Raw genomic sequence first — 55,917 nt, 5'->3', positions numbered from 1 at the left:
GCCGGTGCGGTCGTGGGGCCCCGCCCACGACCGCACCGCCGTTCAGCCGGCCGGGGCGTTCGGGTGGTCCACTCAGCGGACCCGCGCCGGCATCTCGGGCGACGAGCTCTCCAGCGGTACGGCGGTGGCCGAGATCAGTCCGAGTTGTGCCGCCGACCGCGGCAGCGCGGCGTCGAGGACCCAGTCCGCGCTCACCCTGGCCCGGTTGCCGGGCATCGCGAGCAGGTGGTAGCCACGGGTGACCGCCTTGGCGGGCAGGCCGGACAGCGGCACCTTCAACGGATTCGCCGCGGCCTGTTTGCCGCCCAGGTCCACCACCCAGCCGAGGTCGTGGTGCTTGTACGGGCGACGGCGTCCCTGTCCGTACGAGGCGGCGATGTTGTGCGCGGCCAGCTTGCCCTGCCGCTGGGCGTGCTGCGCCGTCATCGTGCAGATCTCGCCGGGCCGGGTCAGGTCGGGCACCGCTGCGGCATCGCCACAGGCGTAGACCTCGGGGAACCCGGGGACGTTCAGGTACTCGTCGACGACCAACCGCCCCTTCTCGGTCCGCAGGCCCAGTTCCGCCACGAACGGGTCGGGACGTACGCCGACGCACCAGACCAGCGAACAGGTGGGCACGTACTCGCCGTCGGTGAGCTTGACCCCGTCGGAGGTGGCGACCGCCACCGACGTGCCCATCCGAACGTCCACCCCACGCCGGCGCAGCACCCGGTCGGCGGTGACCGACATCCGCCGGTCCAGTTCCGGCAGCACGCGCGGGGCGACGTCCAGCAGCATCCACCTCGGTCGGATCTTGAGACGGGGACGCTGGGCGGCCAGTTCGTCGGTGAACAGGATGCCGTGCGCGGCCACCTCCGTGCCGGTGTATCCGGCGCCCACCACCACGAAAGTGGCCCGGGCCTGCTGCTCGGCCGGGTCCTCGGCCTGCTCGGCCAGCTCGATCTGTCGGACCACGTGGTCGTGCAGGTAGAGCGCTTCGGGCAGGCCCCGGAAGCCGTGCGCGTACTCGGTCACGCCGGGAATCGGCAGCAGCTTGTTCACGCTGCCGACGGACAGGATCAACCTGTCGTACGCCAGCCGGTTGCGGTCACCCTCCGGCTGGGTGAAGCCGACCCACCGGTTCTGCAGATCGACGCTGTCCGCCTCGCCGATCACCACCCGTACGCCGTCCAGCGTGCCGGCCAGCGGCACCGCGATCCGACCCGGCTCCACCACCCCCGCCGCGACCTCCGGCAGCAGCGGCAGGTACAGGAAGTAGTCGGTCGAGTTGAGCAGGACGATCTCGGCTCGGCCGCGGGCCAACCGGCTCAACGTCTTCGCCGCGTGGTACCCGGCGAACCCGGCCCCCACGATCACCACACGAGGCTTCGTCATTCCGGCCCGGTTCCCGCCCTACCCGCCGGCAAACGTCCAACCGTCCCCGCGATCTTGCACTTTCTGTCGCGTCATAACGACACAAAGGAGGCATCACGTCGACCAAAAGTGCAAGATCGCTGAGCGGTGGGGTGGGTGGGTCTAGGGGATGGGGATTTGCAGGAATGTGGTGCCGCGTAGGTCGAGCCAGGCGCGGTCGGGGGCGCGGACCAGCCGCACCATCACCTCGACGCAGGTGGGGCAGCGGCCCACCAGTCCGGGCGCGTGCGAGTAGACCCGCAGCCCGGCCACCGGACCGGTGGTGCCGCAGTGGGCGCACCTGGCGGTGGCGGTGCTCAGGTCGACAGCGAACACCTCCCCCAACGGACCGTCGAGCATGTTGCCGTCCACGTACGGCAGCGCGGTCATCCGCGGCCTCCTCTCAGCCGGTCGGGCCGAAACGTTCGGTGCGTACCCGCCGCGCCGGGTGGCCCAGCCCGACGAGCAGATCGGAGACGGCCTCCACGAAACCTGTGGGCCCGCAGACGTACACCAGTGGCTCCAGCTCCGGCGGCCAGCCGTGGGTGTTGACGTCGGCGAGGCCGAGCCGGTGCGGTTCGCCGCGCCACCCGTCTGGCGCCTGGCGGGTGTAGACGTGCGCCACGTCGAGGCCGGCGTCGTCGCGTACCCGGCGGCGCAGTTCCTCGGTGTAGAAGGCGTCATCGGGGGTGCGCACGGAGTAGATCAGCCGGAACGGGACCCGGCTTCCGGCCGCCCGCCGGGCCCTGATCATGGCCATCAGCGGCACCACCCCCGATCCGCCGGCGACCAGCAGCACCGGCTCGGTCTGCTGTGGTCGCCACACGAACCAACCGCCGATCGGGCCGCGCACCTCGACCGGGTCGCCCTCGCGGTAGCCGTCGACCAGGAACGGCGACACCTCGCCGTCGGTCACCCGCTGGACGCTCACCTCGATCCGCTCGCCGTCAACGGGGGCGGCGAGCGAGTACGACCGGGCGGCCTGGTATCCGTCCGGCGCGGTGAGCCGGATGTCGACGTGCTGGCCGGGCAGGTGGGCGGGCCAGCCCGGCACCTCCAGCACCAGGGTCCGCGCCGTCGGCGTCTCGGCCCGGTGCGCCACCAACCGGGCCTGCCGCCAGCTCATCCGGGCGCTCAATCGCCCTGGTACCGCTGCTCACGCCACGGGTCGCCGTAGTCGTGGTAGCCGGCGGTCTCCCAGAAGCCGGGGGTGTCCTCGACGGTGAGGTGGATGCCCCGTACCCATTTGGCGGACTTCCAGAAGTAGAGGTGGGGAACGAGCAGCCGGGCCGGCCCGCCGTGCTCGGCCGGCAGGTCGTCGCCGTCGTAGGTGTGCACCAGCCAGGCCTGCCCGTCCCGCAGGTCCTCCAGCGGGAGGTTCGTGCTGTAGCCACCGTAGGAGTGGGCCAGGGCGTAGTCGGCGGCGGTGTCCACACCGTCGAGCAGCGTGTCCAGCGAGACGCCCCGCCAGGTGGTGCCGAGCTTGGACCACCTGGTGACGCAGTGGATGTCGACGGTCGGCGTCTCCTGCGGCAGCGCCATCATCTCGTCCCAGCTCCACCGGTACTCCGTACCGGTCTCGGAGCTGATCACGAACTCCCACGTGTCACGCGGCACTCGGGGGGTCGGGCCGGCGGACAGCACCGGAAAGTCAGGCGTGAGGTACTGGCCCGGCGGCAGATCCGGCGCCTCGGCGCGGGGCCGACCCTGGAAACCCGGTGTGACGATACCCACCGCTCAGTCCTACCACGGCGGTCACCGGCGCGGGTGGCTTCGACCGGCCCGGGCGTCAGTCACCCGGGCCGGGTGACGCTCACTTCCGCTCGGTCACGACTTCCTTGGCACCCGGCACCACGTTGCGGGTCGCCCGCAGGCTGGTGATCGTGACCACGGTCAGCACGCCGAGGATGACCAGCAGCGAGGCCACGGTGGGGATCTCCGGGACACCGTCCCAGATGCCGTGCGCCCAGTGCAGGCCGAGCTTGATGCCGATGAAGGCCAGGATGATCGCCAGGCCGTAGGTGAGGTGGACCAGGCGGCTCAGCGCCGCGTGCAGCACGAAGTACAGCGCCCGCAGGCCCAGCAGGGCGAAGGCGTTGGTGGCGAAGACGAGGTACGGGTCCTCGGTGATGCCGTAGACCGCCGGCACCGAGTCGACGGCGAAGACCACGTCGGTGGCGAGCACCGCCACCACCACCAGCGCGAGCGGGGTGAGCGCCCGGCGCCCGTCGACCCGCACTGTCATCTTGGTGCCGTGGTACTCGTGCACCACCGGCATGAACCGGCGCAGCAGTCGCACCGAGCGCATGGTGCCGATGTCCACCGTCTGCTCGTGCCCGGTGAACGCATCGCGCAGCAGCTTGGCGGCAGTGAACAGCAGGATCAACGCGAAGATCAGGAAGGCGAAGTCGAGGGTCTGCAGGGCCGCGGCGCCGAGGGCGATGAAGATACCGCGCAGCACCAGCGCTCCGGTGATGCCGAACAGCAGCACCCGTTGGGCGAGCTCGGTGGGCACCGCGAAGGCGGCCAGCAGCAGCATGAAGACGAAGAGATTGTCGACCGACAGTGACTTCTCGACCAGGTAACCGGTGAGGTACTCGAAGCCGCGTTCGGAGCCGTACCGGTGCCAGACCCAGGCGCCGAAGGCCAGGGGCAGGGCTATGTAGAAGGCGCTCCAGCCGAGTGCCTCCTTGAGCGACACCTCGTGCGGGCGCCTGGTCACCACGAAGTCGAGCACCAGCAGGGCGAGCACGCCAAGGATCGTGATCGCCCACAGCGAGGGCGTGCCTACCGAATCCAGACCGGCCGCGACAGACAAATCGGACATGGGGCCTCCTCGAACACCGTGTCATGTTCGAGGTCTCCTTCACCCACGTTTCGTGGGCAACCACCCGAGGCGCGTTCCGGGACGCGCCGTACTGACCGGCATGGTTCGTGGGAAGTACTCCCCTCGTGCTGACAAGGTTAGGACAGCCGGATTCCGCCCGCCACGCGGGGCGCTGTCGGGTCCGGTGGCATCGCTCACGGCCGGCGACCAGCCGACCCCGACGCGAGCGCCTATCGTGGCCCGGTGACCGCAGACCTGGCGACCGGCCCGCTGGCCGGCGTACGCGTGGTGGAACTGGCCGGGATCGGCCCCGGGCCGTTCGCCGCCATGATGCTTGCCGACCTGGGCGCCGACGTGATCCGGGTCGACCGGGCCAGCGAGGTGGATGCCACCGCCATCGGCACCGGCACCCCGCACCCCGACCTGCTCAACCGGGGGCGGCGCTCGATCGGCGTCGACCTGAAGTCCGCCGAGGGGCGCGAGGTGGCGCTGGCCCTGATCGGCGGCGCGGACGCCCTCGTCGAGGGGTTCCGGCCCGGGGTCACCGAGCGGCTCGGTGTCGGCCCGGCCGACTGCCACGCGGTCAATCCGCGCCTGGTCTACGGCCGGATGACCGGGTGGGGACAGGACGGCCCGAACGCCCCGTACGCCGGGCACGACATCGACTACCTCGCGCTGACCGGCACGTTGCACGGCATCGGACGGCCTGACGCGCCCCCGGTGCCACCGATGAACCTGCTCGGTGACTTCGGCGGCGGCGGCATGATGCTCGCCCTGGGTGTGGTCTCCGCGCTGTACGCGGTACGCGGTGGCGCGACCGGTCAGGTGATCGACGCGGCCATCGTGGACGGGGTGGCGGTGCTCAGTACCCAGATCCACGCGCTGCGCCAGCTCGGCATGTGGCAGGACCCGCGTGGGGTCAACCTGCTCGACGGCGGCGCGCCGTTCTACGACACCTACGAGTGCGCCGACGGGCGGTACCTCGCCGTCGGCGCGCTGGAGCCACGCTTCTACGACGAGTTGGTCCGGCTCACCGGTTTCCCGCTCCCCCCGGACGAGCCGGTGGACCGGACCGATCCGGCGAACTGGCCGGCGCTGCGGGCCGCCTGGGCGCGCCTGTTCCGCACCCGTACCCGGGACGAGTGGGCGGATCTGCTCACCGCCTCCGACGCCTGCGCCGCACCGGTGCTGGACTGGCGGGAGGCCCCGGAACACCCGCACCTGGCCGCCCGGGAGACCTTCGTGCGCCGCGACGGGGTCGTCCAGCCGGCTCCGGCGCCCCGGTTCTCCGCCACTCCGACAGCGATCCGCCGACCACCCCCGTGGCCCGGTGAGCACACCGACGAGATCCTCGCCGAGGTCGGCTTCGACCGGGACCGCGTCGCCCGCCTGCGCGCTGCCGGCGCGGTCGGCTGACAGGTGCCGCCCGCCGGGGCGCCTGCGGCTCAGCGGCGGCGCAGGGTCGCGCCGGGGGCCAGGGCGGGCTCGACCATGTCGCGGTAGTCGCGGGGCAGTTGGACCACCAGTTCGTCGAACTCTCCGCCGGTCACCGCCTCCCGGACCGTGGTGAAGACGGCACGGACCGCGTCCCGGGCGGCGGGCTCCTCGACCCCGGCGCGTACGGCCACCCGGGCGACGAACTCGGCAGCTCCGAACCGCTCCGCCGCCTCGATGTCCGGCGTCGGGCGCAGTGGCAGCCGCAGCGGGTCGGGCAGTTGCACGGCCAGGTCCAGCACCTCACCGCCGGTGAGCCGCTCGGCGAGCGTCTCCAGTGTCGCCCGGATCAGCTCCGTCGCCCGGGACGACGACGTCGCGGTGCGCTGAGCGACCTGGTCGACGAAGGTGTCGTAGTTCATCGGGTACCCCCTCCGGCCGCGCTTACCCGCCCGGCCGGTACGGAAACGGCCACCGCTTTCCGCCGGTCGCGGCGCGTGAGCCGCCCCGGGCCGGGTATCCGCGCCCGGTCGTGGCCGGATCGAAGCCGGGAGGAGCCGACACCATGGCGAGTTACGCCGACGTCCTGCAATACCTGTCCAGCCTGGACTTTCCCGCCGGGAAGGACGAGGTGGTACGCGAGGCCGAGCGCGAAGGGGCGCCGCCGGACGTGCTGCAGGCCCTGCGCGCCCTGCCCCCTGTGGATTACGCCAACGGCAACCAGGTGGCCCGTTCGGCAGGCATCGACGCCGCCCCCGAGATCAGCGACGCGCAGCGCGCCGCCCAGGGACGCGACAAGCGTCACCAGCGGGTGTCCCAGCACCTGCGCAGCATCTGAGCGACGATCTGGGCCGAACCCGCCGACACCGGGACGGCCGACGCACACGTTTCGAGAGACAGGGGGGCGCCCCGGCCACGAACCGCGGCCGGGGGCGCCCCTGCGTAACCGCCTGCCCCGGCGACGATGCGCCCGAACCGGGCGCGGCCACCAGGCGGCCGACAGCCACCCGAACCGGGTGGCTGCTGTTACTGCGGCAAGCATAACGCACGCCATCGGCCGAACGGACAGTGGGTAGGTGACGAAGGGCTTTACCTCGTCAGCTCGGCGTACCGCCCCTCGAGGTCGACCCGGGCCAGCGCACCGACCAGCCAGGCGAGCCGCTCCGACGCACGGCCGCCGGACAGCCCGGCGAGATCCTCGGCCGTGCGACCCAGCCCGAGCCGTCGCGCGGCGGTCAGCGCCCGGCGGTCGGCCACCGGGGCGACCTCGCCCCACAGCGCCTGCGCCTCGCGCAGGAACAGGTCCGCGACCTGCTCGTCCACCCCGGGCAGGGCGGTGAGCAGCGCCCGCTCGCGAACCGGGTCACGGTGGGCCGCCGAGCGCAGCCGCCGCAGGTCGCCCCGGTACCTGTCGACGACCGTGCGGGCCAGCGCACCCAGCAGGTCGGCCAGGGCGTCCAGGTCGCCGCGCTGACCGCTGACGCGCAGCACGTCGACCCGGTCAGCGGGGGACGAACCGGCCAGTCGGGCGGCACTGTCCCAGCCCGCCTCGCGCAGCGCGTGCCCGCCGTCGAGGGCTCGCCGGAAGTCGCCCCGACGGGCCAGCAGGACCGCGAGGCAGAGCACCTGGAACAGGCTCGACGGGTTGTTGGTGACGCGGAAGCCGTACTGCTCGGCGAAGCCCCGGCCACTTCCGGCGAGCCGACGCGCCAACCGCTTCCGGTCCTCGATGGTGGAGACCATGGTGGGCATGTGCGGCTGTTACCCGCGCCCCGGACGAGTACGCCGCGGGCCACCGGACCGAACCCTGAGCGAGCCGTGTGACACACGCCCTAGACGTGGAAGCCGCCGGACCGGTCCCGGGCCTTGAGCCGGACGGTGGGCAGGGCCGGTGCGGGCAGGGGCGGATCCGGATCGTCGGCCACGACCCCGAAACGCCGCCCCGCCATCCAGTCCTCCCGGGCGGCGACGATCTCCTCGTGGTCACGGCCGACGAAGTTCCACCACATCACCAGCGGCTCCTCGAACGGAGTGCCACCGAGCAGCATCAGCCGGCTACCCGGCTCACCGCGTAACCGCAGCGTGTCCCGCCCGGACCCGAGCCAGAGCAGCGCCCCGGGCGTCAGCGGCAGGTCGTCGACCTCGCCGACCCCGTCGAGGGCCAGCAGCGCGTACTCGAAGTCACGCCGCAGCGGCAGCCCGGCCGCCGCCGGGCCGGCCAGTTCCAGCTGCGCACCGAGCAGCGGCGTGTGCACCCGGGCCGGCGAGCGTTCCCCGGCGAGTTCGCCGACCAGCAGGGTGACGTCCAGCTCCCCGTCACGCCACCGGGGCAGCTCGGCGTGGTGGGCGAAGTCGGCCGCGCCGGCTCGGGCCTGGTCCGGCAGCGCCACCCAGAGCTGCACCCCGTGCATCAGGGGAGGATGCTCCGCCGGTGAGCGTTCGGAGTGTGCGATGCCGTGGCCCGAGGTCATCACGTTGAGTTGGCCGGGACGGATCGGCTGTTCGTTGCCGAGGCTGTCGCGGTGCAGGATCTCGCCGTCGAGCAGCCAGGTCACGGTCTGCAGGCCGGTGTGCGGGTGCGGTGGCACCTCCATGCCGGGCCGTCGGGCCACGTCGTCGGGTCCGAAATGGTCGACGAAGCACCAGGCCCCGACCAGCCTGCGGGTGCGCTGCGGCAGGAGTCGGCGCACAGTGGTGTAGCGGCCCAGCGGCACATCGTGGCCGGGCAGCAGCACGCTGCCGGGATCGACGGTCGCCACACCGGGCGGGCGGGTCTCGGCAGGCATCGCTTCGGCACGCTCCACGCCTCGACTCTACGCCCGCACCGGACACCCGCCCGGCCATCAGCGGGCGGGCGTCCGCACGGGTGGTTCACCCGCCGCGTACGGTCACCACGTTCGCACCGGCGACCAGGTCCAGGAAGATCCGTCCAGCGGCCCGGTCCCAGCCCGGTGTGCCGAGCACCGTCCCCGGGGGAAGTCCGTCCCGGCGCTGGCCGTACAGATCGACGGCACCGGCACCGGAGCCGGCCCGTACCCGCACCGGGGCACCGCCGGTGACAGTCACGTCGAACTGGTTGACGCCCCCGGTCACCCGCACCACGAGCGGCCCGTCGACCCTGGGCAGCCGGAGGTCGGTCCGGGTCGCCCCGCCGGTCAGCTCCAGCCCGGACAGCCGGGCGGTGCTCAGGTCCAGCCGTCGCTCGGCGGCTCCGCCGGTGAGCCGCAGATCCCAGGACACCCGGGCGTTCAGCAGCACCTCCACGCTGCCCGGTTGCTCGCCGGTCCGCTCCATCCGCAGCGACAGCCGATCGCCGGCGAGGTCGGGACGTGCCCGCGAGCCGGAGTCGGCCGGGCTGATCACGCGGTACAACTCCGCCCCCAGCTCGGTGACCCGCAGGTCGACCCAGTCCAGCCCGTCGACCAGCTCGAAGGTGGCACGCCGCCGACCGTCCAACGGCGCGGTCGTCACCTCCTCCGGGCTCTCCTGCGCGGCCCGGGCGGCGCCACCCAGTCCGCTGGTGCCGTCCGGCCCGGTGGGCGCGCTGGCCACCGGTTCCGGCGCGCCGGAGAAGACCCGGCCGAGCCGGTGCGGGTCGGAGAGGATCACCATGACCGCGACCGCCCCCAGGCCCAGCACCAGCACCGCGGCGGCGACCAGCAGCCGGGCCGCCGGCGACCAGGTGGGCCGCTCCGGTGGTGGTTCCGCGGTACCGGCGGGGGCCGCCGGGGACACCTCCACCTGCGTCACCGGAGCTGACCCGGGCTGTGTTCGTTCCTGTCCGTCCTGCACCGATCCGGCCATCGGCCTCCCCTTCCACGGTCCCCTACCGAGGGGTACGCGCCAGGAGGCGGCACGGATCAGTCGACCCGGCGGCGAACCAGGTGCCTGAACTGGTCCCCGGCCGCCGGTGAACCGGACGACGGTGACGAACCGTATCCGGGGACGGTCGGTGCGCGGCACCGCCGAGGTCCGGCAACGGCGCCGGGCCTGAACCGGAAGGGACGTGTCGGTGATGCCGGAGACGGTCGAGTCGGTGTTCGCCAGAGTGGTCGCCCGCAATCCGGGTGAACCCGAGTTCCACCAGGCCGTACGGGAGGTGTTGGAGAGCATCGGGCCGGCGCTGGCCCGGCACCCCGAGTACGCCGAGGCCCGGATCGTCGAGCGGATCTGCGAGCCGGAACGGCAGATCATCTTCCGGGTGCCCTGGGAGGACGACAGCTGCCGGATCCGGGTCAACCGGGGCTTTCGGGTCGAGTTCAACAGTGCCCTCGGCCCGTTCAAGGGTGGCCTGCGCTTCCACCCGTCGGTGTACCTGGGCATCGTCAAGTTCCTCGGCTTCGAGCAGATTTTCAAGAACGCGCTGACCGGGCTGCCGATCGGTGCCGGAAAGGGTGGCGCGGACTTCGATCCGAAGGGCCGCTCGGACCGCGAGGTGATGCGCTTCTGCCAGAGCTTCATGACGGAGTTGCACAGGCACATCGGGGCGCAGACGGACGTGCCGGCCGGCGACATCGGGGTGGGCGGCCGGGAGATCGGCTACCTGTTCGGCCAGTACAAGCGAATCACCAACCGGTACGAGTCGGGAGTCCTGACCGGCAAGGGCCTGGCGTACGGCGGCGCGCAGGCGCGCACCGAGGCCACCGGATACGGCGCGGTGTTCTTCGCCGAGGAGATGCTGAGGCAGACCGGAGACGGCCTGGAGGGCAAGCGGGTGGTGGTGTCCGGCTCCGGCAACGTGGCCGTCCACGCGATCGAGAAGGTGCACCAGCTCGGTGGCACCGTGGTCGCGTGCTCCGACTCCACCGGCTACCTGCTCGACGAGAAGGGCATCGACCTGGCCGTGTTGCGGGAGCTGAAGGAGCGGCGACGGGGCCGGTTGGCCGATTACGTGCTCGACGTGCCGCACGCGGTGAGCGTCGCCGGTCGTGCGCCCTGGGAGGTGCCCTGCGACCTGGCCCTGCCCTGCGCGACGCAGAACGAGATCGGCGGCGCGGAGGCCGCCCAGCTGGTCGCCGGCGGCTGCGCCGCGGTGGTGGAGGGAGCGAACATGCCGACCACCCCCGAGGCGGTACGCATCCTCGGCCGGGCCGGTGTGCGATTCGCTCCCGGCAAGGCGGCGAACGCCGGTGGGGTGGCGGTGAGCGCCCTGGAGATGCAGCAGAACGCCAGCCGGGAGTCGTGGACGTTCGCGGAGTCGGAGCAGCGGCTACGGGAGACGATCCGGGACATCCACGCCCGCTGCTGGGCGACGGCTGAGGAGTACGGCCTGCCTGGCGACTACGTGGCCGGGGCCAACATCAACGGGTTCCGCCGGGTCGCCGAGGCGATGCTGGCGCACGGCCTGGTGTAGGCCGGACAGACGGGTACCGGTGCCCGTCGGAGGGAACGGCGGGCACCGGTACCTTGGCTCTCCGGGCACTGCCCGGAATGGTGGATCAGTTCGCGCCACCCGTGCCGAAGCGGTTGCGTCGCCGCCAGGCCAGCGTGCCGAGCAGCAGGACGGCACCGGCGGCGACGAGCCCGCCGCCTACCTTCATCGGTGTGTCCAGGCTGCTGCCGGTGACCGGCAGGTGCGGCTTCTTCTTGTGCAGCACCCGCAGCTGGGTCGAGGCGGTCCGCCCGGACTCCCGGCCGGTGCCGGTGAAGGTGAGCAGGCCCTTCACCGACGGTGTGTACCGCCGGGTGAAGACGCCCTCTGAGTTGGTCCGGGCGGTGAAGCTCAACGGCGCGCTGGCCTGGAAGGCCACCGGTGCCATGGCGACGGTGCTGCCGTCGCTGCGACGTGCCGTACCGGCGGCCGGTGCGGCCAGCGGCGCCACCGAGACGACGATGTCGACAGTCTCGTTCGGCCCGTGGTTGCGGCCGGTCAGGATGACCGTCTCACCGAGGAAGATGGTGGGTCGGTTCACCGTCAGCGACGCGAGCACCGGCGGATAGGGCGGTGGCTGGGGCGTACCGTCGACAGATGGCGCCGGCTGCGGCTGGGCCGCCCCCGCCGCGGTCGGCACGGCCACCACGGCCAGACCGACCGTGAGCGCCATGATGATGCGGGAAAGCCGCATGGTTCGTTCCCTCCTACTGAGAACAGCTTGGTGCGGTAACAACATGGGTGGTCCATGGGGTGGCGGTCGGGGTCAGCCACAGCTCGGCCGCTCCGCTGTCCGTCTTCCCGGTCAGCAGCGAGACCTCCAACGTGCGGGTCCCGCCCGGTCCGATCTCGACGTTCACGGTGGCGACCTGCCGCCGCCGTTCGGTGCCGTTGCCCACCGAGGTCTCGGCACCGTCGAGGCGGGTGTCGAGCACCGCCCCGCCGGCCGGGCCGTACACCGACACGAGGGTCCGGACGGTGTAGGGGTCACCGGCCTGGCCGAGGCCGAGAACCGACTCGCTGAGCCCCGAAGCCGGTGCGGTGGACCGGAGCGTCACCCGCAGGTTCAGCTCGCGGCGCCCGTCGGCGTGGCAGTAGCCGACCGACAGGTCAGCGGTCTGCCGGAGGTAGTAGCCGAGCTTCGCGCCGCTACCGTCGTTGAGGAACACGCCGACCATCGGCACGGTGTCCGTTTCCGGAAGCGTCCCGGCCATCCGGCTGTCGCCGAACGTCCGCTGTTCCTCAGGTCGGGCACTCCAGAACAGTATCCGACGTTCTTGTATAGAGCGGTCGAATGCGGACAACAACCCATTCGGGTGGACGTTTCTCGCGAATAAGGTGTCGAACACCGTGGCCGCCGCGGCTGCGAAGAAGCCGTCCTGTTCCCTCGGGCTCATCCGCTGGTAGGTGTCGCTGAGCAGGGTCCGGACCGCGTTCTCGGCGCTCAACGACACCCCGCCCGGCACCCGCACCGGCCCGGTGGCCTTCAGCAGGTAGGACAGCACCACCGGATCGACGGCGAGGACGCCGTCGACGGTCACCCCGCTGTGCCGGCGGTACATCTCCCGGTACAGCGACGCCGCTGTCGGAAAATGCGGGCTGAGGTTGACGTCCGCCGGATAGATGCCGGGCAGCTCTCCCCAGAGGGCCCGCCACTCCGCCGGGATCTTCAGCGGCTTGACGAAATGGCCGAGACTTGCGCTGCTGCCCTGGGCGCCCATCTTCACCCGGCCCTTGTTCGCCTCGATGACGGCGTACGCGCCGAACATCCCACCGGTCGCGCGCAGCTCCGCAGGGTTCTGCGACACCAGCAGGTACTTCCGCGCCCCGTCGACGCCGAGCAGTGGCGGCAGCAGGCGGCTGGCCCGGTCCGCCGCCGAGGTCATCGCGGCCAGCCTGTCGATCTCGCCGCGCAGATCCTCCAGGGCACGCCGGACCTGTCCGACCAGCCGGTCGCCCGAGACTTCGGCCAACTCCGCACGGGTCCGCTGCACGCTTCCGTGCACCGCGACCAGATCGTCGGTGACGGCACGCAGGCCGGTCAGGTCCAGCCGCCCCTCCTGCGGCACCAGCCCGCCGAGGTCGACCCGGAGCAGGGCCGGGAACGCCTGGCGGGCCAGGTCGTCGATGGCGATGGCGATCTGCCGGACCGCCGTGAGGTTCGCCCCGGCGACCGGGGTCTGCCGGCCGAGCCACCATCCGGGGTCCCCGGTGGCCCGTCGCGCCGCGCCCGACTGCTCCTGCAGGGCGGCCAGGGTCCGCTGGGCACGTGCCGTGTCGCCACCGACCAGATGGGCGCTCAACTCGCCGGCCAGGCCCGCGGCGTTGACCAGATGGGCGCGCGCCTGCCAGCCCCGGAAGCCGACCCACCCGGTGAGGCTCAGCACCAACGAACCGACCACGAGCGTGGTCAGCAGGATGCGACGCAGTCGGGCGCGCCGTCGGCGGCGGGATCGTCCGCGCCGACGACGAGGGCTCTCGCTCTCCGTCACATCACACCTCTTTCCGAAAACGGACAGAAGACCATAATGTTCTTAACACCTAACAGCCAAAATGGCGTGGTAATGACTGGATCAGACGTTATGCGAAGTTCGCTCACCATTCGCGTTACGCCTGGTTCCGGCGGACACCGCGTCGCGTAGCAGCTCCTCGATCCGGTCCACGCCCGAGGGCAGCGACATGTCCCGTAGGTACGCTTCCCGGCCACGCCGCCCCATCTCGGCCCGCGTCGGCGGTGGAATCTGCGCGGCCAGCCAGAACCGGTCCGCCAGGCTGGCCCAGTCCTCCGGCGGGCAGGACAGCCCCGCCCGGGCCCGTTCGACAAGGGTCGCGGTGTCCCCACCGGCCGAGGCGACCACGGGTGCGCCGCAGGACAGGGCAGCCGCGAGCTTGTCCGGCACGCTGCGGCGCAACTCCGGCAGATCGCGCACCATCACGAGCTGGTAGTCGGCGGCGGCGTACAGCTCGGGCATGTCCAGCGGGGACCGCCGGTCCACGAACCGGACGTTGTCGGCCCGCAGCTCGGCGGCGAGCCCCCGCACCCGCCGCTCGTCGGAGCCCGAGCCAACCAGGACCAGGTCCACCGTCTCGCCCAGGGCTGCCGCCGCCCGTACCGCGGTGTCCAGCCCCTGCCGTGCCCCGATCGTGCCGGCGTGCATCACGACGCACCTGTCGTCGCGGCGGACCAGCCGCCGGGCGGCCGGGCTGGCCGACGCCGGGCGGAAGATCCGCTCATCGGTCCAGTTGAGCACCACCCGGATCCGTGCCTGGTCGATCCCGTCCGCCACGACCGCGTCCCGCAGGGACGGCGTGGTGACCGCGACCCTGCTGGCCGCCCGGTAGGTCCGCACCGCGGCCGACCGGACCCGCGCCGCCCACCGGCCGTCGTCGACCGAGTCGGGGACCTGCTCGGCCCAGACGTCCGGCACGTGAAGCACCAGCGGCACCGGCCCGAGCAGGCGCAGCAGGGCCGCCGAGGCGAAGGCGGCGGCTGGCGGCTGGTGCACGTACAACACGTCCACGCCGGCCAGGAACCGGCGGCCGACAAGCGCCGCGCTGCCGGCGAAGGAGAGCCAGGAGGCCATCCGACCACGGACGGAGGCGTCGCCGGTGCTGTACCGGGGCACCCGGCGAACGGTCAACCCCCGGCTACGGGTCTCGTGGTGCCAGCGCTGCCGCCAGCCCGGGTAGATGTGTCCGCCCGGGTAGTCCGGAAACCCGGTGAGCACCCGCACCTCGTGCCCCCGCGCGGCCAGTTCCTCGGCGAGGCTGCCGGGGATGAACGCCGGTTCCGGCGGAAAGTGGTACGTCAGGATCCCGATTCGCACCGGGACACCTCCGTCCCCATCCGGTTCGGCGCGCCGCCCGGGCCCGCGGACCCGACCACTGCGTACGATCTCGACATCCCCTCACGGGACGGTCGCCGCCGGTGGCCGCCCCTCGTCGCGGCGCCGTCGCCCGCGACCGCGTCGTCCAGGGGGTTCCACATGCTCAGCGGGCTGCTGTTCGTCTGCCACGCCAACCTGTGCCGGTCACCGATGGCCGAGTACACCGCGCGTCGCCTGCTCGCCGGTCGACACGTGACGGTGGCCAGCGCCGGCACCGACGCCGTCGAGGGCCTGGCCATGCATCCGTACGCCGCGGCGATCGCCGCCGAGACCGGCGACGACCCGACGTCGTTCCGCAGCCGGCGACTGCTGCCGGAACACCTCACCGACGCGGTGCTGGTGCTGACCGCCACCCGGCGCCAGCGCTCGATCTGCACCGCGCTGGCGCCGGCGGCGCTGCACCGGACGTTCACGCTGCGCCAGTTCGGCCGGCTCGCCGCGGCGGCCGAGCCGCCATTGGACGAGCAGGACGATCCGGTACGGGCCGCGGTGGCCGCCGCCGCACTGGCCCGGGGGCGGTTGCAGCCCGCCCCCGGGGACTCCGACGACCTGCGTGACCCGGTGGGGGGCACGCCGGAGGACTTCCGACGCTGCGCCGAGGAGATCGACCGGGCGCTGCGCCCCCTGGCGACGCTCATCGGGACAGCCGGGTGAGTTCCTGGGTGTGGTCGCTCGCCTCGCCGGCGCGGGCCCGCTCGGCGTGGCGGCCGGTCCGGCTGCGGTCCGTCGGCACCGACTGGGCACCTGTCGCGGCCGCGACCACCCGGTAGGCCTCGTACTGGTACGCCTCGGCCTTGGGCACCCGGGCCATGTTCAGCACGCAGCCCAGCAACCGCACCGACACCGAGTGCAGCGCCCGTGCGGCCGCGGCCACCTGCGCCCGCGAGGTGCGGCCCTGCTGGGTGACCAGCAGCGCACCGTCGGCCTGCACGGCGACCACCACACCGTCGGTGACCGCGAGCAGTGGCGCGGTGTCGATGATGACGATGTCGGCGGACTCGCGAAGGGCCAGCAGCAGGTCCGACATGGCCTTCGAACCGAGCAGTTCGCTCGGGTTGGGCGGGGCCGACCCGCTGGGTAGCACGAGCAGTGACTTGTCCCCCCAGCGCTGGACCACATCGCCCACCTGCACGTCGCCGACGAGCACGTCGGTCAGCCCGACGCCCGGGTCGATGCCCAGGTAGTCGCCGACCTTCGGCCGGCGCAGGTCGGCGTCGACGAGCAGCACCCGCCAACCCGCCTCGGCCAGGGCGATCGCCAGGTTGCACGACAGCGTGGTCTTGCCCTCCCCTTGCAGGGCGCTGGTGACCGCGATGACCCGGGCCGGCTCGTGCACGTCGACGAAGCGCAGGTTCGTCCGGAGTTTGCGGACCGCCTCGGCCCGGGCCGAGGTGGCGGCGTCACCGACGATCAGCGGGGCGGTACGTGCGGTGGCGTCGATCGGGATCTCGCCGAGCAACGGACTACCGGTGACCCGCTGCAATCCGGCAGCGTCGCGCAACCGCACGTCGGCCATGCCGCGCAGGATCGCCAGACCGACACCGGCCAACAGGCCGATCAGGGCGCCGATCGCGGTGTTGCGGACCGGCTGCGGCGACACCGGGCTCGGGGTCACCCGTGGCCCGCTCACCACTTCGATCTTGATAGGCCCAGGGCTGCCGTCCGGCCGCGTCTCGACCTTCTGCACCAGCTCGACGAACTTCGCCGAGAGCGCCTCGGTCACCCGCAGCGCCCGGGTCTGGTCGGTGTCGGTCACCGACGCCCGCAGCAGCACCGTGCCGGTCTCGGTGGAGGTGCTGACCCGGCGCTGGACCTCCTCGGCGGTCAGCCCGAGCTGGCTGTCGGCCACCGCGGCCTGCGCCAACCGATCGCTGGTGAGCAGCTCCGCGTACGACTTCACGCGTTGCTGGAGGAAGAGCCCGCCCTGGTAGGCGTCGGTGACGCCCTGGCTCGGCGTGGTGACGAAGAAGGTGACCGAAGCGACGTATCGAGGCTGGGCCCGCACGGTGACCAGCGCGGTCACGCCCAGCGCCACCATCAGGGTGACCAGGACGATCCACCAGTGCCGGCGCACCAGGCGTAGTTGGCGGTACAGGTCCATCAGGCGGGCCTCCGTACCGGGCCGGTAACGCCAGAAAACTTCACGAAAACCCCCAAGGTCGACTCAATCTCGTGAAACCATTAAAGCGGCTCATGCGGCTTATGTCCGGAGTTAGGTATTTTCCAATGGCGGATCGCACCCGCAGTGACCAACCGGGCCGACGGTCCGTCGGAATCGCTCCGGGACGGAAAAAATGCGGTGTCTTCGCCGGGCGCTACGGCTGACTCGTCGCCCTCCTTTGGAAGAGTCGCGTCCGCCCGCTCGCGACGGCCGTCGGCACTGGATAGGGTCTTGCACGGGTGTGCCGGGAAGCCTGGTCGGCGACATTGCCGTGCTGCCCTCTGACCGACGAGGTGGACCCCCCGGATGACCGATCAGAACCCGCCCCCCGAGCCTCGCGGCGTGCGCCGCCTCTTCGCGCGTACCTCGTGGCCGGAAGCGCGTTTCCTGGCCGATGTGCTGCGTACGGAGACCGTTGGCGGCGCCCTGCTGCTCCTCGGCGCCGTGGTCGCGCTGGTGTGGGCGAACTCGCCCTGGGGTGACGCCTACGCGGAGTTGGGGCGGTGGGTGCCCTGGTCCGGTGGCGCGGCGTTGCACCTCGACCTCGACCTCGCCACCTGGGCCGCCGACGGTCTGCTGGCCATCTTCTTCTTCGTGGTCGGGCTGGAACTGAAGCGCGAGTTCGTCGCCGGTGAATTGCGCGATCCACGCCGGGCGGCGCTACCTGTGGTGGCGGCGGTCGGTGGAATGGTCGTACCGGCGCTGATCTTTGTGGGTGTCAACGTCGCAGGTGGTGGCGACGGACTGCGCGGCTGGGCGATCCCGACCGCCACCGACATCGCGTTCGCGCTCGCGGTGCTGGCCGTCATCGGGGCCTATCTGCCACAGGGGTTGCGGGCCTTCCTGCTCACCCTGGCCGTGGTCGACGACCTGCTGGCCATCACCATCATCGCGGTCTTCTACACCGACGACTTCAGCGTGCTCCCACTGCTCGGGGCGCTGGTGCCGATCGCCCTGTTCGGCCTGCTGGTGCAGCGCCGCCGGACCTGGTGGTGGGCGCTGATCCCGCTCGCCGTGGTCGCCTGGACCCTGGTGCACTCCTCCGGGGTGCACGCCACCGTGGCCGGCGTGCTGCTCGGCTTCACCGTGCCGGTGCTCGCCGGCAAGGGCGGCGCCGACGGCCGGGGCATGCCGGGCCTCGCCGAGCACCTGGAGCACGTGTGGCGGCCGATCTCCGCCGGCTTCGCGGTACCGGTCTTCGCGTTCTTCGCCGCCGGGGTCTCCCTGCGCGGCGCGGACCTCGGCGCGGTGGTCACCGATCCGATCGTCCTCGGCATCGTGCTCGGCCTCGTCGTCGGCAAGTGCGTCGGCATCCTCGGCTCGACCTGGCTGCTGGCCCGGTTCACCCGGGCCAGTCTGGACGAGGACATCAGCTGGTCGGACCTGCTCGGTGTGTCGTTCCTGGCCGGTATCGGGTTCACCGTGTCCCTGCTCATCGGCGAGCTGGCCTTCGGTTCCGACGGCGTCGAGGGCGACAACGTCAAGGCCGCGGTGCTGGCCGGCTCGCTGATCTCGGCGCTGCTGGCGACTGTCGTGCTCCGGCGGCGCAACAAGATCTACCGGGCGGTCGCCCTCAAGGAGCAGGTCGACCTCGACCAGGATGGCGTGCCCGACGTCTATCAGAAGCCCGGCGGCTGACCACCGCCGCCGCTCACGTCCCGGACGCCCGGCCGACCCGCTCGGCCGGGCGTCCGGCCCCGCTCGATCGCCGCCGGAAATCCGTGATCAGCGTGGCACGTACCAGCAGGCGCAGCGCCACGATCGCGGTCAGGACGGCGATCTCCGTCCAGGTCTGCTCCCCGGTCAACCGCAGCAGGCCGGCGGCGAGCAGCATGTCGAGCAGCACCCCCAGGGCTGTCGTACGGGAACCTGTGGCGAGCAGCGCCACGAGCGCGGCGAGCACGCCCAACGCCGTGATGACGGCCGCCACCAGCATCCTCATCGATCGTCGACCTGCCGCTGCTCGTGCTCGATCTCGCGACCCAGCACGTAGTTCAGCACCGTCCGGATCGCGGCGATGGCGGCCAGCTGGCCGATCTGCGCGAAGGTCGGCGACAGCGCGGTCCGCAGAATGTCCGCCGCCAGCTGAAACTCCAGGCCCAGCGTGAGGAAGCGGCCCAGGGAGAGCCGGATCCGGGTGAACACCGCGGCATCGCGGTGACGCAGCCCGTCGACCACGAAACGCAGCGCGGCCAGCGCCGCCCCGACGACGATGACGAACGCGCCGACCAGCTCCACCGCGGTGACCAGCAGTTGGTGGCCCCGCTGGAGGATCACCTCGACGTCCACCCCGGCGCCTTACCCGGCCTGCATCCGGGTAGTCGGCACCGGGGCGTACGACGTCGAGCCGGTCGACGCGGTCGCCGGTCCGGCGACGAGGGTCAGCGCAACTGGGACACCGCGTCGACGATCAGCCAGACACCGCTGATGGCGAAGAGCGTGGCGGCGCCGTACCTGATGGTTCGTTCCGGCAGTTTCCGGCCGAGCAGCCGGCCGGCCAGGATGGCCAACGCGTCCGCCGCGACCATGCCGACAGTCGAGCCAATCCAGGTGCCGAACCAGCCGTACTGGGTGGCCAACGTGATGGTCGCGAGCATCGTCTTGTCACCCAGTTCGGCCAGGAAGAAGGCGACACCGACGGTGATCACGGCCGACCTGCCGCCCCGGGCGGCCCGGCGCTCGTCGTCCTCGGTGAGCCGGTCGCCCCGCAGCGTCCACGCGCCGAAGCCGAGAAAGGCCAGGCCCGCCAGGAGCGAGATCCAGCCGGTGGGCAGGGCCGCGCCGAGACCGTGGCCGATCGCCACCGAGGCGAGGTGCACCACGGTGGTGGCCACGGTGATGCCGATCAGCACCGGCATCGTGCGGTACCTGGTGGCGAAGGCCAGGGCCATGAGCTGGGACTTGTCTCCCAGCTCGGCGACGAAAATGACGCCGAAGCTGACCACAAGCGCGGCGAGGAACCCGTCCATGATGTCCTTCCCGGATCAGGCCGGGAGGAGGTGTGGGGACGCCCTCGACCCGGCTGCAACAGCCTGGTCGAAGGTCTCGCCCGCCTCGCCGGAACGAGGCCGGGTGGCCGGATGCGGAACGCACCAGTATGTCGACCACGCCGTTATGGGCTACTCCCCTTCGCTGCGCCCAGCCTAGCCGACCACCCTCCGGCGGAGCACCGGGGCCCGACATGGGGGCGGTCGGGCCCGCCACGGTCGGCGCGGACGGCGCCTGTCGCTCACTCGGCGCGGGCGAGGGTCACCCCGAACAGGCCGTCCGGGTCGGTCCAGAACCGCTCGGTGCGGAATCCCGCCGCGGCCAGCTCGCCCGCGATCCCCGCCGGGCGGAACTTCGCCGACACCTCGGTCCGCAGGTCCTCACCGGCGGCGAAGTCCACATCCAGGTCGAGCACTCGCACCCGCATGGCTCGCTCCGCCCGCAGCCGCATCTCGATCCACTCCTGTGCCGGGTTCCAGAGCGCGACATGGGCAAACGCCGCCGGGTCGAAGTCGGCGTCGAGTTCCCGGTTGAGCACCCGCAGCACGTTGCGGTTGAACTCCGCCGTCACTCCGGCCGCGTCGTCGTACGCGGGCACGATCACCGCCGGATCCTTGACCAGGTCGGTACCGACAAGCAGCCAGTCACCCGGCTCCAGGGCGGCCCGCATCGCGGCGACGAACTCCGCCCGTTCGGCCGGCAGCAGATTGCCGATCGTGCCACCCAGGAAGATGACCAGCCGCCGCCCACCGGTCGGCAGGTGATCCAGGTGGCGGGTGAAGTCACCGACGATGCCGCGTACCCGCAGCCCCGGATAGTCGGCGGTGAGGGTGGCGGTGGACCCGGCGAGCGCGCTCACCGACACGTCCAGCGGCACGAACGTGCCGAGGCCGCCGCGCTGGGTGAAGGCGTCCAGCAGCAGGCGGGTCTTCTCCGAGGAACCGGAACCCAGCTCGATGAGCGTCTTCGCGCCGGTCAACTCCGCGACCTCCACCGCCCGCTCGGCCAGGACGGCACGCTCGGCCCGGGTCGGGTAGTACTCCGGCAGGCGGGTGATCTCGTCGAACAGCTCGCTGCCCCGCGAGTCGTAGAACCACTTCGGCGGAAGCCACTTCTCGGTGGCGGTCAACCCGAGGCGTACGTCCCGGCGCAGGCTGCGGCTGATGTCCTGGTCGTCGAGGTGAATCTCCAGTGGCTCAACGCCCATCTGCTGTCCCCTTCCGTCGTGTCTGACAGGTGCGGGCGGCCCGGCGCACGCCCGGTGGTGCTTCGTCGGCCCGCCTCACCACGCGGCCAGGTCCCGCTGGCGCACCTCGGTCGCCGTGGCCTGCACGAGTTGCCCCTCGGGCACCTCACGCCACCCCGGTTCGTCGTCGTGCGGCTCGGAGACCAGCAGCACCGAGGCGGTGGTGGCACGCAGCGACAGGGCGTGCCCGGCCGCGCTGGCGACCACCGTGTGCCCGTCGGTGAGCAGCAGGTTGAGCCGGGACCCGGGTGCCGCCGCGGCGACCGAGGTGACCGTCTCGGCCACCGCCCGCGCCGGCCCGACGCCAGCGCGCAACCGGTGGCGCACCAGCGCCCACAGCAGCGCCGAGTCGGTGGTCGCATCGAGGGTGAGCAGGTCCCGTACGGGTAGCTCGGCGGCGAGCGGGACCATCGAGTCGGGCCAGCCCCGCACCACGCCGTTGTGGCTGAACAGCCATCGACCGTCGGCGAACGGCGCGGCGGCGGTGTCGACGATCGCCATGCCGACGGTGGCCGAGCGGACGGCGGCCAGCACCGCGCCGGCCGAGGTGACCGCCGCCAACTCGGCGATTGTGGGGTCGGTCCAGATCGGCTGCGCCCGCCGGTACCGCACCGGCGCCGCGCCGTCCGGGTACCACCCGACGCCGAAGCCGTCGGCGTTGATGGTGCCGCCGCCGCGCATGTCGCGTGGCGCCCAGGACTGGCGTAGCAGCGAGTGCGGCGGATCGAACAGCAGCTCACGCAGGGTCAGCGGCGGCCCCAGGTAGGCCAGGTGTCGACACATCAGGCGATCGGCTTCCGGACCGTCACTGGTGCGCCTCGTCGGGCCGGGCGTCGCGGGCGCAGCGGAAGCCGCTGAAGATCTGTCGACGGATGGGGTAGTCCCAGTTGCGGAACGTGCCGCGGCAGGCCGCCTGGTCGGTGCCGAACGATCCGCCCCGCAGCACCTGGTAGTCGTCGCCGAAGAAGACCTCGGAGTATTCCCGGTACGGGAAGGCGGCGAAGCCCGGGTAGCCCCGGAAGGGGGTGGCGGTCCACTCCCACACATCGCCGATGAGCTGATGCACACCCAGCGGTGAGGCGCCCGCCGGGTAGGCGCCCACCGGCGCCGGTGACAGGTGCCGTTGGCCCAGGTTGGCGTGGGCCGCCGTGGGGTCACCGTCGCCCCACGGATACCGGCGGGACCGACCGGTCGCCGGGTCCCACCGGGCGGCCTTCTCCCATTCCGCCTCGGTGGGCAGCCGCTTGCCCGCCCAGGTGGCGTACGCCTGTGCCTCGTGGAAGCAGACGTGCACCACCGGCTCGTCGTCGCGTACCCGGGACCAGGTGCCGAACCGCAGGTAGGACCAGCCGTCTCCGTCCCGCCGCCAGTGCATGGGCGCGCTGAGCCCGGCCTGCCTGCGATGCTGCCAGCCCGCCTCGCTCCACCAGCGGGGGTCGTCGTATCCCCCGTCGGCGATGAAGGCGCGGTACGCGCCGTTTGTGACAGGTGCGGCGTCGATGACGTACGCGGGCAGGTCCACGCGGTGCGCCGGGCGCTCGTTGTCCAGTGCCCACGGGTCGGCGTCGGTGCCCATCTGGAACGGGCCGGCCGGCACCAGCACCTCGGCGGGCACCCAGCCGGTCGGCTCCGGTGGGGGCGGCGCGTGCAGCGCGGCGGGACCGGATCGCAACTGGTGGGTGGCGAGCATCGTCTCGTCGTGCTGCTGCTCGTGCTGCACGATCATGCCGAAGGCGAAACCGTCGGCGACCAGCCGGCCGTTGTCGAAGGCGACCCGGTCCAACAGGTCGTACACCTTCTCCCGGACGGTGGCCAGGTAGGCGCGGGCCTCGGGCGGCGGTAGCAGCGGCAGCGACGGGCGGTCCCGACGCGGCTGCTTGAACGCGTCGTACAGGTCGTCGATGTCGCACCTGACCGGCTCCCGCCCGCCGACGTCGCGGACCAGCCAGAGTTCCTCCTGGTTGCCCACGTGCGCCAGGTCCCACACCAGCGGGGACATCAACGGTGAGTGCTGGCGGATCAGATCGGCGTCGTCCACCGCCTCGGTCAACAGGACGGTGCGGGCGCGGGTACGCGCCAGTTCCGCCGCGATCCGGCCGCGTAGGCCCTCGGCGTCGCGGTCGATGCTGATGTCGGTCACCGCCGGCTCCTCTCCGCGGCCTCACGCCGCCGCCGTAATCCGTTGTCGATTTCCCGGTGCAGGGCCGACGGCAGTGCCAGCCGCGGCAACGCGCCCCGGGCCAGGTCGAACAGGCCCGCGGCGGCCCGGGCCAGGGTCACGTCCCGCAGTCCGTGTCGGGCGGCACGGTGCCAGCCGTCGGCGGCGGGTGCGGTCACCTCGATCGCCGCGGCGGTCGTGTCGGGGCCGCTGAGCAGCGCGCTGAGCACCGCCAGCGGCAGGATCCAGCCCCGCCCGGGTTGTGCGTCGAGGTAGCGGATCTCCAGGTAGCCGCGGGGGCGTACCGGGGGGAAGAGCGTGCTGACGTGGTATTCCAGGTCGTCGACGCGGGGTGGCCGGTGCAACGCCCCGTCGATCCAGTCGGCGAACGTCACGTCCGGCGGCGCGGTCCAGTCCGGGCCGTCCGAGCGCACGCAGAGCAGTGGGGCGGCCAGCACGTACGCCGTCCAGGCGGCCACCGGATCCCGGTCGGCCAGATCGGGCGTCCAGACCGGGGCGGTGCGGGCCGGATCGATGCGCCACCAGGCGCCCATCCGGGCCGATGCCCAGCCGGTGTCCCGGCCGGCGTGGCGGCCGGCGGTGGCGAAGGCGGCGAGCAGCGGCGGCCCGGCCGCGTGGACCAGTCGCCAACGGGACAGGAGGTGCTCCGGCTGCCCCGCGTCGAGGCAGATCTGCAGGCCGGCCGTGCTGTACATCATCGTCCGCCCGGCGGCACCACGACGGTCGAAGACCTGCCGCATCGCGCGGTAGCGGGGGGTGTCGATCACGGGCTGGGGAGGTCGGTACGGGTCGATGCCGGCCCGGCCGAGCGTCAGCCCGGCGGCGCCCAACAGTCTGCTGGCCTGCTCCACGTCGGACTGGGTGGCTTCGATGAGCGCGGCGACGCCGGCTCGCGGTGGGGTGGAGATCTCCAGTTGCCCGCCGGGCTCGACGGTCATCGTGCTGCCCCGCAGCAGGCGCAGGGCGGGGCTGGTCGGGTCCAGCGTGGTGGGGCCATATGGCCCCAGTGCCGCGCGAAGCCGTGCGGCGTCGACGGGGCGGACCGGATCGACAGCGTCATGGACCGTCCATTCCAGCTCGACCCCGGTGAGGACGGGCGGACCGGTCTTGAAGCAGATCCGGGCGAGGTGCCGGGCGGCTGCGGCGCTGTCCCGCAGCACCGGGACCTGGTCCACCTCCGGTGACATCACCATGTGTGGCTCCTTCCGGTCGGATCCGCGGCCACGGTAGCCCACCCCTGTGACATCGGATCCGGGTGAACCTGAACCGCACGGCGCCGACGCGTCGGCTCCGGCCGCACGGCACATCGCCCACGACGGCGGGTTGACGAGGGGCTTCAGCCGGTGTCGGCACGGGCGGCTCCGCCACCATCTGTGTAGCAGGGGCCGACCGCCCGTCGAACGGATTTCACGATTCAGTCAACATTCGCCGGGGTACCCGGCCGGCCGCGCCCGCGCGGGCCGCCGGGATCACGGTGTCGGTTGGCTCAGTCCGCGCCCGTGGTCGAGTCCGGGTCGGACTCGCTCCGCAGGTTCCGGCAGTACCCCTCGACGTGTTCCGCGCCGCCGGCCGCGACCACCAGTTCGTTGAAGGCGGGCCGGTCCAGGGCCTTCTCCCGCTGCCGTTCCGACTTGGCCAGGTAGGCCCGACAGAGGCCCGGACGGTCCGTGGTGTTGTCGGAGTTACCCGGCCCCACGTGGTCGGTGGCCTCGGGGCTCGGGGTCAGCGACGCACCGGGCGGAGACGTCGGTGGAACCGAGGTCGCACCAGCGGTAGGGCCGTCGGTCGGAGCGGTCGGGACAGCGGAAGGCTCACCCGTGGGGGTGCCCGGCCCGATGGTGGGTTCGGGCGCGGCCGGGCTGGTGACAGCCGGCGGCGGTGTCGGGCCGGAGCGGTCCAGACCCACTGCGGCCAGGGCGGCACCGGCGGTGGCGGTGGCCGCCACCCCGGCGACCCAGGCCAGGGCGCCGACGGTGAGCCGGTGTCGTCGTCGCCGGGTCACCGCGTCCGTGGCCTCGGTCAGGTGGGCGGCGCGAAAGGCCGCGACGGCGGCCTCCTCGCCGGCGAGTTCCCGTTCCCGGGCCGGAGCGGCGGCGGCCCGCAGCAGGCTGGCGAGCGGGTCACCGGGCCCCGGCGCCGGCCGCGGCGAGCGGGTCGCGCGGGCGGCGTCCAGCAGCCGTTCGTGGTCGACGCGCGACGACCGGCTCAGCATCACCCGGAGTCCGCGCATGTCAGCCGTCCACGGGTTCGGTCTGGGGCGGCAACCCGGCACGCTGACGCGGCCGAGCCTCGGCCCTCGGCCCGGCCGGGACGTCGCCCGCCCCGGCCACCGCGTCGCCCGGGGCGCCTGCCGCGCCCTGCTGGTCCAGCAGCACCGCGAGCCGACGCAGGCCACGATGCGCAGCGGTACGCACCGCACCGGCCCGACGCCCGAGCACCCGTCCCGCGGTCTCGGCGTCGAGCCCGATCACGGCACGCAGCAGCACCGCCTCGGCCTCCCGGGGTGGCAGGCTGGCGATCATCGCGAGCGCCGCCTCGGTGCCGAGGCTCTCCCCCGCCCGCTCAGCGGTGTCGGCGTCCCCGGCCAGCTCACTGAGTTCCTGCACCGGCACTGACAGTGCGGGGCGACGGCGTTGCCGGCGCAGATGGTCCATGGCCCGGTTGCGGGCGATGGTGACCGCCCAGGCGCGGAACTCGCCACCGGTGAAGGTGGGCAGGTCGCGGGCGACCTGCAACCAGGTCTCCGACGCGACGTCCTCGGCGTCCGCACCGACCAGGGCGGTCAGGTAGCGCAACAGCCCGGGCTGCAGGTTGCGGTAGAGCTGACGGAAGGCGTCCTCGTCACCGGCGCGGGCGGCCTCGACAAGCTGTTCCAGTTCACCTGTCACGCTCGCACCGCCGCCGGCCGCCGGACCTCGGTACGCCAGTCCCCGGAGCGGACACGCGTCGTCTCGGCCCGTCCCGCGCGCCGGACCCCGATCCGCACCCCACCCCCGTCGACCTGAACCGAACCGGGCCCGTACGACCCGGTAGCGGATTCTCGCCGACAACGTCGAGGACCACAACCTGACCCGGCTGTACTGTCGTTTCGACCCGGCGGGCGGTGTCGACGCGGTCGGGCAGCAGCGGAAGGCCGCACGGGCAGTGAGAATTGTCTACCGCCTGCCCAGCGATTCGCCGTAACGCGCCGGGGGCCGACGACGCTGCGGACGCCCCGCTGGCCAACCGACCGGGGTTCGGCGCGGGCGAAAGGTGACGCCCGGTGTCGATGAAGTCACCCCGGGACGACGGCGGTCGGTGCTCGGCGGCTCCGACCGGCCACGACTTCGCGGCGGCGAGCGGTGGGGCCCGACCCGCCGGCGCGCCGTTCGGGCTCGCGGTGGGTACGGTGGTGCCGTGTTGTCTTCGGAGGTCGTACTCAGCGGTCGGTACCGCTTGGACGAGCGTGTCGCCACGGGCGGCATGGGCGACGTCTGGCGGGCGACCGACCTGATCCTCGGGCGGCAGGTGGCGGTCAAGGTGCTGCTGCCCGCCCTCGTCTCCGACCCCGACTTCATCGCCCGGTTCCGCGCCGAGGCACGGATCATGGCGGCGCTGCGACACCCGGGGATCGTGCAGGTCTACGACTGCGGTGAGGACGACCTGCCCGGCGGTGGCCGCGCCGACTACCTCGTCATGGAGTTCGTCACCGGCCAGCCGCTGTCGAAGCGGATCGAGGCCGAGGGGCGCCTGGACGTGGGCGTGGCCATGTCCGTGGTGGCGCAGGCGGCCCAGGCGCTGCACGCCGCGCACCTCGGCGGGATCGTGCACCGCGACGTCAAGCCGAGCAACCTGCTGATCCAGGAGGACGGCACTGTCGTCCTGGTGGACTTCGGGGTCGCCCGCTCGACGAACGTAACGAGCATCACCAGCACGAACGCCGTTCCGGGTACCGCGCTCTACATGGCGCCCGAGCAGGCCGCCGGGCGACCGGTCTCCGGGGCGACCGACCTGTACGCGCTCGGCGCGGTGGCCTACTGCTGCCTGACCGGCAGCCCACCGTTCACCGGCGACAACCCGCTCCAGGTCGCCGTCCGGCATCTCGACGATCCGCCGCCGGAGCTGCCGCACGACATCCCGGAAGCGGTCCGGTTGCTTGTCGACCGGGCGCTGGCCAAGGACCCGGCCGACAGGTTCAGCAGCGGCGCGGCGATGGCGGAGGCGGCGCGGGCGGCCGTGTCGGAGGGCTCCCTGCCCACGACAGTGGTCCCGATGGCCACGGCCCTGCGCGACGCGGGGCCGGACACCCGCACCGGGCTACCGGTGATCGACGCACCGCCACGCCAACGACGCCGCGGGAAACTCGTGGGCGCGTTCACCGCCGCGCTTGTCGGGTTGACGGCGCTCGGTGCCGCGCTCGGTGCCACGCAGGAGGCGAACACCCCGGCGGTCAAGCTGCCCACCACCGCCCCGACGGCCGAGTCCACCGACGGGGAAGAGGCGTCGCCGAGCCCGCAGGAGAGCGCACCGGCGCAGGTGCCGCTGCGGCCGGCCGGCTCGACCAGCCGGGCGACCGAGTCCCCGTCGCCCGAGCCGTCCTCGCCGCAACCCAGCGAGCCGAGCGAACCGGCGTCACCGGAACCGACCACACCCAGCCCTGACCCGGAGCCGACGGGCACGTCGAGCAGCCCCACCCCGCCGGCATCCCCCACGCCGTCGACACCCACCACCCCACCCGACGGGGAGCCGCCGGGCGCCGGCGAGGGCGAGAGCTGAGTCCCACCGGCCCCAACCTTCTCGAATTCCCCGAAACGGACGTACGGCACCACACTGCGCTCTAGGCTCCTCACCAGCAGTTATCTCCTACCGGTCGGGAGTTCGGGTGAGCGTGGAGAAGTTGGTCGTCGTCGGCCAGGGTTACGTGGGTCTTCCGCTGGCCATGCAGGCCGTCGAAGCCGGTCTGGACGTGGTCGGTCTCGACGTCGACGCCGACCGGGTCAAGCGGCTCGCCTCAGGTGAGTCGTTCGTGTCCGACATCCCCGCCGACCGGCTCGGCCGCGCCCTGGCCAGCGGCCGGTACCGGCCGAGCACGGAGTACGCCGAGGCCAAGGACTTCGACATCTGCGTCATCACGGTGCCCACTCCGCTGCGCGACGGCACTCCCGACCTGAGCTTCGTGGAGCAGGCCGGCACGGGGATCGGACCGTACCTGCGGCCCGGCTGCACGGTGGTGCTGGAGTCCACCACCTATCCCGGCACCACCGAGGAGTTGCTCCGCCCGTTGCTGGAGGCGGCCAGCGGGCTGCGCAGTCCCGGAGACTTCCACCTCGGGTACAGCCCGGAACGCATCGACCCGGGCAACCCGACCTGGCGGTTGGCGAACACCCCGAAGGTGGTTTCCGGGGTGGACGCGGCCGCGCTGGCCCGGGTCGACTCGTTCTACAGGCGTCTGGTGGAGCGGACGGTGCCGGTGGACTCGACCCGGGTGGCCGAGTTGACCAAGCTGATCGAGAACACCTTCCGCCAGGTCAACATCGCCCTGGTCAACGAGCTGACGATGCTCTCGCACCAGCTCGACATCGACGTGTGGCAGGCCATCGAAGCGGCCGAGACGAAGCCGTTCGGGTTCATGCCGTTCCGGCCCGGTCCCGGTGTCGGCGGGCACTGCCTGCCGATCGACCCCTGCTACCTCTCCTGGCAGGTCAAGCGCCGCCTCGGTCGGCAGTTCCGGTTCATCGAGCTGGCCAACGACGTCAACCACGAGATGCCCGAACACGTGGCGCAGCGGGTGATGGCCGGGTTGAACCGTTCCGGTCGGGCCGTCAAGGACGCCCGCCTGCTGCTGCTCGGCCTGGCGTACAAGCGCAACACCGGGGACATGCGCGACTCGCCCGCCGTCGAGGTCGCCCGGCGGCTACGCGAACTCGGCGCCGAGGTCCGGGCGGTCGAGCCGTACGCCGAGGCGCACCACCTGCCCGACGGGGTGCTCACCGTCGACCTGACCGAGCGTGAGCTGCGCGAGGCCGACGGTGTCGTGGTGGTCACCGATCACGACGTGTTCGACTACGACCTGGTGGTCCGGCACGCCCGGTACGTCTTCGACACCCGCAACCGCTGCACCGGCCCCACAGTCGAGCGGCTCTGATCAGCGGTCCGCGAGCGCCTCGACGACGGGCAGCGCCAGGGCCCGGCGGGCCGGCAGCACCGACGCGGCAAGCGCCGCCAGTACCGCGATGCCGAGGATGCCGCCGAGTTGGCCCCACGGCACGACGAGGGTGAAGTCGCCGGCGATGCGGGACAACATGGCCATCCCCGCCGCGGCGACCCCGGTGCCGAGGGTGACGCCGAGCACCGCGCCGACAAGCGCGGTGAGCACCGCCTCGACGGCCAGCATGCCGCGCATCCGCGCACGGGTCAGCCCGACCGCCCGCAGCACCGCGTTCTCCCGGGTCCGTTCCACCACCGACAGGCTCAACGTGTTCGCCACCCCTACCAGGGCGATCACCACGGCCAGGCCGAGCAGGGCGACCACGAACGCCAGCACCATGTCCACCGTGCCGGTGAGCATCCGTTTGTACGCCGCCTGGTCCATCAGGTTGACCGTCGGGTAGTCGACCAGGACCGCCTCGATCGCGGCCCGAGCCGCGGCCGTCGACGTGCCCGCCGCCGGGTCGATCTCCGCCAGATAGCCTCGCTCGCCCGGAAAGAGCCGGGTGAAGTCGGCGTCGTCCAGTTCGACGACGTGACCGGCCGGTACCCGTCCATCGACGGCCTCGGAGCCGGTGCCGACGATCACCGCCGCCACCTCGAACGCCTGTCCGTGCAGGGTCACCGTCTCCCCCGCCGACCAACCGCGCCGCTCGGCCAGTTCCCGGTGCACCAGTACCCGTCCCGGTCCGAACCGGTCGAGTTGCCCGGTCAGCACCTGTTCGATCCGATGACCGATCAGCGTCGGGTGGGCGGCGCGCGTTTCGACATCATCGGCGAGATGCGTACGCGGCTCGTGCACCGTCGCCAACTCCGGGCGGGCGGCCAGCGCCTCGACCACCTCGGCGGGCAGCTCCACGCCGATCCCGGTCACCAGGAAGTCCACCCCCACCTGGGCGTCGACGCTGCGCTCGATGGCCACCTTGGTGCTCTGCGCGCCCACCACGAAGGAGGAGACCAGACCGATTCCGATCACCAGTGCGATGGCGGTCGCGGCTACCCGCCGAGGATTGCGAACCGCGTTGGCGACGGCGAGGGAGCAGGTCGTCCCGAAAATCCTCCGGGTCGGGACGCCGAACAGCCGCACCAACGCCGGCACCAGCACCGGACCGAACAGGACCAGGCCGAGGAAGCTGAGCACCCCACCCAGGGCGACAAGCGCGACCTGCCCCGCCGAGGCCGCGCCGATCAGGGCCGCCACCCCGCTGGCGAGGACGATCGCGCCGATCGCCAGACGTACCCGGCCGGCGGGGCGGGCGACCTGGACGGCGGCGTCGGTCAACGCGGCCACCGGGGCTGTCCGGGTGCCCTGCCAGGCCGGTACGAGGGCCGCGCCGACGGTGAGGGCCGTGCCCGCGCCGAGGCAGCCCAGCACGGTGCCGACGGTAAGCGTCAGCTCGCCGTACAACGGGGTGGCCAGTCGCGCCATCAGGACGTTGAGGCCGGCCGCCAGCCCGGCGCCGAGCAGCACACCGAGGGTCGAGGCGACGAGCCCGACAGCCACCGACTCCAGCAGCGTGGCCCGGAACACCTGCCCCCGGGTGGCACCGACCAGGCGCAGCAGCGCGGTCCGCCGGGCGCGCTGCGCCAGCACGATCGTGAACGTGTTGGCGATGACGAAGGCGGCCACCACCACTGCCACTCCGGCGAACGTGAGCAGCACCATGTTGAACTGGCTCAGGTCGCGGACCTCCTCGGCCACGGCGGCGTCGAGGATCTCCTGCCGGGTACGTACGGTGGTGTCCCCACCTGTCAGCTCGATGATCCGCTCGGCGAGGAGACGGTCGGCTGTCCCCGCCTCGGCCGCCACCATGATCCGGTCGTAGTCGCGCCGTTCGGTGACGGCGAGGGCGTCAGCGCCCACCAATCCGATGAACGGACCACCGATGTCACGCGAACTGCCGGCCACGTCGACAGTGCCCACCAGGGTGTACGGGCGGGCCGCGCCGCTGGCGCCACCGACGCGTACCGGAGCGCCGAGGTCGAAGCCCTGCGCCGCGACGGTCCGCTGGTCGAGCACCAGTTCGCCGGCGCGGGCGGGCAGTCGGCCGGCCACCACGTCGTAGGACTGGAGGGTGGGGTCGGTGGGGATCGCGGCAAGTACCCCGTAGCCGAGCACCGGACGCCCGTCGGAGCCGACCACCCCGGCGGTGCCGGTCAGCTCGCCCTCGGCGGCGCGTACCCCGTCGACCGCGCGCACCTGCTCGACCAGGGACGCGTCGATCATGTCGTCCCGGTAGACACCGACGTCGGTGTGTCGGTCGAAGGTGCCTGCCCGGTCGTAGGCGCCGCTCCGCATCCCGTCCACGAAGATCAACGTACCGGCGATGAAGGCCACGCCGAGGACCACGGCGAGGGTGGACATCAGCATGCGCGCCGCCTCGGCACGCAGCGAGCGCAGGGTCAGCCGGATCATGTCAGCGCCCTCCAGCCGGGGCCGCGCCGTCGGTGTCCAGGTGGGCGAGCACGTCGAGGACTCCCTCGGCGGTCGGCTCGGCCAGTTCCCGGACGAGCCGACCATCGGCGAGGAAGACCACCCGATCGGCGTGGGCAGCGGCGACCGGGTCGTGGGTTACCATCACCACCGTCTGCCCGAGGGTGTCGACCGCCGCACGCAGCAGCCGCAGCACCTCCGCCCCGGCACGGGAGTCCAGGTTGCCGGTCGGCTCGTCGGCGAAGATCACCCACGGCTTGGTGATCAACGCCCGGGCCACCGCGACCCGCTGCTGCTGGCCACCGGAGAGTTCGGCCGGACGGTGTCGCAACCGGTCGGTCAGTCCGACCGCCGCGACCACCTGCCGCAGCCAGGCCGGGTCGGGTCGCCGTCCGGCGATGTCCAGCGGCAGGGTGATGTTCTCCTCCGCGCGCAGCGCCGGCAGCAGGTTGAACTTCTGGAACACGAAGCCGATCCGGTCGCGACGCAGCAGCGTGAGCCGGCGGTCGTCGAGGCGGCCCAGCTCGGCGTCGCCCACGCGTACCGTCCCGGCGGTGGGTCGGTCCAGGCCGGCCAGGCAGTGCATGAGTGTCGACTTGCCGGAGCCGGAGGGGCCCATGATGGCGGTGAAACGGCTGGCGGCGAAGTCGACGTCGACCTCGTCGAGGGCGACGACGCCGGCCTGACCGGTGCCGTACTGCTTGCGCAGGCCCCGCGCCGTGACGGCGACACCGGCGGTGACGTGGACGGGTGGTGCGATCGACACGTGCTGCTCCAGGGAACGGTGAACCTCGGACGTCCCTGACGCTATGGAGACCACCGGCCCGTCGGGATCAACCCGGACGGTCGACCTCGGTACGTCTCAGGTCGTCCCGCACCTGGCACACCCGTACGCCTCAGGTCGTACGCAGGCCCTCCGCACCCGGGGTGACCAGGCCACTCTCGTAGGCCAGGACCACCGCCTGCACCCGGTCGCGGAGCTGGAGTTTGGCCAGTATCCGGCCCACGTGGGTCTTCACCGTCGCCTCGGCGACATGGATCCGGGCGGCGATCTCCGCGTTGGCCAGGCCCTGCGCGACCAGCAGCAGGATCTCCCGTTCCCGGTCGGTGAGCTGAGCCAGCCGGGGATCCTCGGTGGGCCCGGTGCCGAGCTGGCCGGCGAACCGGTCGAGCAGCCGCCTGGTGATCGACGGGGCGACCACCGACTCGCCGCCCGCGACGACCCGGATCGCGGCCAGCAGTTCCTCCGGCGGGACGTTCTTGAGCAGGAAGCCGCTGGCCCCCGCGCGCAGCGCGGCGAACGCGTCCGCCTCGGTGTCGAAGGTGGTCAGCACCAGCACCTTGGGCCCGCCGGCCGGCTGGGCGCAGATCCGGCGGGTGGCCTCCACGCCGTCCATGGTCGGCATCCGGACATCCATCACCACCACGTCCGCGGTGACGCGGTCGAGCACCCGCAGCGCGTCCGCGCCGTCGATCGCCTCACCGACCACCTCAAGATCGGGCTGGGAGCCCAGCACCATCCGGAACCCGGCGCGCACCAGCGCCTGGTCGTCCACGATCACCACCCGGACGGTCATGCCGCGATCACCCCCGTTGCCGGAGCGGCCGGCAACGGCAGCCACGCCCGCACCTGCCAGCCACCGGCCAGCCGGGCACCGGCGGTGAGGCTGCCGTCGTACACCGAGACCCGTTCGCGCATGCCGACCAGTCCGTGACCGCCCGGCGGCGTCGGGGTGAGCGGTAGGTGGCCGCGACCGTCGTCGACCACCACGAGTGCGACGCCGTCGGCGGCCTGCTCCAGAGTGATCTCCACGCTCGCGCCCACCCCGGCGTGCTTGAGCACGTTCGTCAACGCCTCCTGAGCCAACCGGTGCACGGTCAGCTCCAGCGCCTGCGGCAGCGGGACGGGCCCGTCGATGACCGTGTAGCTCACCCGCAACCCGGCCTCACGGAAGCGGTCCAGCAGGGCGGGCAGCTCGGCCACCGAGGGCCGGCGGTGGGCGGGTTCGGCCAGGTCGGGCACGGGTCGTACGGGTGGTACGGGCACTGGCTCCGCGGGGTCCGGTTCGCGTAGCACACCCACCAGCCGGCGCATGTCCTCAAGCGCCTGCCGACCGGTGTCCGCCACGATCTTGAGCGCATCCCGGGAGGTCTCAGGATTCTGGTCGATCACGTAACGTGCTCCGTCCGCCTGAACGATCATGACGGCCATGCTGTGCGCCACCACGTCGTGCAGTTCGCGGGCGATCCGGGTGCGTTCCTCAGCCACCGCCGCCCGCGCCTCGGCCTCCCGCTCCCGTTCGAGGGTCGCCGCCCGCTCCTCCAGGCTGAGCACGTACTGCCGGCGGGTGCGGACGTTCAGCGCCACCAGCCAGACCGCCCCGGTGATCAGCGTGTAGTAGATGGCCGTGTAGTACCAGGGGGCGGGCAGCGGCTGCCGCACGGCGGCGAAGACCGCACCGAGCACGGCCACCCCACCGGCGATGACACCGTCGCGTAGCCGCTCGGCGTACTTGACGACGCCGTACAGGGCGATCAGGACCGCGACGTCGTAGAGCATCGGCGCCCAGCCGAGGGCGACCTGCGTGAAGGCCAGTACCGCGATCACGACGGTCACCGCCACCGGTCGGACGCGGCGGAACAGCAGGGCCAGCGCCATCCCCACCCCGATCGCTGTGGACCACCAGCCGCCGGGCTGCACGGGCCCGCCGGCCACGCTGACCAGGGCCACCAGGCCGGCGAGGGCCACGTCGAAGGCGACCGCGGGCAACCGTCGGCCAAAGATCATCGCACTCATCGTGCACCCAGCGTACGAGGCGACCCGACGGCGGACGCGAGAGTGCTCCCGGCCGGCGGGTCGGTACCGGTCAGACCGGCAGGAGGTCGCGCATCCGGGCGATCTCGACGGACTGTTCACTGGCGACCGAGGTGGCGAACTGCTCCACGGTCAGGTCGAGCCCGACCTTGAGCACGTCGGTCGCCATCAGCACGGCGCCCTCGTGGTGCTCGGTCATCATCCGCAGGAAGAGGTTGTCGAACTCGGCGCCCCGGGCGGCGGCGAGCCGGCGCATCGCCTCGGCCGGCTGCATGCCCCGCATCGTGGCGTGGTCGTGCCCGTCGACGCCGGCGGAGAGGCCCCGCGTGGTCAGCCAGGCCCGCAGCACGCCGATCTCCGGCCCCTGGCTGGCCCGGATCCGGTCGGCGAGGGCGCGCACCCTCGGCTCGGCGGCCCGGTCGGTGGCCAGCCCGGCCATCTCCAGGGCCTGCTCGTGGTGCGGAATCATCATCCGGACGAACCAGGTGTCCAGGCTGTTGTAGCGGGGCGGCGAGTCGTTGCGGACCTCGTCGGCGGGGCGCTCGACGGCGTCCTCCCCCGGGCGGCCCGGCACGATGACCGGTGGCGCGGAGGCGTCCACACCGGACGGTGCCGGGCGGGTGGACGGTGCGGTGGCGGCGGCCGAACCCGGTGCCGCCGGCCCGGAGACGCCACCGCGCAACGCGACGGCGCCGACTGTCAGCGCCACCGCGACCGTTGTGACGGCGGCGAGTATCCGTCCGCGTCGGCCGGTCATGCGACACCTCCTCCGGATCGAGGTCGCTGCGATCGTATCCATTCACATTGGACGTAAAATGTGACCTGGATCACATCGATGGATCTCATCTGCGAGTAAGGTACGGCCAACCTCACTCCCCTTTCGAAGGGTGTCGCCGATGGTCGGATCGACCCTGCCACGGGGGCGGCAACTGCGTATCGTCAGTGTGGCCGCCACCGGGCTCCTCCTCGCCAGCATCGCCGTTGCCCCACCCGGCAACGCGCAGACGGTCGCCCAGGCGGCCGTCGAGTCAACCGCAGCAGTCGAGGCACCGCTCGGTGTCGACGAGATCGCCAGCAGCCCCAACCTCAAGCTGATCGCCAACCTGCCGAAGCAGTCGCCGTTCAACACCACGGCGGCGCTCGGCACCGACATCGCCTTCCAGGGCAGGTACGCCTTCGTCGGCAACTACGACGGCTTCGTGATCTACGACGTCTCCAAGCCGAGCAAGCCGACGATCGTCTCGCAGGTGCTCTGCCCGGGCGCGCAGAACGACATCTCCGTCTACGGTGACCTGCTCTTCCTGTCGACGGACGCGTCGCGCAGCGACGACTCGTGCAGCAGCGTCTCCCAGTCCGCCACGATCAAGGAGTCGTGGGAGGGCATCAAGGTCTTCGACATCAAGAACAAGACCAGCCCCCGGTACGTCAAGGCGGTCGAGACGGCCTGCGGCTCACACACCCACACGCTGGTACCGGCGAAGGACAAGAAGTCGGTCTACCTGTACGTCTCCTCGTACAGCCCGAACGCCGCCCTGCCGGACTGCCAGCCGCCGCACGACTCGATAAGCATCGTCAAGGTGCCGCTGAAGAAGCCGACCGACGCGGCGGTCGTCGCCACGCCGAACCTCTTCCCCGACGGCGGCTACGAGGGTCGTACGGGCGGCTCGGCGACCTCGGGCTGCCACGACATCACCGCCTACCCGACGAAGGACCTGGCCGCAGGCGCCTGCATGGGTGACGGAGTGCTGCTGGACATCAGCAAGCGGGAGGCGCCGCGGGTGCTGCACACCGTGCGGGACACGACGAACTTCGCGTTCTGGCACTCGGCCACCTTCAACAACCGCGGCACCAAGGTCGTCTTCACCGACGAGCTAGGCGGTGGCGGCGGCGCCACCTGCAACGAGGCCGTGGGCCCGGAGCGCGGCGCCAACGCCATCTACGACATCACCGGTCGCGGTGACAAGCGCAAGCTGGAGTTCCGCAGCTACTACAAGATCCCCCGGACCAACGGGGACACCGAGAACTGCGTGGCGCACAACGGCTCGCTCATCCCGGTCCTCGGCAAGGACATCATGGTCCAGGCGTGGTACCAGGGCGGCGTGTCGGTGTGGGACTTCACCAACTCGCGCAAGCCGAAGGAGATCGGCTACTGGGAGCGCGGCCCGCTGTCGGACAGCCAGCTCATCATCGGCGGCTCCTGGTCGGCCTACTACTACAACGGGCACATCTACTCCTCTGACATCCAGAAGGGGCTCGACGTGCTCGAACTCAACGACTGGCGGACGTGGACGGCCAAGCTGGCCCACTTCCGGGAGTTGAACGTGCAGACCCAGCCCAGCTACCTCAGCTGGTAGGACCCGACGCACCGACCGGGCCCGGTCACTCCCGTACGGGAGTGACCGGGCCCGATCTGCTCACGGGTACCACCTGTCGCGTTTTTTCCCGCCTGTCCCGGGTACCTCCTCCGGCACGCAGGAAAGGGGTGCGAGATGACGCGCAACGAGTACCACGTGGTGCCCGACGGTGGTGGTTGGAAGGTCGAGCAGGGCAGCACCGTCGTCGGTACGTACGACACGAAGCAGCGGGCGGTCGAGGCCGGACGCGAGGCGGCACACGGTCACGAGCCCAGCCAGCTCGTGGTGCACACGGCCGACGGGAAGATCGAGACCGAGTACACCTACCACGACGACCCGTACCCGCCCGCCGGCTGAGCCGGCAACCCCAGCGGCGACCTGCCGACACCATCCACCCCGGGTGCTGTCGGCAGGCCGCCGTCGCCGGTCCGCTGCCGCCACCCGCCGTGCCCGTCGTCACCTGCAACGACGCCGAAACCGATGGCGTACGCCGGGCGTGCCAGGATGACCGGCCGTGACCTCTGCCGGGCCGGTCCCGCCCGCCCCGATCCGGTCGGCCCGACGCCGACCCCACCCGCTCGACGCGATCGCCGTAGCGCTCGCCGTCGTCGGGGCCGGCTGTGTCGCGACCGGGTTGCTGCCCCGCCCCGACGCCGCCGCCACCCTCGTCCGGGTCCTGCCCCTGTTGCTGTTCCTCGGCACCGTGGTGATCCTCGCCGAACTGACCGCGGCGGCCGGTGTCTTCGACGTGCTCGCCACCCGGCTGGCCGTCGCCGCCCGGGGTAGCTGGCCGGCACTCTTCGCGCTCTGCGTCGGGTTCGCCGCGGTGACCACGATCGTGCTCAACCTGGACACCACAGCCGTGCTGCTGACCCCGGTGATGCTCACCCTGGCGGTCACCCTGCGCACCGCTGTGGCGCCGCTGGCGGTCACCACGGTCTGGCTGGCGAACACGGCAAGCCTGCTACTGCCGGTGTCCAACCTGACAAACCTGCTCGCCGCAGACCGGATCGGACTCGACCCGCTCGGGTACGCCGGTCTGCTGTGGTTGCCGCAACTGGCCGTCCTCGCGGTCACCACGGCGCTGCTCTGGCACTGCTGGTGGCGTCCGGAACGGCCGCCCGGCAACCGGTTCCCGGCACCGGCGCCGCACCGACCCGCCGACCCGGTGCTGTACCGGACCGCGCTCGCCGGCTGCCTGCTGTTCGTCGGCGTGATCCTGGTCGGCGCACCTGTCGGCCTCGGCTCGGCGGTCGCCGCCGGCCTGCTGGTGCTCGGCTTCGCGATCCGCTCGCCCGCCACGCTGCGCCCCGCGCTGGTCCCCTGGCGGCTGCTGCTCTTCGTCACCGGGCTGTTCCTGGTGGTCCAGACCATCGGTCGGCACGGGCTGAACGACCTGGTGGCAGGGCTGGTCGGGCAGGACGGCGGGGTGCTGGGCGCGCTGCGCGCGGGTGGTACCGGAGCTTTGCTGGCCAATCTGGTGAACAATCTGCCCGCCTATCTGGCCGGCGAGGCGGTGCTGCCCACCGGGGACCGGCAGCGGTTGCTGGCGCTGCTGATCGGCACCAACGTGGGACCGCTGGCGCTGCCCTGGGCGTCCCTGGCCACCCTGCTGTGGCTGGAGCGCTGCCGGGCCGCCCGGGTCCGGGTACCGCTGGCCCGGTTTCTGGTGACAAGCGCCGCGGTGGCGGTGCTCGGCACCCTCGCCGCGGTCGGTGCCCTGCTGCTCACCGGCTGACCTCGGCCGCGCCACGCTGGTGCGGCCGAGGTCAGCCGCTGGTCAGGCCCGGCGCACGGGCAGCTGCAACTCGGTGACCCCCTTGTCGGCCTCCTCGGGCCAGTACTCCAGGTAGAGCTCGCGGGCGTAGCCGTCGGTCCGCCAGTCGTGCTCCTCGATCCACCGAGCCAGCACCTGCATGCTCCGGTCGGCCGTGTCCATCGAGCCGTGGTGGATCGTCGTCACCGCCGTGATCGCCGGCAACTCCACCACCGCGACGTCACCTACCGCGTCCAGGCTGCCCTCGACACCCACCCCGGCGTGTACGACGACACCGTCGCCATCGGCAGCCTGGTCGTACCAGGCCAGCGCCGGCCCACCGGGGGTGAACCCGGCGGCCTCCAGACGGCGGAACAGCTCCGGGTAGAGCGGCGTCAGCACCGGACCGATGTCCGCGGGCTCGTAGCTTCGGGCGACGGCGCTCAGCGCCGCGACCCGGATCGGTGGAACCTGCTTGAGCACGACATCCTGGCTGGTCATCCGACCCTCCGTTTCGATCATGCGGAGCCTCGCCTCGACGCTCGACAGGCGAGCGGTGTCCGCCGCCAACTGGGCCGCCAACTGGGCCCGGCGCAGCCGCAGCATGCCCCGCAGCTCGACCAGGTCGACAGTGTCGTCCAGGATCGCCCGCACCTGGACGAGGGTCAGACCCAGGTCCTTCAGGGCGATCACCCGGTTGAGCCGGCCCAACTGGGCGGCGGTGTAGTAGCGGTAGCCGCTGTGCGGGTCGACTGCGGCCGGCGGCAGCAACCCGATGCTGTCGTAGTGCCGCAGCATCCGCACCGACACGCGGCCCAGGCTGGCGAAGTCTCCGATGGTTAACATGGTTCCTCCACGGTGGGCGCTGACACCGTGTCAGAGTCAACACCGCGACGGCTCAGCCGGGCAGTGGGGCCCCGTCGCCACGGTTACGGCGCGGGGACACCAGCCGGCGTACCAGCGGGGTGGCGTTCCACTTGGCCGCGCCGACCAGGTCACGGGCGTGTTCGAGGACCGTGTAGTCGGGTCTCGCCCGGCCGGCGGCCAGCGCGGCGTCCAGGTCGTTGCCGCAGCGCGTCAGCACGCTGTCGAAGTCGCGACGGACCGGCTCCAGCAGGTGGTAGCCGAACGAGCGGTGCAGGCGGGCGAAGAGCGGCTTGTACAGCCGGGCCCGCTCGTGCAGTCCGGAGGAGTACGACATGGGGTTCTTCGGCCGACGCCGGATGTAGTCGGGCAGCATGTCGGCGAAGGCCCGCCGAACGATCCACTTCTCCTGACCGTCGCGAAGCTTCAACTCGATCGGCAGTCGCATCGCCAGCTCGACGAGCGCCAGGTCGAGGAAGGGCACCCGGGCCTCGACGCCGAAGGCCATGCTGGTCCGGTCGACCCGCTGCAACTCGGTCCGGCACAGGTTGCGGATCTTGTGCAGGAAGAGTCTCCGGGACGCCTCCGGACCGACCTCGTGGTACATGGGGTAGCCGCCGAACAGCTCGTCCGAGCCGTCTCCGGTGAGCACCACCTTGACGCCCAGCTCCCGCAGCCGGCGGAAGATCGGCACCGAGACGATCGCGTTGATGATGTCGCCGTACTCGGTCAGCTCGGAGATCCGGATCGCCTCCCGCACGTCGGCGAGCCGGATGTCGCGCGGGCGCAGTTCCACCACCTCGTGTGCCACGCCGAGGTCCTTCGCCAACCGCCGGGCGTACGCCAGGTCCGGGCTCTCCGGCACCCCGACGGTGATGGCGACGCAGTCCGGATGCGACTGCGCCGCGTGCAGCAGCGCCAGCGAGCTGTCCAGCCCACCGGAGAGCACCACGCCCACGGTGAGGTCGGTGTCCAGCCGCACCCGGAGACTGTCGGTGAGGGCGGTACGGACGAGCAGGGCGGCCTCGTCCGGGTCCGCCACCACCGGCCGGCCCGCGCCGAGGGCGAGCAGGTCCACGTACGGTCGCAGCTGCGGGTGCCCGCCGGTGTCGGCCCAGCCGTGGTGCCCCGGTGGCACCTCGGCCACCGGCGCGCCCAGCCGGACCAGCGCCTTGATCTCGCTGGCGAGGTGCAGACAGCCCGGTGTCCGCGCCCAGTACAGCGGCTTCACGCCGAGCGGGTCCCGGACCAGGTACGCGCGCCCGGTGGCCCGTTCCACCACGGCGAAGGCGTACTCGCCACGCAACCGGGTCACCACCTGCTCGCCCCAGTGCTCGAACGCGGCGAGCACCACCTCGGTGTCGCTGGCGCTGCGGAACCGGTGGCCGAGGCTGCTCAGCTCGGCCCGCAACTCGTGGTGGTTGAAGACCTCGCCGTTGTAGCAGAGCAGCCAGCGCTCGTCGGTCGAGACCCAGGGCTGCACCGCGCGCTCCCGGTCCACCACCCGTAGCCGGCGGGTCCCGGCGAGCAGACCGCTCTCGTGCCGGGTCTCGGTCACCTCGCCCCGTGGCGCGAGCGTCCCGAGCATCCGCCGGAAGATGGCCGGGTCCGCCTCCGGGCCGATGCTGAGCATGATCCCGCACATCGGTCAGATCCCCATCTCGGCTTCGTACGCCCGGCGCAGCCGGAGGGTCGCCGACGGTGCGAGGCAGATGTGCCACGCCTGCCCCTCGTCCACCACATTGATCTCACCGGCCTGCTGCCGGTTCAGCAGCAGCCCGGCCAGGGTGTCCCGCGCGCCGAAGCGGCGGTACCAGGCCATCTCCACGTCCACCGCCCAGCCCAGACAGTGGCCGCTGGGCACCATCGCGGCGTACCCGAGGCGCCGGAGCCGGTACTGGTGTTCGGCGCTGCGGACCAGGCTGGTCACCCAGAGTGGCGGAGTGCCGGCCGGGGTGGCGGCGGCGAACTCGCGACCGATGTCGTTGAGCAGGGCGATCACCTCGCGGCGGGCCCGGCGGAACAGCAACCCGGCGGTGCGCGGCGTGGCGTCGGGCAGCATCCGGCGGCGCAACGCGCGTACGCCCCGGCCCACGATGGTGCGGGGCTGCTCGGTGTACTGGAACTGCAGCAGGTCCCGGCGTCGCAACCACTCCAGGTCGACAAGTTCGGCGCTGTGGTTGACCTCGCTGTCGGTGAGGAAGGTGGTGGCGTCGCGCCACCACATCACGTCGATCCGCGAGAGCAGGTAGATGCGCACCAGCGCGGCCAGGTCGGCTGCGGAACTGCGCTCGTTCGGCTGGTACCGGGCCATCTCCAGCAGGAGCGTCTCGCGGGCTCCGACCAACCCCTGGGAGGTGGCGTCGAGCACCTGCATGATCGCCGGTTCCCGTAGCCGCTGGTCGATCAGCACCTGACGCGCCTTCGCGCTGCTCACCCCGGCGAGCGCGCTCACCTCGACAAGCAGTTCAGCGACGGCGTCGCGGTAGGCCGCCAGGTCGGGCGGGGCGGCGACGGGCGGACGCGCGATGCCCCGGGGGCGGCGGCGGGCTGGCGTGACGGGAGGACCGGATCGGTGTCCCGGACTTCTGCTGGGCACTCGCATGATCGGTCCTCTCTACCGCCGCGTGATCGCCTGTGACAGAACGTAACGGCACGGATCCGGATGAGCGCGAGCAATACTCCCGTATCCCCCTAAGGCGTGGCAGAGCACGCGACCGGGCGGGGCCGCCCCAGCGACAGACAGATCCCGTCGAGCGACACACGGTTCATGTACCATCTGGTACATGAACCGTGCCGCAAAGGTACGTACCGATCGGCAGGAGACGGCCGATGCCAACCATCACCCTGACCGCCGGGACGATCGACTACACCGACACCGGCGGCACCGGACCGGTCCTGGTGCTGCTGCACGGGGTGAACATGGACGCCAGCCTGTGGCGTCGGGTGGTCGCCGAACTCGGCCCGGCCGTCCGCTGCGTCTGCCCCACCCTGCCGCTGGGCAGTCACCGGCGGCCGATGGACCGGCCGGAGCTGGTCACCCACCGAGGCGTCGCCGCGCTCGTCGGGGAGTTCCTCGACGCGCTGGACCTGCGTGACGTGACAGTGGTCGCCAACGACTGGGGTGGGATCCAGTTCCTGGTGGCCGACGGCCCCACCGAGCGGATCGCTGGTCTGGCGCTTGTCGCCTGCGAGGCGTTCGACAACTTCCCACCCGGCAAGCCGGGCAAGGCGGTGGCGATGAGCGCGCGGCTGCCGGGGGCGCTGTGGCTGTCGATGCAGCTTCAGCGGTTCGGCTGGTTCCGGCGCGCGCCCGGTGCCTGGGGATGGATGAGCAAGCACCCGATCCCGACCGAGGTGATGGACGCCTGGTTCCGGCCGGCACAGCAGAACCAGGCTGTCCGCCGGGATCTGCGCACCTTCGCGCTGTCCACCCCGTCGACGGCGGAACTGCGGGCGCTGCCGGGCCGGCTGGCGTCATTCGACCGCCCGGTCCTGGTGGTCTGGGCCCGCGAGGACAGGCTCATGCCCCGGTCGCACGGTCCCCGGCTGGCCGCGCTGTTCCCCCGGGGCCGGCTGGTCGAGATCGACGACAGTTACACCCTGGTACCCGAGGACCGACCCGACCGGCTCGCGGCGGAACTCGCCCGCTTCGTCGCGACCGAGGTCAGCGGCCCGCGACCCTGAGCCGCCGCCGGACGTCACCACGCCGCACGGGTCACCCGGCTCGGCTCGTCGGCCGGGTGGAGTTCAGGAAAGCCGCCATGGTGGCGTCGGCTGCCGCCCGGTCGCCGGTGAGCGCCAACTCGAACAGGACGCCCCGGGTCATCGCCATCGCCATCCGGGCCTGGGTCCGGGCCTGCGCGGGTGGATGGCCCACCTCCTCGAAGAACCGCCCGAGCCGGTCGGTCCAGACGGTGATCCAGGTACGCAGCGCGCTCGCCCACGCGTGCCCCTGCATCGCCGCCGCCGACATCTCGAAGAACAGCGGCGCGAACGCCCGGTCGTCGGCGAGCCGGACCCAGAAACGCCACGCGCCGTCGTACGGGTCCCCCACCGCGTCGCGCAGCAGCGCTTCGAGCAACTCCTGCTGGGCCCGCCAGACGGCCTCGACCATCGCGGTGAGCAGCCCCTCGCGGGAACCGAAATGGTAGATCAGCATCCGGTGGCTGGTGCCGATCTGCGCGGCGAGCGTACGCAGGCTGGTGTCGCCGACGCCGTTGGCCGCGAAGTACGCGATCACCCGCCGCAGCAGCGCCTCCTGCGGACCGTCGGCCGGCACGGGAACTGTCACGAGCCGATGCTAGGTCAGCGGCGGCCCATGGTCCTGGACCAGCACCGCCGACGGATCACAACCAGCCGTTGTCCCGCGCGATCCGCAGCGCCTCCGCCCGACTCGCCGCGTCGAGCTTCTGCACCGCCAGGGCGAGGTAGTTACGCACCGTCCCCGGCGAGAGGTGGGCCCGGCGGGCGATCACGGCGACCGGGGCGTCATCGCCGGAGAGCCGCAGCGTCTCCAACTCGCGGGGGGTCAGCGGGCAGGGCGGGATGGTGAGCGCGTCCGCCGCCAGGGCCGGATCCACGTACCGGCCACCTGCGTGCACCCGGCGGATCACATCGGCCAGCGCGCCGCCCGGAGCGCCCTTGGGCAGGTAGCCCCGGGCACCCGCGCCGAGCGCGCGGGTCAGGTGCGCCGGCCGACCCTGGCCGGTGAGGATGACCACCGCACACGCCGGTAGCGCCCGGGCCAGCTCGGCGGCGACCTGGAACCCGTCCCGCCGGGGCATGGTCAGGTCGATCACCGCCACATCGGGCCGATGCGCGAGAGCGGCGGTCACCGCCGCCTCTCCGTCGGCCGCCTGGGCGACGACCGACAGATCGTCCTCGAGATCGAGCAGTGCGGCCAGAGCGGTCCGGATCAACTCCTCGTCGTCGGCCAGCAGAACCCGGATCATACGGCGGTCGGTACAGTCGCCTCGACGGTGAACACCCCGTCGGCGCCGCGGGTACGCAGCTGCCCACCGGCCCCGGCCAGGCGGTCGGCCAGACCGCGAAGTCCGTGGCTGTGCCGGTCGGGCGCGGCCGTCGCCGGCACCCCGTCATTGGTCACGATCATCCGCGTCACCTGCTCCTCCTGCGTGAACTCGATCCGGCACCAGGCCGCCCGACTGTGCCTGAGCACATTGGTGCCGGCCTCCCGAAGCACCGCCGCCAACTGGGTCGCCACCTCTGCCGGCAGCTCACCGGCGGGCGGTACGACGGTGCACCGGACCCCGGCGGAACGCAGCACCTCCCGCACGGCGGTGAGCTGCTCGGTCAGGTCGATCCGACGGTAACCGTGCACGGTGCGGCGCAACTCGGTGAGGGCGGTGGCAGCCAGCCGTTGCGCCTCGCCCGCCGCCCGACCCGCGCGCACCGGGTCGTCCGGCGCGAGTCGGGCGGCCAGCTCGGACTTGAGGGCGATGACGGTCAGGTGATGTCCGAGCAGGTCGTGCACGTCAGCGGCGAAGCGGAGCCGCTCCTGGGCGGCGACCAGCCGGGCCTGCGCCGCCCGGCCCTGTTCGGCCTGAACCAGCAACCGCCAGAACCACACCTGGAAGCCGTTCACCAGCGCGAGGCCGACGCCGACCGAGCCGGTGAGCAGCACCGAGCGGCCGACGGACGCGCCGGTGAACAGGGCCACCGCCCCGGACACCGCAACTGTGGCCAGCGCCGCCGGCAGCACCAGTCGCAACGGCGTGAGCAACGCGAGCCCACCGACGATCGCCGCGCCGAGCCAGGCCCAGGTGGGCCAGGCGGCACCGGCGACCGGTGCGACGAGCGGCACACTGAACCCGGCCACCCCGGCGTACCCGGCCAGCAGCCGCCGGTGCAGCCCGGCGGGCCACTCCGGGCTGACCGCCGCGTACAGCGTCACCGCCAGCACCAGCGCGAACGCGGCCAGCCCCACCGTGCCGGCGACCACCCACCAGGCGTCCGGTTCCCGGGTCAACCCGACAGCCGGGAGGAGCAGGGTGGCGGCCATGCCCGAGGTGAGGGACACCAGGGTCGCGGCCCGGGCCCGGGACAGCGTCCGCCCGCCACCCGCCACCAACGCCCCGTCCACCACGCTCGCCAGGGTAGATCGCGCCGCCGCAGCGGTGGACCCGCCGATCTGCCCGGACCGACCGGGCATCGCGCCCGGTGCGGCTGTGACAACGCGGGGATGATCGGCACGATACGACCGCGACCAGGCTCGGTGACATGGCAGAGCTCAGAACCGCTGTGGCATCGACGATCCCGGCTTTCCCGACCACCGACACCGCTGCGTCCGAACCACCGACCGGGGCGGGTCGCACCGCGCGGTGGCGGTGGCGGTCGCTTACCCGGCACCCGCTGACCCGGGCGCTGGCCCACCGCTGGCCGGCGGGGCTGGCGTTGCTGGTGACCGCCGACAACTGGGCCTCGCCGACCCTGCTGGGCGCGTACACGCTGCTGGTGCTGCCGGTGGGCTACCTGGTGATCGGGACGCTCCGCCGGCAGTGGGGCGTACCCGGCAACCTCCGGCTGCAACTCGCCGGCCTGGCGGGCTGGTCCGCCCTGGCCCTGCTCGCCATGCTCGCCGGCGGCACCACGGGAGCGTGGCTCGTGGCGGTCGGCTGGCTGGCCCACGCCGGGTGGGACCTGCTGCATCTGCGGAGCCGTCAGGTGGTGCCGCGGGCCTACGCCGAGTGCTGCGTCGTCATCGACGCCGTGCTGGGCATCACCATCATGCTGGCGCTGCTCGCCGGGTGACGGGGCCGGTCAGGCGTGCGGGGCCGCCGACGGCGGCCCCGCACGCCCGTTCGGGTGGTCGCCGCAGCGGACCGGTGGGCGTGATGAAAAGCTTGACCCATGAGTTCCACGCCCGTGTTGCCCGACCCGTCCACCGAGCCGCCCGCCTTCACGGATCTCGGCCTACGGCCCGAACTGCTCGCCGCGCTCGCCGCGCTCGGGTACGAGGAGCCCACGCCGATCCAGCGGGAGGCGATCCCGCCCCTGCTGACCGGCCGGGACCTGCTCGGGCAGGCGGCGACTGGCACGGGCAAGACGGCGGCGTTCGCCCTGCCGCTGTTGCAGCGGATGCCGGACGACCGGGCGGGCGACGACCCGCTCGCGCTGGTGCTGGTGCCGACTCGGGAACTCGCGGTGCAGGTCTCCGAGGCGTTCCACCGCTACGGCAAGGATCTCGGTGCGCGGGTGCTGCCGATCTACGGTGGGCAGCCGATCGGTCGGCAGTTGCGGGCACTGGACGCCGGGGTCGACGTCGTGGTGGCCACCCCCGGCCGCGCCCTGGACCACATCGCCCGGGGCACGTTGCGGCTGGGCAACCTCGCCAGCGTGGTGCTGGACGAGGCCGACGAGATGCTCGACATGGGCTTCGCCGAGGACATCGAGGCGATCCTGGAACACGCCCCCGAGCAGCGACAGACGCTGCTCTTCTCCGCCACCATGCCGGCACGTATCGACGGGATGGCCCGGGCGCACCTGACCGATCCGGTGCGCATCCTGATCGCCCGCGAGCAGCCGGTGGCCGGCGAGGCACCCCGGGTCCGGCAGAGCGCGTACCTGGTGGCGCGGGCGCACAAGCCGGCGGCGCTGGGGCGGGTGCTCGACGTCGAGTCGCCCACGGCCGCGATCGTGTTCTGCCGCAGCCGGGAGGAGGTCGACCGGCTCACCGAGACGATGAACGGCCGCGGCTACCGGGCCGAGGCGCTGCACGGCGGGATGAGCCAGGAACAGCGGGACCGGGTGATGGGGCGGCTGCGGGCCGGCACCGCGGACCTGCTCGTCGCCACCGACGTGGCGGCCCGTGGGCTCGATGTCGAGCAGCTCAGCCACGTGGTGAACTTCGACGTGCCGTCGGCACCGGAGTCGTACGTGCACCGCATCGGTCGGGTGGGCCGGGCCGGCCGGGAAGGGGTGGCGATCACCCTGGCCGAGCCTCGGGAACACCGGATGCTCAAGACCATCGAGCGGGTCACCGGGCAGCGGATCACCATCGACAAGATTCCCACGGTCGCCGATCTGCGGACCCGTCGACTGGAGCTGACCCAGGCCGCGCTGCGGGAGAGCCTGCTGGAGGACGACCTCGACCCGTTCCGGGTGATCGTCGAGTCGCTCAGCGACGAGTTCGACCTGATGGAGGTGGCGCTCGCCGCGGTCAAACTGGCCCATGAGGCGACGTTGCCCGGTTCCGACGAGGCCGAGGAGGAGATCCCGCAGGTCGCCGTCCGCTCGCCCCGGGACGGTCGGCCGGCGGGGTACGAGGGCCGGGGTGAACGCCGGCCCGCGCGTCCCCGCAGCGCTGGCACCACCCAGGTGTTCATCGGCGTCGGCCGGCGGGCCGGGGTGCGTCCGCAGGATCTGGTCGGCGCGATCACCGGGGAGACCGGGGTTCGCGGCAGGGACATCGGCTCGATCGAGATCGCCGATCGGTTCTCCCTGGTCGAGGTGCCCGTCGCCGTCGCCGACGAGGTCATCGCCGGGCTGCGCGGCAGCACCATCAAGGGCCGCAAGGCCACCGTGCGCCGTGATCGTGAGGAGCGCCCCGGAGAGGGCCGCTTCGACGGCGGCGACCGACGGGAGCGTCGCGACAGGCGTTGAGGTCTTCTCGCCGGCCACCGCCGCCCACCGCGACTCGTGCCCCCGACCGGGTGGTCGGGGGCACGAGTCTGCTCTCGGGTGTCCGGGGCAGGCGATGGCCTACCCGGTCGGCCCCGGTGGGGGTCGATCCGCCCGCCCGGCCAGCGCGGACGCCCGATCAGGCGGCGCTGACCCGCTGACCGCCCAGCGCCGCCGGGTCGATCTCGGCCGGGCGCAACGCCAGGGCGAGCACGTCGGCGACATCGGCCAGGGTGTGCACCGTCAGTTGCTCGCGGACCTCGGTCGGCAGGTCGTCCAGGTCCGGTTCGTTACGGGCCGGGATGATCACCTCGGTCAGGCCGGCCCGGTGCGCGGCGAGCAGCTTCTGCTTCACCCCGCCGATGGGCAGCACCCGCCCGGAGAGGGTCACCTCGCCGGTCATCCCGAACTCGGGGCGTACCGGCCGGCCGCTGGCCAGCGACGCCAGCGCGGTGACCATCGTGATGCCGGCGCTGGGCCCGTCCTTGGGCACCGCCCCCGCCGGGACGTGCAGGTGGATCCGCCGCCCGGCCAGGGCGTTCGGGTCCAGGCCGAGGCGGCGGCCGTTGGCCCGCAGGTAGGAGAGGGCGATGTGCGCCGACTCCTTCATCACGTCGCCGAGCTGACCGGTGAGGGTCAGCCCCGGCTCACCCTCCATGCTCGTCGCCTCGATGAACAACACGTCGCCCCCGGCGCCGGTGACCGCCAGTCCGGTGGCCACGCCCGGTGTCGCGGTGCGTTCCGCCGATTCCGGCGTGTGCTTCGGCCGGCCGAGGTAGCGGACCAGGTCGTCGGCGCCGACGCGGACCGGCGTCGGGTCGTCGGCCAGGGCCACCGCCACCTTCCGCATGACCTTCGCCAGGGCACGTTCCAGCTGCCGTACGCCGGCCTCCCGGGTGTACTCCCCGGCGACACGGGCCAGCGCCTCGGCGTCCACATCGACCTCGTCGGCGGTCAGCCCGGCCCGCTCCCGCTGGCGCGGCAGCAGGTGGTCGCGGGCGATGGCCACCTTCTCGTCCTCGGTGTACCCGTCAAGCGTGACCAGTTCCATCCGGTCCAGCAGCGGCCCGGGGATGGCCTCCACCACGTTGGCCGTGGCCAGGAACAGCACATCGGACAGGTCGAGGTCGACCTCCAGGTAGTGGTCCCGGAAGGTGTGGTTCTGGGCCGGGTCGAGCACCTCCAGCAGGGCTGCGGCCGGGTCACCGGCGTACCCCACGGAGACCTTGTCGACCTCGTCGAGCAGCACCACCGGGTTCATCGAGCCCGCCTCGCGCAGCGCCCGGACGATGCGGCCGGGCAGCGCGCCCACGTAGGTGCGCCGGTGTCCCCGGATCTCGGCCTCGTCACGGATGCCGCCGAGCGAGACCCGGACGAACCTGCGGCCGAGCGCGTGCGCGACCGACTCGCCAAGGCTGGTCTTGCCGACGCCGGGCGGACCCGCGAGGGCCAGCACGGCACCGGAGCCGCGACCGCCGATCACGCCGAGGTCACGTTCGGCCCGCCTGTTGCGCACCGCCAGGTACTCCAGGATGCGGTCCTTGACGTCGGCCAGGCCGGCGTGGTCGGCGTCGAGCACGGCCCGCGCCGCGGCCAGGTCCGTGTTGTCCTCGGTACGCGTGCTCCACGGCATCTCCAGCACCGTGTCGAGCCAGGTACGGATCCAACCCGCCTCCGGCGAGGCGTCGCTGGCCCGTTCCAGCTTGCCGACCTCGCGCAGCGCCGCCTCGCGTACCTTCTCGGGCAGGTCCGCGGCCTCGACGCGGGCCCGGTAGTCGGCCGATCCGTCCGGGGCGTCCTCGCCGAGTTCCTTGCGGATCGCGGCGAGTTGCTGACGCAGCAGGAACTCCCGCTGCGACTTCTCCAGCCCCTCGCGCACATCGGAGTTGATCTGCTCGGTGACCTCCTGCTCGGCGAGGTGGTCCTTGACCCAGGCGACGAGCAGTTCCAGCCGGGCGGTGACGTCCGGCGCGGCGAGCAGTTCGGTCTTCTGCCCCAGGGTCAGCCAGGGCGCGTAGCCGGCCGAGTCGGCCAGTTCGGAGAGGTCGGTCATCCGCTCCACCGCGTCGATGACCTGCCACGCGCCGCGTTGCTGAAGCACGGAGGTCACCAGGGCGCGGTACTCGCGGGCCAGTTCCCGTGCCTTGCCGGCCGGCGCGGGCTCGTCGATCTCGGTCGCCTCGACCCAGAGCGCCGCGCCGGGCCCGGGCACCCCGGAGCCGATGCGGGCACGGGCGAGACCACGGATCACGGCGGCGGGCTCGCCGCTGGGTAGCCGCCCCACCTTCTCGATTGTGGCGATCACGCCGACGGACCCGTACTCGCCGTCGAGGCGGGGCACGGCGAGCAGCGTACGGTCACCTGTGGCGCGGGCCGCGTCGACCGCGGCCTGGGTGGTCGGGTCGAGGGTCACCGGGATGACCATGCCGGGCAGCAGTACGGCGTCGGTCAGTGGAAGTACCGGAAGAGTTGCCATCGAACACCTGCTATCGCATTGAGTTGAGCGTGTCTGGCTCAAGTCGCGGCGGACTCCAGATGTTCCTCGGTGTGACCCAGCACACCGCGCACCGACACCGGGCCGCCTTTCCACCCCCGGCGCCGCTCGACCGCACCCGTGCCCAGCAGATCCAAAATCGGGATTTCGATCCCACGCAAAACGCGAACCGCCGCAGGGCGCGCTTTTGTTGCGCAATTGGCGGACGATCAGTCAAACTTTGAGCACACCCCGTCAGACACAGGGAGTAATCGACGATGGCCAAACAAGTAATCACGGTGCTGACTGACGACCTCGACGGCGGAAAGGCCGACCGTACGGTCGAGTTCAGCCTGGATGGCGTCGCGTACACCATCGACGTTTCCGACGAGAACGCGGGTGTCCTCCGCAAGGCGTTGGATCCGTTTATCAATGCCGGCCGACGCCTCGGGCGTGGCGCCGTCGACACTGGCCGTAACCCACGTCGCAGCACCGGTTCGGGCACTCCCGGAATGAACCGTGAGCAGAACCGCGCCGTCCGCGAATGGGCCGTCCGGAACGGCTACAAGATTTCCGAGCGGGGTCGGATCCCGGTTGAGGTCGTCGAGGCCTACAAGAACCGCTGAGCAGCCGGAATGTCACTCTGGCGCGGTTAGGCCGCCGTCACGGCACGGTTACACCGCCTTTCCGACATGCTACGGGGCCGCCCGGAATTCCGGGCGGCCCCGCGTGTTCGGCATCAGCCTACGGCTTCAGCCCTCGGCGTCAGTTGACCTCGATGCGCACCGCGTCGAAGGCGGGGGTCTGGTTGGCCCGCTCCGACATCGGGATGCGGTGCGAACCGTCGCCGGCCCAGACCGCGCACTGGGCGGTGCCGGAGTCCGGCAGACCCGGGACCTGGATGGTCACCTCGTCCGGCTGGGCACCGCCGCCGCCGTCCTCGGTGGCGACGAAGAAGGCCGGCACCGGCTCAGGCGCGGGCGCCTCGTTCGTGTTGTTCAGCATCCGGCAGGCGGTGTGGAAGTGGCCACGGGTCAGGCCCTGCCCGTTGAGCAGCGAGCTTTCCAGGTAGTAGCCACCCTGGCCGGCCGGCAGGAACCGGTCCCGGACGAGGTTGCGGGTGCTGACCCGGATCGAGAAGCCCTCGTTGCGGTTGATCTGCTGCGGGAAGTCGGTGATCAACAGCGACGGGTTGTTGGCCGCGGCGCCGACCTCACCGAAGGCGGTGGTGATGCAGCGGTTGCCGTTCTGGAAACCGTCGTGCCGCTGAAGCTGGCTGTTGTCGCAGTTGTTCGCCAGCACGTCGAGGCCGTTGTTGTTGTTGCCGCCGCCGTTGTTTCCGCCGTTGTTGTTGCCGTCGTCGCCGCCGTCGTTGTCACCGCCGCCGTCGTTGCCGCCGCCGTTGTTGTTCTCGACCGGCTGCACCTGGCAGGTGGCGAGGTTGGCGAGACCGCGCGGCCGGGGGCCGAACCGGTCGATGGCGATCGTGATCCGGTCGAGGGTCGCCCGACGCTTGCTGGCCAGCGGGTTGAGGATGGCGTTGCGGATGAACGCCTGGCCGCGGTTGCCCTCAGCGGCGAGCCGCGTGTCCGCCTCGGTGATCTGGGTCTGCAAAGCGTTCAGGTTGCGGTCCACCTCGGCGCGGGCCCGGTCGGGCACCTGCGGGAGCCGGCTGACCACGTCCGGGCAGGCCACCGCGAAGGCCCCGGCGGTCGCGCCATCGGTGCCGTCGCGGGTTTCCTGGCACTCCTCGACGGTCTGCTGCCCGTCGCCCCAGTGGTTGACCACCCAGCGTCCGTTCTGCCAGGTGCGAGTCGTGGTGGCGCCGCGAGCGGTCGGCGCGGTCGCGCCCGGGCTCGGTGCGACACATTCGGCCGCCACCGGTCGCTTCTGCTGGTTAGACCGTCGGTCACCGGCCGACGAGATCTGAGTCACGGCGACGACGCCGCCGAAGACAGCGAGCGTGGCGCCAACGGCCAGAAGTCGCTTGGTCCGCGCGTTACCGGATGGTCGGCGCGACCGGGTTGACCTGCGCATCGAATTGCTCTCCTTCTCGATCCGGTTCCTGATTCGTGACTCGACGGACCGAACGGAATCTTGGTGGCACGCTCGACGGGGACCGCCTGAACGCGCCGGTGGCACGTCGACGAACGACGATGCCCTTTCCGCACCGTCTCCCGCGCCTACCGGTGCGGGTTGGGGAGATCCTGTCCATTCCCGGTGAGGTACGGGCCCGCTCCGACGGTGGTTCAAAGGCCGCCAGATTTTTTCCGATGTTTCTTTCCGCGCCCGGACGGTCACCGTCCGCCCTCGACCGGCTGGCAGTCAGGACGCGATCACTCCTGGCAGAGATGGTCGTAGCCGAAGTCGCCGACGAGTTCGCCGCGACGATCCCGTAGCCGCCGAATGTCGGCGAGCAGTTCCTCCCGTGGCACCAGCGACGGCACGCCTACCTCGGTCGTCCGCAGCCGCTCGCCGAGCGCCAGGACGGCCAGGTCCTCGGCGAGCTGGGCGGGTTCGACACCACAGGAAACGCCGTACGCCTGCACTGTCACCCGCTCCACGAGCAGTTGGCCCGGACGGACCTCGGCCCAACTCCACCCCTCGGCCGGCCCCCGCGTCCAGGACACGTGCAGTCCGCGCAGGATCGGGTCGGTCAACCGCCGCGCCACGTACGCCTGCACCGCCTCGGCCCGGGCGAGCGCGCCGAGATCGTTGACCGCACCCTCACGTCCGTCGGGCAGCCGGCCGACGATGTCCCGGAATCCGACCGCCGGCACGTCCGAACCGGCCGCGCCGGCGGCGTACCGCCGCGCGTCGACGACGTACGCGACGATCCGCGGCCCGTGTCCGGCGGTGCGCAGGGTGGCGGAGACGACCCGCAGCAGCGGCAGCCCGATCGCCGCGGCGACAGCCTCCGTGGTCCGCTCGGCTCGCCTGGCGGTGGCGTCTGTCGACGGTGGCCGGAACTCGACCGCGAACTCGGGTCGTCCGGTCGACACCGCGCAGACCACCTGGTCGAACAGGGTCCTGCTGGCCGTGTTCCACTGGCTCGCGGTGAGACCCGGCGGCCGACGCCTGACGATCTCACCCAGGCGCAGCCCGGCGTGCACCCGCTGCTCCGCCCGGACCAGCACGGGCCCCCGCCCGGCGTCCTCCGGCACCGCCGACAGCCCGCAGTCGTGGTCACCAGTCATCGCGGTACCCATGAATCCTCTTCAACCTCTCCCCACCGGCCGGCGACGGCCGGGCCGGACAACGGTGCGCGAGCAGGTCGACATGGCTTTCCGTCCCGCCGGCCGACCGAGTCTAGGATGACGATCATGCCGGCGGCTCCCCCGACGGGCGGTCCGTGACCGGGCTGTGGGGCGACGACGGGCCACCCACCGTCGCCGGACCGAGGAGGTGGGCGGATGCGGGTGGTGTCCCTGGTGCCGTCGCTCACCGAGGCGGTGGCGACGACCCTGCCCGGGCTGCTCGTCGGCGCCACCGACTGGTGCACCCACCCGGCTGACCTGGACGTGCCGCGGGTCGGCGGCACCAAGTACCCGGACCTGGACCGGATCCGCGCGCTCCGGCCCGACCTGGTCCTGCTCAACGTCGAGGAGAACCGGCGCGACGACGCCACCGCGCTGACCGCCGCGGGCGTACCGATCCGGGTGACCTATCCGCGCACCGTGGACGGTGCGCTCACCGAACTCGCCGAGTTGCTGCGGGACCTGGGATCGGCAGCGGAACCATCCTGGCTGACGAAGGCCCGCCGGGCCTGGGCCGCGCTACCGGAAACGCCTGTTCTCCGACGCGCGGTGGTGCCGGTCTGGCGACGTCCCTGGGTGGTGCTCGGCGCCGACACCTTCGCCGGGGACCTGCTGCGCCGGCTCGGTGTCGTCAACGCCTACGCCGAGCAGCCAGAGCGGTATCCGCGACCGAGCCTGTCGCAACTGCGGGACCAGGCACCGGAGCTCGTGGTGCTGCCGGACGAGCCGTACCGCTTCACCCGGGAGGACGGGCCGGAGGCATTTCCCGGCGTTCCGTGCGCCCTGGTGTCCGGTCGGCACCTGACCTGGTACGGCCCCTCGTTGGCCGAGGCTCCCGCGCTGCTGGCCGCCCAGCTCGCCGACCTGCACGTCGCCCGCTGACCGCCCCGGCGGACCGGTGGGCGCGGGCCGGCACCTGTCACGGGTCCCGGTGGACACAGGTCGAAGGTCCCGCCCGGCACCGGCCCGCCGGCCCTGACCGCCGCGTGGTCCACGGGCGTCAAATAGAAGTGCCACCGGGACACGCGGTGCGAAGCAGCGAAGGGACGTGGACATGATGACCGCGATGATCGAGCGGAACACCGCCGCCAAGACCCCGATGGCCGAGACCAACCAGGAGCAGAACCTCCCAACGCGGGCCGCCCGCTACCTGCTCGCCGGGCTCCGCCTGGCGCTCGGTTGGGTCTTCCTCTGGGCCTTCCTGGACAAGGTGTTCGGCCTCGGGTTCGCCACCGAGGCGAAGAACGCCTGGATCAACGGGGGCAGCCCGACCAAGGGCTTCCTCAGCTTCGGCGCCGCCGGCCCGTTCCAGGGCTTCTACAACAGCATCGCCGGAGCCGCCTGGGCCGACTGGCTGTTCATGATCGGTCTGGCCGCCATCGGCACGGCGCTGCTGCTCGGCATCGGGGTGCGCGTCGCCGCCGCAGCCGGCGGTCTGCTGCTGGTGCTGATGTGGACGGCCGTCCTGCCTCCGGAGAACAACCCCTTCATGGACGACCACCTCGTCTACGCCGGTGTGCTGGCCCTGCTCGCGGTGACAAACGCCGGTGACACCTGGGGCCTGGGCCGCACCTGGGCACGACTGCCGATCGTCAAGCGGTTCGGCTGGCTCCGCTGACCCTGATCACCTCCCCCACGGCGGGCGTCACC

Annotated in this window: 52 protein-coding genes; 16 read left to right on the top strand and 36 right to left on the bottom strand. The window is 72.2% G+C overall.

Annotated elements, in window-relative coordinates; genetic code table 11:
* Positions 1 to 72: 72 nt before the first annotated feature.
* The 5 genes from Van01_RS13465 to Van01_RS13445 form a co-directional block, all read right to left on the bottom strand.
* Positions 73 to 1,374, bottom strand: coding sequence for an NAD(P)/FAD-dependent oxidoreductase (locus Van01_RS13465; RefSeq protein ID WP_204006631.1), 1,302 nt, complete (start codon positions 1,372 to 1,374; stop codon positions 73 to 75).
* Positions 1,375 to 1,515: 141 nt separating this feature from the next.
* On the bottom strand, positions 1,516 to 1,782 hold the full coding sequence (locus tag Van01_RS13460; protein ID WP_204006629.1) for a DUF6510 family protein: 267 nt from the start codon (positions 1,780 to 1,782) through the stop codon (positions 1,516 to 1,518).
* A gap of 13 nt (positions 1,783 to 1,795) precedes the next feature.
* Positions 1,796 to 2,518, bottom strand: a complete 723-nt coding sequence (locus Van01_RS13455) for a ferredoxin reductase (RefSeq protein WP_204006627.1) — start codon at positions 2,516 to 2,518, stop codon at positions 1,796 to 1,798.
* Between the two features lie 8 nt (positions 2,519 to 2,526).
* Complete coding sequence (locus tag Van01_RS13450) at positions 2,527 to 3,126, bottom strand: sulfite oxidase-like oxidoreductase (RefSeq protein WP_204006625.1); 600 nt, start codon at positions 3,124 to 3,126, stop codon at positions 2,527 to 2,529.
* 79 nt (positions 3,127 to 3,205) lie between these two features.
* Positions 3,206 to 4,219 carry a TerC/Alx family metal homeostasis membrane protein gene (locus tag Van01_RS13445; RefSeq protein WP_204006623.1) on the bottom strand — a complete coding sequence of 338 codons (1,014 nt, stop codon included), beginning with the start codon at positions 4,217 to 4,219 and terminating at the stop codon, positions 3,206 to 3,208.
* Between the two features lie 243 nt (positions 4,220 to 4,462).
* Here Van01_RS13445 and Van01_RS13440 point away from each other — a divergent pair, with 243 nt between their 5' ends.
* Complete coding sequence (locus tag Van01_RS13440; RefSeq protein ID WP_204006613.1) at positions 4,463 to 5,635, top strand: CaiB/BaiF CoA transferase family protein; 1,173 nt, start codon at positions 4,463 to 4,465, stop codon at positions 5,633 to 5,635.
* A gap of 29 nt (positions 5,636 to 5,664) precedes the next feature.
* On the opposite strand, the gene Van01_RS13435 is transcribed toward Van01_RS13440, so the two are convergent.
* Positions 5,665 to 6,075, bottom strand: coding sequence for a DUF2267 domain-containing protein (locus Van01_RS13435; protein ID WP_204006611.1), 411 nt, complete (start codon positions 6,073 to 6,075; stop codon positions 5,665 to 5,667).
* A gap of 143 nt (positions 6,076 to 6,218) precedes the next feature.
* Between Van01_RS13435 and Van01_RS13430 the strand changes: the two genes are divergently transcribed.
* On the top strand, positions 6,219 to 6,491 hold the full coding sequence (locus Van01_RS13430) for a DUF2795 domain-containing protein (RefSeq protein ID WP_204006609.1): 273 nt from the start codon (positions 6,219 to 6,221) through the stop codon (positions 6,489 to 6,491).
* A 251-nt stretch (positions 6,492 to 6,742) separates the two neighbouring features.
* Here the strand turns inward: Van01_RS13430 and Van01_RS13425 are convergent, their stop codons facing one another.
* From Van01_RS13425 to Van01_RS13415, 3 genes are all read right to left on the bottom strand, one after another.
* Entirely contained in the window at positions 6,743 to 7,396 is a 654-nt protein-coding gene (locus Van01_RS13425) for a hypothetical protein (protein WP_204006758.1), read from the bottom strand.
* 89 nt (positions 7,397 to 7,485) lie between these two features.
* Positions 7,486 to 8,439, bottom strand: a complete 954-nt coding sequence (locus Van01_RS13420) for a pirin family protein (protein WP_373306254.1) — start codon at positions 8,437 to 8,439, stop codon at positions 7,486 to 7,488.
* Between the two features lie 85 nt (positions 8,440 to 8,524).
* Positions 8,525 to 9,403: a toast rack family protein gene (locus Van01_RS13415; RefSeq protein WP_239099054.1), complete on the bottom strand. Its 879-nt coding sequence runs from the start codon at positions 9,401 to 9,403 to the stop codon at positions 8,525 to 8,527.
* Positions 9,404 to 9,668: 265 nt separating this feature from the next.
* On the opposite strand from Van01_RS13415, the gene gdhA reads away from it, so the two are divergent.
* Positions 9,669 to 11,006 (top strand): NADP-specific glutamate dehydrogenase, encoded by a 1,338-nt coding sequence (gene gdhA / locus Van01_RS13410; protein ID WP_204006604.1) that lies wholly within the window; start codon positions 9,669 to 9,671, stop codon positions 11,004 to 11,006.
* Positions 11,007 to 11,091: 85 nt separating this feature from the next.
* Here the strand turns inward: gdhA and Van01_RS13405 are convergent, their stop codons facing one another.
* The 3 genes from Van01_RS13405 to Van01_RS13395 form a co-directional block, all read right to left on the bottom strand.
* Entirely contained in the window at positions 11,092 to 11,718 is a 627-nt protein-coding gene (locus tag Van01_RS13405; protein ID WP_204006602.1) for a hypothetical protein, read from the bottom strand.
* A 13-nt stretch (positions 11,719 to 11,731) separates the two neighbouring features.
* Positions 11,732 to 13,516, bottom strand: a complete 1,785-nt coding sequence (locus Van01_RS13400) for a DUF4012 domain-containing protein (RefSeq protein ID WP_204006600.1) — start codon at positions 13,514 to 13,516, stop codon at positions 11,732 to 11,734.
* Positions 13,517 to 13,597: 81 nt separating this feature from the next.
* Positions 13,598 to 14,851 carry a glycosyltransferase family 4 protein gene (locus tag Van01_RS13395; protein WP_204006598.1) on the bottom strand — a complete coding sequence of 418 codons (1,254 nt, stop codon included), beginning with the start codon at positions 14,849 to 14,851 and terminating at the stop codon, positions 13,598 to 13,600.
* Between the two features lie 159 nt (positions 14,852 to 15,010).
* Between Van01_RS13395 and Van01_RS13390 the strand changes: the two genes are divergently transcribed.
* Positions 15,011 to 15,565, top strand: a complete 555-nt coding sequence (locus Van01_RS13390) for an arsenate reductase/protein-tyrosine-phosphatase family protein (protein WP_204006596.1) — start codon at positions 15,011 to 15,013, stop codon at positions 15,563 to 15,565.
* Here Van01_RS13390 and Van01_RS13385 read toward each other — a convergent pair.
* Positions 15,546 to 17,012, bottom strand: a complete 1,467-nt coding sequence (locus Van01_RS13385; protein WP_204006595.1) for a tyrosine-protein kinase domain-containing protein — start codon at positions 17,010 to 17,012, stop codon at positions 15,546 to 15,548. The genes Van01_RS13390 and Van01_RS13385 overlap by 20 nt on opposite strands.
* 366 nt (positions 17,013 to 17,378) lie before the next feature.
* On the opposite strand from Van01_RS13385, the gene nhaA reads away from it, so the two are divergent.
* Positions 17,379 to 18,710: a Na+/H+ antiporter NhaA gene (nhaA, locus tag Van01_RS13380; RefSeq protein ID WP_204006592.1), complete on the top strand. Its 1,332-nt coding sequence runs from the start codon at positions 17,379 to 17,381 to the stop codon at positions 18,708 to 18,710.
* A gap of 13 nt (positions 18,711 to 18,723) precedes the next feature.
* Here the strand turns inward: nhaA and Van01_RS13375 are convergent, their stop codons facing one another.
* The 9 genes from Van01_RS13375 to Van01_RS13335 form a co-directional block, all read right to left on the bottom strand.
* Positions 18,724 to 19,014, bottom strand: coding sequence for a DUF1622 domain-containing protein (locus Van01_RS13375; RefSeq protein ID WP_204006590.1), 291 nt, complete (start codon positions 19,012 to 19,014; stop codon positions 18,724 to 18,726).
* A complete protein-coding gene (locus Van01_RS13370; RefSeq protein WP_204006588.1) occupies positions 19,011 to 19,361 on the bottom strand; it encodes a DUF1622 domain-containing protein in 351 nt (116 codons plus the stop codon). Before Van01_RS13370 ends, Van01_RS13375 begins: the two co-directional genes overlap by 4 nt.
* Positions 19,362 to 19,453: 92 nt before the next feature.
* Positions 19,454 to 20,041, bottom strand: coding sequence for a TMEM165/GDT1 family protein (locus Van01_RS13365; protein WP_204006586.1), 588 nt, complete (start codon positions 20,039 to 20,041; stop codon positions 19,454 to 19,456).
* A gap of 260 nt (positions 20,042 to 20,301) precedes the next feature.
* Positions 20,302 to 21,267, bottom strand: a complete 966-nt coding sequence (egtD, locus tag Van01_RS13360; RefSeq protein ID WP_204006584.1) for an L-histidine N(alpha)-methyltransferase — start codon at positions 21,265 to 21,267, stop codon at positions 20,302 to 20,304.
* A 75-nt stretch (positions 21,268 to 21,342) separates the two neighbouring features.
* The gene (gene egtC, locus Van01_RS13355) at positions 21,343 to 22,089 is read right to left on the bottom strand and encodes an ergothioneine biosynthesis protein EgtC (protein ID WP_204006576.1); all 747 of its coding nucleotides are present in this window, start codon (positions 22,087 to 22,089) and stop codon (positions 21,343 to 21,345) included.
* A 22-nt stretch (positions 22,090 to 22,111) separates the two neighbouring features.
* Positions 22,112 to 23,446: an ergothioneine biosynthesis protein EgtB gene (gene egtB / locus Van01_RS13350; RefSeq protein ID WP_204006567.1), complete on the bottom strand. Its 1,335-nt coding sequence runs from the start codon at positions 23,444 to 23,446 to the stop codon at positions 22,112 to 22,114.
* On the bottom strand, positions 23,443 to 24,678 hold the full coding sequence (gene egtA, locus Van01_RS13345; RefSeq protein ID WP_204006558.1) for an ergothioneine biosynthesis glutamate--cysteine ligase EgtA: 1,236 nt from the start codon (positions 24,676 to 24,678) through the stop codon (positions 23,443 to 23,445). The genes egtB and egtA overlap by 4 nt, the downstream gene beginning before the upstream one ends.
* Before the next feature lie 293 nt (positions 24,679 to 24,971).
* Entirely contained in the window at positions 24,972 to 25,715 is a 744-nt protein-coding gene (locus Van01_RS13340; protein ID WP_204006553.1) for a hypothetical protein, read from the bottom strand.
* Position 25,716: 1 nt separating this feature from the next.
* Positions 25,717 to 26,373: an RNA polymerase sigma factor gene (locus Van01_RS13335; RefSeq protein WP_239099053.1), complete on the bottom strand. Its 657-nt coding sequence runs from the start codon at positions 26,371 to 26,373 to the stop codon at positions 25,717 to 25,719.
* Positions 26,374 to 26,881: 508 nt separating this feature from the next.
* On the opposite strand from Van01_RS13335, the gene Van01_RS13330 reads away from it, so the two are divergent.
* Together Van01_RS13330 and Van01_RS13325 are read left to right on the top strand one after the other, a co-directional pair.
* The gene (locus tag Van01_RS13330) at positions 26,882 to 28,240 is read left to right on the top strand and encodes a serine/threonine-protein kinase (protein ID WP_204006552.1); all 1,359 of its coding nucleotides are present in this window, start codon (positions 26,882 to 26,884) and stop codon (positions 28,238 to 28,240) included.
* Positions 28,241 to 28,346: 106 nt separating this feature from the next.
* Positions 28,347 to 29,609, top strand: a complete 1,263-nt coding sequence (locus tag Van01_RS13325; RefSeq protein ID WP_204006551.1) for a nucleotide sugar dehydrogenase — start codon at positions 28,347 to 28,349, stop codon at positions 29,607 to 29,609.
* On the opposite strand, the gene Van01_RS13320 is transcribed toward Van01_RS13325, so the two are convergent.
* From Van01_RS13320 to Van01_RS13300, 5 genes are all read right to left on the bottom strand, one after another.
* Positions 29,610 to 32,087, bottom strand: a complete 2,478-nt coding sequence (locus Van01_RS13320; protein ID WP_204006550.1) for an ABC transporter permease — start codon at positions 32,085 to 32,087, stop codon at positions 29,610 to 29,612.
* Position 32,088: 1 nt separating this feature from the next.
* Positions 32,089 to 32,865, bottom strand: coding sequence for an ABC transporter ATP-binding protein (locus Van01_RS13315; protein ID WP_373306253.1), 777 nt, complete (start codon positions 32,863 to 32,865; stop codon positions 32,089 to 32,091).
* A gap of 136 nt (positions 32,866 to 33,001) precedes the next feature.
* Positions 33,002 to 33,682, bottom strand: coding sequence for a response regulator (locus Van01_RS13310; RefSeq protein ID WP_204006548.1), 681 nt, complete (start codon positions 33,680 to 33,682; stop codon positions 33,002 to 33,004).
* Positions 33,679 to 34,893, bottom strand: coding sequence for a sensor histidine kinase (locus tag Van01_RS13305; protein WP_308442390.1), 1,215 nt, complete (start codon positions 34,891 to 34,893; stop codon positions 33,679 to 33,681). Before Van01_RS13305 ends, Van01_RS13310 begins: the two co-directional genes overlap by 4 nt.
* A 79-nt stretch (positions 34,894 to 34,972) precedes the next feature.
* On the bottom strand, positions 34,973 to 35,677 hold the full coding sequence (locus Van01_RS13300; protein WP_204006545.1) for a DUF305 domain-containing protein: 705 nt from the start codon (positions 35,675 to 35,677) through the stop codon (positions 34,973 to 34,975).
* 139 nt (positions 35,678 to 35,816) lie between these two features.
* On the opposite strand from Van01_RS13300, the gene Van01_RS13295 reads away from it, so the two are divergent.
* From Van01_RS13295 to Van01_RS13285, 3 genes are all read left to right on the top strand, one after another.
* Complete coding sequence (locus tag Van01_RS13295) at positions 35,817 to 37,274, top strand: LVIVD repeat-containing protein (protein WP_204006543.1); 1,458 nt, start codon at positions 35,817 to 35,819, stop codon at positions 37,272 to 37,274.
* Positions 37,275 to 37,409: 135 nt separating this feature from the next.
* On the top strand, positions 37,410 to 37,631 hold the full coding sequence (locus Van01_RS13290) for a DUF2188 domain-containing protein (RefSeq protein ID WP_204006540.1): 222 nt from the start codon (positions 37,410 to 37,412) through the stop codon (positions 37,629 to 37,631).
* 157 nt (positions 37,632 to 37,788) lie between these two features.
* On the top strand, positions 37,789 to 39,012 hold the full coding sequence (locus Van01_RS13285; protein ID WP_204006538.1) for an ArsB/NhaD family transporter: 1,224 nt from the start codon (positions 37,789 to 37,791) through the stop codon (positions 39,010 to 39,012).
* Between the two features lie 42 nt (positions 39,013 to 39,054).
* On the opposite strand, the gene Van01_RS13280 is transcribed toward Van01_RS13285, so the two are convergent.
* The 3 genes from Van01_RS13280 to Van01_RS13270 are packed head-to-tail and all read right to left on the bottom strand — an operon-like array spanning position 39,055 to position 42,499.
* The gene (locus Van01_RS13280; RefSeq protein WP_204006536.1) at positions 39,055 to 39,876 is read right to left on the bottom strand and encodes a MerR family transcriptional regulator; all 822 of its coding nucleotides are present in this window, start codon (positions 39,874 to 39,876) and stop codon (positions 39,055 to 39,057) included.
* Between the two features lie 52 nt (positions 39,877 to 39,928).
* Positions 39,929 to 41,539 (bottom strand): asparagine synthetase B family protein, encoded by a 1,611-nt coding sequence (locus Van01_RS13275; protein ID WP_204006534.1) that lies wholly within the window; start codon positions 41,537 to 41,539, stop codon positions 39,929 to 39,931.
* 3 nt (positions 41,540 to 41,542) lie between these two features.
* A complete protein-coding gene (locus Van01_RS13270; RefSeq protein ID WP_204006532.1) occupies positions 41,543 to 42,499 on the bottom strand; it encodes a DUF5715 family protein in 957 nt (318 codons plus the stop codon).
* A 227-nt stretch (positions 42,500 to 42,726) separates the two neighbouring features.
* Here Van01_RS13270 and Van01_RS13265 point away from each other — a divergent pair, with 227 nt between their 5' ends.
* Entirely contained in the window at positions 42,727 to 43,581 is an 855-nt protein-coding gene (locus tag Van01_RS13265) for an alpha/beta fold hydrolase (protein ID WP_204006530.1), read from the top strand.
* A 31-nt stretch (positions 43,582 to 43,612) separates the two neighbouring features.
* On the opposite strand, the gene Van01_RS13260 is transcribed toward Van01_RS13265, so the two are convergent.
* The 3 genes from Van01_RS13260 to Van01_RS13250 are packed head-to-tail and all read right to left on the bottom strand — an operon-like array spanning position 43,613 to position 46,003.
* Positions 43,613 to 44,188 carry a TetR/AcrR family transcriptional regulator gene (locus Van01_RS13260; protein ID WP_204006528.1) on the bottom strand — a complete coding sequence of 192 codons (576 nt, stop codon included), beginning with the start codon at positions 44,186 to 44,188 and terminating at the stop codon, positions 43,613 to 43,615.
* Between the two features lie 55 nt (positions 44,189 to 44,243).
* Complete coding sequence (locus Van01_RS13255) at positions 44,244 to 44,849, bottom strand: response regulator transcription factor (RefSeq protein ID WP_204006526.1); 606 nt, start codon at positions 44,847 to 44,849, stop codon at positions 44,244 to 44,246.
* Complete coding sequence (locus Van01_RS13250; RefSeq protein WP_239099052.1) at positions 44,846 to 46,003, bottom strand: sensor histidine kinase; 1,158 nt, start codon at positions 46,001 to 46,003, stop codon at positions 44,846 to 44,848. Before Van01_RS13250 ends, Van01_RS13255 begins: the two co-directional genes overlap by 4 nt.
* A 134-nt stretch (positions 46,004 to 46,137) precedes the next feature.
* On the opposite strand from Van01_RS13250, the gene Van01_RS13245 reads away from it, so the two are divergent.
* Together Van01_RS13245 and Van01_RS13240 are read left to right on the top strand one after the other, a co-directional pair.
* Positions 46,138 to 46,668 (top strand): hypothetical protein, encoded by a 531-nt coding sequence (locus tag Van01_RS13245; RefSeq protein ID WP_204006522.1) that lies wholly within the window; start codon positions 46,138 to 46,140, stop codon positions 46,666 to 46,668.
* Between the two features lie 99 nt (positions 46,669 to 46,767).
* Positions 46,768 to 48,519, top strand: coding sequence for a DEAD/DEAH box helicase (locus Van01_RS13240; RefSeq protein ID WP_204006520.1), 1,752 nt, complete (start codon positions 46,768 to 46,770; stop codon positions 48,517 to 48,519).
* Between the two features lie 157 nt (positions 48,520 to 48,676).
* Here the strand turns inward: Van01_RS13240 and lon are convergent, their stop codons facing one another.
* Positions 48,677 to 51,013 (bottom strand): endopeptidase La, encoded by a 2,337-nt coding sequence (gene lon, locus Van01_RS13235; protein WP_204006517.1) that lies wholly within the window; start codon positions 51,011 to 51,013, stop codon positions 48,677 to 48,679.
* A 275-nt stretch (positions 51,014 to 51,288) separates the two neighbouring features.
* Here lon and Van01_RS13230 point away from each other — a divergent pair, with 275 nt between their 5' ends.
* Positions 51,289 to 51,636, top strand: coding sequence for a histone-like nucleoid-structuring protein Lsr2 (locus Van01_RS13230; protein WP_099846247.1), 348 nt, complete (start codon positions 51,289 to 51,291; stop codon positions 51,634 to 51,636).
* A 139-nt stretch (positions 51,637 to 51,775) separates the two neighbouring features.
* Here the strand turns inward: Van01_RS13230 and Van01_RS13225 are convergent, their stop codons facing one another.
* Both Van01_RS13225 and Van01_RS13220 read right to left on the bottom strand, forming a co-directional pair.
* A complete protein-coding gene (locus Van01_RS13225) occupies positions 51,776 to 52,891 on the bottom strand; it encodes a hypothetical protein (RefSeq protein WP_373306251.1) in 1,116 nt (371 codons plus the stop codon).
* Positions 52,892 to 53,346: 455 nt separating this feature from the next.
* Positions 53,347 to 54,219, bottom strand: coding sequence for a PDDEXK family nuclease (locus Van01_RS13220; RefSeq protein ID WP_239099051.1), 873 nt, complete (start codon positions 54,217 to 54,219; stop codon positions 53,347 to 53,349).
* Positions 54,220 to 54,423: 204 nt separating this feature from the next.
* Here Van01_RS13220 and Van01_RS13215 point away from each other — a divergent pair, with 204 nt between their 5' ends.
* Together Van01_RS13215 and Van01_RS13210 are read left to right on the top strand one after the other, a co-directional pair.
* Complete coding sequence (locus Van01_RS13215; protein WP_204006513.1) at positions 54,424 to 55,149, top strand: helical backbone metal receptor; 726 nt, start codon at positions 54,424 to 54,426, stop codon at positions 55,147 to 55,149.
* A gap of 175 nt (positions 55,150 to 55,324) precedes the next feature.
* On the top strand, positions 55,325 to 55,885 hold the full coding sequence (locus tag Van01_RS13210; protein WP_204006753.1) for a DoxX family membrane protein: 561 nt from the start codon (positions 55,325 to 55,327) through the stop codon (positions 55,883 to 55,885).
* Positions 55,886 to 55,917: the final 32 nt, after the last annotated feature.

Source organism: Micromonospora andamanensis, from assembly GCF_016863495.1.
GTDB classification, from domain to species: Bacteria; Actinomycetota; Actinomycetes; order Mycobacteriales; family Micromonosporaceae; genus Micromonospora; species Micromonospora andamanensis.
Note: the sequence above shows the minus strand (reverse complement) of the source record. Positions and strands in the feature narration are given on the sequence as shown.

Bases quoted from the DNA above. Each gene is read 5' to 3' on its own strand.
- Van01_RS13465 (WP_204006631.1), bottom strand. From the start codon at position 1,374: ATGACGAAGCCTCGTGTGGTGATCGTGGGGGCCGGGTTCGCCGGGTAC.
- Van01_RS13460 (WP_204006629.1), bottom strand. From the start codon at position 1,782: ATGACCGCGCTGCCGTACGTGGACGGCAACATGCTCGACGGTCCGTTG.
- Van01_RS13455 (WP_204006627.1), bottom strand. From the start codon at position 2,518: ATGAGCTGGCGGCAGGCCCGGTTGGTGGCGCACCGGGCCGAGACGCCG.
- Van01_RS13445 (WP_204006623.1), bottom strand. From the start codon at position 4,219: ATGTCCGATTTGTCTGTCGCGGCCGGTCTGGATTCGGTAGGCACGCCC.
- Van01_RS13435 (WP_204006611.1), bottom strand. From the start codon at position 6,075: ATGAACTACGACACCTTCGTCGACCAGGTCGCTCAGCGCACCGCGACG.
- Van01_RS13430 (WP_204006609.1), top strand. From the start codon at position 6,219: ATGGCGAGTTACGCCGACGTCCTGCAATACCTGTCCAGCCTGGACTTT.
- Van01_RS13425 (WP_204006758.1), bottom strand. From the start codon at position 7,396: ATGGTCTCCACCATCGAGGACCGGAAGCGGTTGGCGCGTCGGCTCGCC.
- Van01_RS13420 (WP_373306254.1), bottom strand. From the start codon at position 8,439: ATGCCTGCCGAGACCCGCCCGCCCGGTGTGGCGACCGTCGATCCCGGC.
- gdhA (WP_204006604.1), top strand. From the start codon at position 9,669: ATGCCGGAGACGGTCGAGTCGGTGTTCGCCAGAGTGGTCGCCCGCAAT.
- Van01_RS13405 (WP_204006602.1), bottom strand. From the start codon at position 11,718: ATGCGGCTTTCCCGCATCATCATGGCGCTCACGGTCGGTCTGGCCGTG.
- Van01_RS13390 (WP_204006596.1), top strand. From the start codon at position 15,011: ATGCTCAGCGGGCTGCTGTTCGTCTGCCACGCCAACCTGTGCCGGTCA.
- Van01_RS13385 (WP_204006595.1), bottom strand. From the start codon at position 17,012: ATGGACCTGTACCGCCAACTACGCCTGGTGCGCCGGCACTGGTGGATC.
- nhaA (WP_204006592.1), top strand. From the start codon at position 17,379: ATGACCGATCAGAACCCGCCCCCCGAGCCTCGCGGCGTGCGCCGCCTC.
- Van01_RS13375 (WP_204006590.1), bottom strand. From the start codon at position 19,014: ATGAGGATGCTGGTGGCGGCCGTCATCACGGCGTTGGGCGTGCTCGCC.
- Van01_RS13365 (WP_204006586.1), bottom strand. From the start codon at position 20,041: ATGGACGGGTTCCTCGCCGCGCTTGTGGTCAGCTTCGGCGTCATTTTC.
- egtD (WP_204006584.1), bottom strand. From the start codon at position 21,267: ATGGGCGTTGAGCCACTGGAGATTCACCTCGACGACCAGGACATCAGC.
- egtC (WP_204006576.1), bottom strand. From the start codon at position 22,089: ATGTGTCGACACCTGGCCTACCTGGGGCCGCCGCTGACCCTGCGTGAG.
- egtA (WP_204006558.1), bottom strand. From the start codon at position 24,678: ATGGTGATGTCACCGGAGGTGGACCAGGTCCCGGTGCTGCGGGACAGC.
- Van01_RS13340 (WP_204006553.1), bottom strand. From the start codon at position 25,715: ATGCGCGGACTCCGGGTGATGCTGAGCCGGTCGTCGCGCGTCGACCAC.
- Van01_RS13320 (WP_204006550.1), bottom strand. From the start codon at position 32,087: ATGATCCGGCTGACCCTGCGCTCGCTGCGTGCCGAGGCGGCGCGCATG.
- Van01_RS13310 (WP_204006548.1), bottom strand. From the start codon at position 33,682: ATGACCGTCCGGGTGGTGATCGTGGACGACCAGGCGCTGGTGCGCGCC.
- Van01_RS13305 (WP_308442390.1), bottom strand. From the start codon at position 34,893: ATGATCTTTGGCCGACGGTTGCCCGCGGTCGCCTTCGACGTGGCCCTC.
- Van01_RS13300 (WP_204006545.1), bottom strand. From the start codon at position 35,677: ATGACCGGCCGACGCGGACGGATACTCGCCGCCGTCACAACGGTCGCG.
- Van01_RS13295 (WP_204006543.1), top strand. From the start codon at position 35,817: ATGGTCGGATCGACCCTGCCACGGGGGCGGCAACTGCGTATCGTCAGT.
- Van01_RS13290 (WP_204006540.1), top strand. From the start codon at position 37,410: ATGACGCGCAACGAGTACCACGTGGTGCCCGACGGTGGTGGTTGGAAG.
- Van01_RS13280 (WP_204006536.1), bottom strand. From the start codon at position 39,876: ATGTTAACCATCGGAGACTTCGCCAGCCTGGGCCGCGTGTCGGTGCGG.
- Van01_RS13275 (WP_204006534.1), bottom strand. From the start codon at position 41,539: ATGTGCGGGATCATGCTCAGCATCGGCCCGGAGGCGGACCCGGCCATC.
- Van01_RS13270 (WP_204006532.1), bottom strand. From the start codon at position 42,499: ATGCGAGTGCCCAGCAGAAGTCCGGGACACCGATCCGGTCCTCCCGTC.
- Van01_RS13265 (WP_204006530.1), top strand. From the start codon at position 42,727: ATGCCAACCATCACCCTGACCGCCGGGACGATCGACTACACCGACACC.
- Van01_RS13255 (WP_204006526.1), bottom strand. From the start codon at position 44,849: ATGATCCGGGTTCTGCTGGCCGACGACGAGGAGTTGATCCGGACCGCT.
- Van01_RS13245 (WP_204006522.1), top strand. From the start codon at position 46,138: ATGGCAGAGCTCAGAACCGCTGTGGCATCGACGATCCCGGCTTTCCCG.
- Van01_RS13240 (WP_204006520.1), top strand. From the start codon at position 46,768: ATGAGTTCCACGCCCGTGTTGCCCGACCCGTCCACCGAGCCGCCCGCC.
- lon (WP_204006517.1), bottom strand. From the start codon at position 51,013: ATGGCAACTCTTCCGGTACTTCCACTGACCGACGCCGTACTGCTGCCC.
- Van01_RS13230 (WP_099846247.1), top strand. From the start codon at position 51,289: ATGGCCAAACAAGTAATCACGGTGCTGACTGACGACCTCGACGGCGGA.
- Van01_RS13220 (WP_239099051.1), bottom strand. From the start codon at position 54,219: ATGGGTACCGCGATGACTGGTGACCACGACTGCGGGCTGTCGGCGGTG.
- Van01_RS13215 (WP_204006513.1), top strand. From the start codon at position 54,424: ATGCGGGTGGTGTCCCTGGTGCCGTCGCTCACCGAGGCGGTGGCGACG.
- Van01_RS13210 (WP_204006753.1), top strand. From the start codon at position 55,325: ATGACCGCGATGATCGAGCGGAACACCGCCGCCAAGACCCCGATGGCC.